Genomic DNA, 55,888 nt, shown 5'->3' on the forward strand with positions numbered 1-55,888 from the left:
CTTCATGATCTTCCTGAAGGAGGACGTGGCGCACAAGCAGGCAAAGATCGACTACCTCGGATCGGTGCTGTTTTCGATCTCGATCGTCGCACTGCTCGTCATGCTGACGGAAACCGATGCCAGCGCCTGGATTCTGATTTCGCTTTTTTCCGTCTTCGTGGTCACGGGCCTTCTCTTTCTCGCCCAGGAGAAGCGGGCGCCGGAGCCGATCATTTCGATCCCGCTCTGGAGCCGAAGGCTGATCGCGACCAGCAATGCGGCGACGCTGCTGGCCGGCATGGCGCTGATCGGGCTTTCGACAATCCTGCCGATCTATGTGCAGGGCGTGCTCGGCCGCTCGCCGATCGTTGCAGGCTTCACACTCACGATGCTGGTTGTCGGCTGGCCCCTGTCGGTGATGCTCTCCAGCCGCTTCTACAAGGCCTTCGGCATCCGCCGCACCTTGCGTGTCGGCAGCCTGCTGTTTCCGTTCGGCGCCTGTTTTCTTCTGTTCCTGACACCGGAGAGTTCGCCTGTTATTGCCGGCGCCGGCTCCTTCTTCATGGGCTTCGGCATGGGTCTCATCAGCCTCACCAGCATCGTGCTGGTGCAGGACAGCGTCGAATGGTCGATGCGCGGCAGCGCCACCGCCTCGATCATCTTTGCCCGCAGCCTCGGCAATACGCTCGGCGCCACCGTGCTCGGCGCCATCCTCAATGCCGGCATCAATCACTATGCGAGCGGCGAGGCGGCGGCGGGCCTGCATGAGGCGCTGAACCAGCCGACCGGGCTTTCGGCGCTCGCCGCCGATCCGGCCATCCGCGCCGTCTTCAATGCGGCGCTGCACTGGAGCTTCTGGGGCGTGGTCGTCGTCGCGGTGCTGACCTTCTTCACCACCTGGCTGATCCCGGTCGGGCCCGGCCGGAAGCGCGAGGGGGCGGCTGTCGCAAGCGAGGCGGCCTCGCATTAGGCGGTTCAGTTATTCACGGAAGGGCTCCGGGCAAACCGCTTCGCACGTCTCCTGAATCTCGTTGTCGACGAGATTGTCTCGAAATGCAGAGGTGATTTTCCGGACATGGCGGCCGCAACGCGCCCGGAGCGAACCTCCGGCATAGTTCCTTACAGGGCATCCCGAATATCGAAGCGGACGATCTTGTCGCCTTCGATGCGAAAGATATGCGTGACGGTCTTGTCCTTCAGGCCGTGGCTTTGCCCTTCCAGCGGCCGGCCGTCGAGGTCAAAGACCAACTGGATCACCTCGACAGCCACAGTGCCATCGTCCGTTTCCGCAAAGGCGACCGGCTCGACATGTGGACTGATGACAGCCCATTGGCGTGTCCAATAGTCGCGCACGGCCTCACGACCATGAACATGGCCGCCATCCATGCCGTTGGCCCAGGCGACATCGTCGGAAAGGACGGCGAGGACAGCGTCGATGTCCCTGGCGTTGAAGCCGGCATAGACGCGCTTGAGCATTTCGACGTCATTGTTGGACATGTCATTTCCTCAATGGAGTTTGAAAGATCAGCTTGGCGGCATCAAACGATATTGCCGAATGCCGCGCATCAATATACATATGTACGTATATATCTTATGATCAAGCGCAGGCAAGAGGTCAAGCGGAATGGATGAAGACGTGCTTTCGACGCCGGGGCATCTCATCAGTCTTGCGGCGCGCGGATTTGCGCGCTTGAGCGAAACACGCCTCAAACCGCTCGGCTTCGGTGTCGGCCAATTGCCTGTGCTGGTGGCGCTGCAAGATGGCAAGGCAAGCACGCAGCGCGATCTCGCCCGCTTTGCCAGGGTCGAGCAACCGCCGATGGCGCAGATGCTCGCCCGCATGGAGCGGGATGGCTTGATCGAGCGGACACGCGACCCGGCTGATGGTCGCAGCAGCCGCATCGTGCTGGCCAAGGCCGCGCGGGACGGCATGCCGGAGGCGATTGCGGCCTTGTTCCAGGGGAATGAAGAGGCATTGGCCGGGTTCACCGACGCGGAAGCAGGACAACTTGTCGGTCTGCTCAAGCGGCTGATCGACAATCTGGATCAGATGGCGAGCGCAGAGTCGGCGTCAGGCGATTGCTGAGTTTTGGCCAGGCGGAGAATTTCTATTCTGGGACTGTGCTGTCCTTATGCGAACTCGTGCCGTCTTTCAGCACGGATGGGTTCTTCAAAACCCGTACAAGCAGGTTCGGTTTTCGCCTGCGCGGGATGAGATCGATATCGCTGACAAGCTTTGCGCCGCCCTTGCGCCGCTCGAGCGTGATCTTGCGGCTATGGAAGGCCTCCAGTTCAGCCCGATGCGCGACGCTGATGATGGTCACGTCGGGCAATTCATCGATCACCATATGCATCATCTTATCCTGGCTCTTCTCATCGAGTGCCGAGGTTGCTTCATCCAGCACGATGATATCGGGATGGTGGAGCAGCAGGCGCGCAAAGGCGAGACGCTGCTTTTCGCCGCCCGACAGCGTCTGGTCCCAGGGCGCCTCTTCCTCGATCTTGTCGTTGAGATAATCGAGCCCGACCTTGTCGAGGGCCGCCTTGATCTTATCCAGCGTCCAGCTGTCGGCGGCGCCGGGATAGGCGACGGCACGGCGAAGCGTGCCGGACGGGATATAGGGTCGTTGCGGCAGCATGAACAATCGTCTGTCGGCGTGGAAATTGACGCTGCCGCTTCCCCACGGCCAGAGACCTGAGATCGCCCGCACCAGCGTGCTCTTGCCGGACCCGGATTCGCCGGCCACAAGCACCCGTTCGCCGGGCTCGATCTCGACCCGCGTTTCCGTGACCACGGCGGTGCCATCGTCAAGCGATACGGAGAGATCGTTGAGGCTGAGCATCGCCTCGCCTTCGGTTTCACCATGCTTGATGCGCCCGAGCGAGTCGCTCTGTTCGGCGCGCTCCAGCCCGTCGAGCGACATCATCAGCGAGGCGATGCGCCGTGCACAGGCGTTCCAATCGGCAAGACGCGGATAGTTATCAACAAGCCAGCCGAACGCCCCCTGAACGATGGCGAAGGCAGAGGCAGCCTGCATGACCTGTCCCAGCGTCATGCTGCCTTCGAGAAATTTTGGCGCGCACAGCAGGACCGGGACGACTGGCGCAATCAGCATGGATCCATGCGACACAAGCGTCGTGCGCATGTGCTGGCGGGCAAGGAGCGCCCATTGCCTGAGCACATTGGCGAAGGTCTTATCGAGGTCATTACGCTCCTCCTCTTCGCCGCCGAGCAAGGCGATGCTCTCGCCGTTTTCCCGCACATGCGTCAGCGTGTAGCGAAACTCGGCTTCTGCTTGATTTTTCGCCTCGGAGACGTGGACGAAATAGCGGCCGATGACCGCCATCGAGCTGGAGGTGATCGCGGCGTAAAGGACCGCAGTGATGACGAGAAAGCCGGGAATGGTGACGGTCCAACCTGCGATCGGCAGAGTGAGAGCCCCGCCGATCGTCCAGAGCACGACGATGAAGGTCGAGGCCGCCAGAAATGCGGAAATGACACCGGCGATGAAATCGACGGGTGCTTCGGTGGCAATCCGCAAATCCTCGGAAATGCGCGCTTCGGGGTTCTTGTGGTCGCCGCCGATGAGATTCAACTGATAGTAACGGCCGTTTGCGAGCCAGCGCGCGATGACTGCGCTTGTCAGCCAGGAACGCCACCGACGCTGGATCATCATGCGAACGGCGACTTGTACAGTGACAATAGCCACAGTTCCAAGCACGAGCGGCACGAATACAGCGCTCAGGAAATAGACGGTGCCCGCATCGTGCCGCTCTATGGCGTCGAATATCCCGCGGTTCCACAGATTGATTCCGTACTGGAAGCCGACATTCATGCCGATCAGGGCCAATAGCCCGATCGAGAAGGGCCAAGCGAACTTGTCGCCATCGCGGCTCCAGTAACGGCGCGCGCTGATCCAGAAACGTTTCAGCAAATAGCGCTTGCGCGCCTGCTCGGTCTCTTCAGGCGTTAGCTCCGGATCGGGTTGGATGGCATCTGGCGGCAGCGCGACTTCGACAGTCGATGCCTTCTCCTGGCGCGACTTCTCGGCACCGTCCGGCTCGGTGCCGTCGACCGATTTCGGTTTCAATTTAGCGTCGGTCATGTCAGCGATAACGGCTTACAAATCAAAAGGTTTCATGATGCCGGTACCGAGGATGGTATCCGGCGTCTACCCGGCAAACCGCTCGCGGTAGGCTTTCGGACTGGTACCGAAGTGGCGCAGGAAGGCCCTTCTCATGGTTTCCTCCGATCCGAAGCCACAACGCCTGGAGACCCGGGCAACAGACTGGCCTTCATCCAGCAAGCGTCGGGCGGTTTCGATCCTGATGTCTTCGATCGCCCGGGCCGGCGTCAGCCCTGTTACCTGCCGATAATGCCGCGAAAAACTGCGCGAGCTCATGTTGACCCGTGCGGCAAGAGCCGCCAGCGGCAATGGGCGGCTCAAGTTTTCCATGATCCATGCGTGCAGTTGGTCGAAACGCCCGTCATTTTCCTGCAGTGAGAGGGCCGTGCTGAATTGCGACTGTCCGCCCGGCCGCTTCAGAAAAACCACCAACTGCCTCCCGACAGCGAGCGCCGCCTTCCGACCCAGGTCGATCTCGATGAGCGCCAAGGCAAGGTCGATGCCCGCTGTCACGCCGGCGGATGTCCACATGTCGCCATCACTAACAAAAATGGGGTCAGGATCGAGGCGCACCAACGGAAAGCGTTTTGTGAATTCAGCGCAACGCTGCCAGTGCGTGACGACACGCCGTCCGTCGAGCAATCCTGCTGTCGCCAGCAAAAATGCACCGCTGCAAACGGAAGCGGTGCGCCGCGCCGCCTTTGAGCGGCCTCTGACCCATTCCACCAGATCGCGGTTTTCACAAGCCGCATTGACACCCCAGCCTCCCGCCACGACGAGCGTGTCCAGCGGCGCATCCGGCGACGGCAACGGGGAGGCTGCCAAGGCGAGACCCGACGATGTTCTTACCTGAGCGCATTGCGCCACCACGACAGTCTCATAGGGCCTCGCTTTGTCAGCAAGCGCAGCCAGATCGTTTGCCGTTGCAAAGACCTGCAAAGGGCCTGCCACATCAAGAAGCTGGCTGTCGGGGAAGGTCAGGATTTCGATACGGCGAGGGTTATTTGGCATGAACGGAGGGATGATTGGCAAACACGCCAATCATTGCTCCACTAGGATTGGGAAAGTCAATCAGGAGTTTCCCCATGCCTCTTTCTTTCGGAATCCTCGTCTTCCCCGATGTTCAGCAACTCGACCTCACCGGCCCTTACGAGGCTTTCGCCTCGGCTGAAGGCACAGAGGTTCATCTGATCTGGAAGGATTTGCGGCCCGTTCTGGCCTCTACCCGGCTGTCTTTGACGCCGACCACGACCTTTGCGGAATGCCCGCCACTCGACGTTCTCTGCATTCCGGGCGGAAGCGGTATCAACGCATTGTTGCTCGACGAGATGGTGCTCGCTTTTGTTCGGGAGCGGGCGGTGAAGGCGCGCTACGTCACGTCTGTCTGCACGGGCGCGCTGGTGCTGGGGGCGGCGGGGTTGCTCAAGGGAAAACGCGCGACGACCCACTGGAATGCGCTCGATTTCCTGCCGCGCTTTGGCGCCACGCCCGTCGAGGAGCGAGTCGTACAGGATGGCAACCTGATCACCGCAGGCGGTGTCACCTCGGGCATCGATTTCGGACTATCCGTGATTGGCGAGCTTCTGGGGCAGACAGAAGCCGAAACGGTCCAGCTCGCTCTGGAATATGCTCCCGCGCCACCATTTTCTTCCGGCACGCCGAAGGAAGCTTCAGCAAAAGTGCTGGGAGATACGAGGCAGCGCCTTTCCGCATCGCGCGCCGCGCGCGAAAGGATATTGTCGCAATTGCCGGGAGATATTTGAAAGGGAATTGAGCAGCTGAAGACGCCGGCCGGTTTTTGCAGGCACCCAATGCGGCACTTTTCCCGGAATAACTCTCCCCGCCTCACGCAGTTTCACTGGCAATCTGCGGCAGGGATTGCAGCAGGGTCTGGCGGGCGGAGTGCAGATGCGCGCGGCAGGCGGTTTCGATTGCCGCCTGGTCGCCGGATTCCAGGGCTGCGATATAATCCAGATGTTCGTGGATGGCGCGTTCGTTGCGCTGGCGGGCGGCGGTCTTGTTCCACTGGTAGTGATAGTGGAAAACGATGGCGATGGCGTCGTAGAAATCGGCGATGAAGCGGTTTTTCGAGGCGCGATGGATCAACAGGTGGAAGCGCTCGTCGAGGACGGAGAAGTCCTTGAAACGCTGGTTGATGTCGGCAAGCATGGCGTGATGTTCATCGCGCATGGCGGCGAGATCGATCCAGGCCTGGTGATCGCGCGGAAGCCGGCCGAATTCGGCGGCGGAGTGCAGCTCGAACATCTCGCGCACATCGGCGAGCTCGAGGGCGAATTCGCGGGTGAAGCCCTTGAGCGTCCAGTGGCTGTTCGGCCGTTTCTCGATGAGGCCGAAGCGGGAGAAGCGGATCAGGAATTCACGCACGCTGGTTGTGCCGGTGCCGATCTCGCGAGCTAGCTCCAATTCGTTGATCTGCATGCCGGGTGCTGCATCATCGGCAAGGATGCGCTGCATGAAGCTGCGCTCGATGATGTCGTGCAGGGAATCGGTTTCTTCCGAGGGAAAGAGGTCGCGGTCCGTCGGCTGGCGCAGCACGATCTTCTGGCGCTTGTTCCAGCGGATGATGCCTTCTTCGCTGAGCCGCGTCAGGATGGCGCGCGCCGTCGAGCGGCTGACGCCGAGCTGGGCGGCGATCTCCGGCTCCGAGGGCAGTGCGGTATCCGTGCGCAAGGCTGCAGCATACCTATTGTAGGCTTCCTTGAAGACCGTATTCTGCCGTGCCACCAGACCCCGCTTTCCGCCCTCGTGAGCGCCTTCCCGCTTCACAGCAGGACAGAGCGGACCGGGGCTTGTTCAAACGACCTTTAGCTTATTTCCGGTCGCCTGCGGCTCATTGCCTCCCTCGTCCACAGGATCAATATTCCCGTTGACTTGAAAATGTTTATTGTAGATAAAAAACAAAATCAATGCGCATTCGCCGATGCAGCGAGTGTTTCCCAGGGAGAATAAATTGGACAAACTGCCTTGGATCATCCTTTCGGCCGGAGACAATGTCGCGGTCGCAACGGCGGCAATCGCGCCGGGTTCGACGGTTGCCGGCATCGAAGCCCGTCAGAAGATCGACCCCGGCCACAAGGTGGCGATAGCGGATATTCCGCTCGGGTCGCCCGTGGTGAAATACGGACAGGCGATCGGCCGCACCACTGAAGAGGTCAGGGCCGGCGACCATGTGCACAGCCACAACCTGCATTTCGAAAACGACCGGCTGGCGGCGACCGCCAATTCGGCGCCGGAGACGGCGACGGCCGACGACAAGGCGCGCACCTTCATGGGTTACCGCCGCGCCGACGGGCGGGCGGCGACCCGCAACTATATCGGCATCATCGCCAGCGTGAACTGTTCCACCACGGTCTGCCGGGCGATCGCCGACGAGGCGAACCGGACGATCTTGCCGCATTATGAGGGCATCGACGGTTTCGTGCCGATCGTGCATGACCAGGGCTGCGGCATGAGTTCGACCGGCGACGGCATGAACGTGCTGCACCGGACGCTCGCCGGCTATACCAGGCATGTGAATTTCGGCGGCGTGCTGATGATCGGCCTCGGCTGCGAGGTCAACCAGCTGACGCTGTACGGCCAGAGCGGTGCGGGCGCTTCGAAGCGGCATTTCAATATTCAGGATGCCGGCGGTTCCCGCCGCGCGGTCGAGCGGGCCATGGGTATGCTGCGCGAGATCGCTGCCGATGTCGGCAAGGAAAAGCGCGTGCCGATGTCGGTGAGCGAGATCATCATCGGCCTGCAATGCGGCGGCTCGGACGGCTTTTCCGGCATCACCGCCAATCCGGCGCTGGGTGTCGCAGCCGACCTCCTGGCGGCGGCCGGCGGCACGGCGATCCTGTCGGAGACTTCGGAAATCTATGGTGCGGAGCACCTTTTGCGCAGCCGCGCCGTCAGCGACGAGGTGGCAAAGAAGCTCGACGAGAAAATCGCCTGGTGGGAGGATTATGTCGCTCTGCACGGCGCCTCGCTCGACAACAACCCGTCGCCCGGCAACAAGCGCGGCGGGTTGACCACCATTCTGGAGAAGTCACTCGGCGCGGTTGCCAAGGGTGGGCGCTCGCCGCTGACGGCGGTCTATGGTTATGCCGAGCGGGTCACGGCCCCCGGGCTCGTCTTCATGGACACCCCCGGCTACGACCCGGTCTCGGCGACCGGCCAGGTGGCCGGCGGGGCGAATATGATCGCCTTTACCACGGGCCGCGGCAGCTGCTTCGGCTGCCGGCCGGCACCGTCCCTGAAGCTTTCCAGCAATTCGGCGCTCTATGCGTCGATGGAAGAGGACATGGACATCGATTGCGGCACCATCGCCACCGGCGACGCGACGATCAGCGGCAAGGGCCGCGAAATCTTCGACCTCATCGTCGATACGGCTTCGGGCAAGAAGACGAAGAGCGAGCTCTTCGGCTACGGCGATAACGAATTCGTGCCCTGGCATCTGGGCGCAACGCTCTAGCTTTTTGTTTTACGCAAGCCCTTGGAAAACAGCTTCACACTTTTCCCGGGATTGCTCCGGATAGACAGTTTCAGCTTCTTCGCGAGGAGGAATGATGAAGACGAGAAAGATCGGCAAGACCAAGCTGGAGGTGACCGAAATCAGTTTCGGCGCGGCAGCTCTCGGCGGTCTCTACCGTGCCTGCCCGCGCGAGCAGGCGATGGACACGCTGCAGGCGGCCTGGGATAGCGGCATCCGCTATTTCGACGTCGCGCCCTGGTATGGGCTGGGTCTCGCCGAACGGCGGGTCGGCGATTTCCTGCGCGACCAGCCGGATGGCAGCTACGTGCTTTCCACCAAGGTCGGCCGGCTGCTGCGGCCGGTGCCGACCGGCACCGTGCCCGATTACAGCTATGTCGATCCGCTCTCCTTCGACGCCGATTACGACTATTCCTATGACGGCATCATGCGCTCGGTCGAATTCAGCTATGCACGCCTCGGCCTCAACCGCATCGACATTCTCTATGTGCACGATATCGGCGTCTATACGCATGGCGCGGCGAAGAATGCGGTCCACCAGAAGCAGTTTCTCGATTCCGGCGTGAAGGCGCTGGAGGAACTCAAATCCTCGGGCGCGATCTCCGCCTTCGGCCTCGGCGTCAACGAAGTGCCCGTCTGCCTCGACGTCATGCACCATGCCGATCTCGACTGCATCCTGCTTGCCGGCCGTTATACGCTGCTCGACCGTTCGGCCGTTGCCGAACTCCTGCCGCTCTGCCGGCAGAAGGGCACGTCGCTCGTCGTCGGCGGCGTCTTCAATTCCGGCATTCTCGCCACCGGCCCGGTGCCGGGCTCGCATTTCGATTATATGCCGGCAACCGACGATGTGCTTGCCAAGGTCGGCGCCATGGAGGCGATCGCCAAAAGCCATGGGGTGCCGCTCGCGGCTCCCGCCCTGCAGTTTCCGCTGCGCGATCCGGTCGTCGCATCGGTGCTGATCGGCACGGCCAAGGCTTCGAGCCTGAAGCGCAACATGGAGATCGTCGAGCCGCGGCTTACCGACGAGATCTACGGGGAATTCGAGCCCTATACGCTGGTCGCGCCGCCGCTCGGCGCCGAAGCGGTGCGGGTCTGAGGAGACATTATGCTCAAGGGTATTCATCCATTGCTCGGCCCCGACCTGCTTCATGCGCTGAAGACGATGGGACATGGTGACGACATCGTCATAGCGGACGCCAATTTTCCCTCGGGCTCGATGGGCCCGCCCGTCATTCGCGCCGACGGCGTCAGCGCCACTGACATGGCCGAGGCGATCCTCACCCATATGCCGCTCGATACTTTCGTGCCGGAAACGGCGTGGCGGATGGAAGTGGTGGGCGATCCCGATGCGATGCCCGAAGTCTGCGCCGAGTTCCAGCAGATCGTGTCCAGGCGTGCCGGCGATTTCCGCATCGTGCCGGTGGAGCGCTTTGCCTTCTACGCGATGGCCCGCAAGGCCACCTATATCGTCGCGACGACGGAATTCCGGCTGTACGGTAACCTGATTTTGAAAAAGGGTGTCGTCCATCCGCATGAGGTTGATCTGGCCTGAACCCTATTTTAGGGTATCGTACTATTGGAATAAAATCAGTTGCTTGGGTGGAGTTTAGCAAAGCAAAAAAGCCAGATTGACGCACTTGCAATTTGATTGCGCCTCGGCTAGCTTCTCCCTGCAAATGTTTTTTATCGATAAAAATCGTCCGCCTGCGTTCAGCGGCCGATTTATTCGGAGGAGAACGCACCCTGAGAGGAGAACCCTTATGAGTATCGTGAAATCCCTTCTGTCCCGTCGCGCCTTTACGGCGCTTGCGGGTGCCGCGGTCATCGCCACGGCGATGCCGGCAACGTCGTTTGCCGCCGACGTGACGATCCCGATCATCGTCAAGGACACGACGTCCTTCTACTGGCAGATCGTTCTGGCCGGCGCGCGCAAGGCTGGCAAGGATCTCGGCGTCAACGTGCCGGAACTCGGCGCACAGGCCGAATCCGACGTCAACGGCCAGATCAGCATTCTGGAGAATGCTGTTGCCGGCAAGCCGGCCGCCGTCGTCATTTCGCCGACCGAATTCAAGGCGCTCGGCAAGCCGATCGATGAAGCCGCCAAGTCGGTTCCGATCATCGGCATTGACTCCGCTGCCGACTCCAAGGCGTTCAAGTCGTTCCTGACGACCGACAACGTTCAGGGCGGCCGCATCGCCGCCGACGGTCTTGCCGCCGCCATCAAGGGCGCCACCGGCAAGGAAGAGGGCGAAATCGTCATCCTCACCAATCTTCCGGGCGTCGGCTCGCTGGAACAGCGCCGCGAAGGCTTCCTGGATCAGGTAAAGACCAAGTATCCCGGCCTGAAGGTGATTGCCGACAAGTACGGCGATGGCCAGGCAACGACCGGCCTCAACATGATGACCGACCTGATCACGGCAAACCCGAACCTCGTCGGCATCTTCGCCTCGAACCTGATCATGGCGCAGGGCGTCGGCCAGGCGATTGCTGAAAACAAGCTCGGCGACAAGATCAAGGTCATCGGCTTCGATAGCGACGACAAGACGGTCGGCTTCCTCAAGGATGGTGCGATTGCCGGCCTCGTCGTTCAGGACCCCTACCGCATGGGTTATGACGGCGTGAAGACCGCTCTTGCCGTCTCCAAGGGCGAGAAGGTCGAAGCCAATGTCGACACCGGCGCAAACCTCGTCACCAAGGCGAATATGGCCGATCCGAAGATCGACGCACTGCTGAACCCGAAGATCAAGTAACAAAGACAGACAGGCCGCGCCGGCTTCAAAAACCGGCGCGGCCTTTTCCATCCATGGTATGGTTACCGGGGGTGGAGCAGACGTGACACAAGGAGGAGAGGTCCATGATCGGACTGGAAGAGGTCAGTCATCGCCATGATGACAGCGCGACGCTGAAAGAAGCCAATCGAATTCCCGCCGGATCGCCTATCCTCGAACTCAAGGGCCTGCAGAAGAATTACGGTCATGTGCAGGCGCTGAAGCCAGCGACGCTGACCTTCCTCGCCGGCGAAATCCACGCCATCGTCGGCGAAAACGGCGCCGGCAAATCCACCCTGATCAAATTACTGACCGGCGTCATCACCCGCACGGCCGGCGAAGTGCTGTGGTGCGGCCAGCCGGTGGGGCTGTCGACGCCGAACGAGGCGATCGCCCGCGGCATCAATGCCGTCCACCAGGAAGTCGTGCTCTGCCGGCACCTGACGGTCGCCGCCAATCTCTTCCTCGGCGACGAGGTCAACCGCTACGGCCTGATGCGCAAGAAGCAGATGGAGAAGATGGCGCAGGCCGTGCTCGACGATCTCGGCTTCGGCCTGCCGGCCGGTGCGCTGTTGAGCTCGCTGACGATCGGCCAGCAGCAGCTGGTGGCAACGGCGCGCGCGGCAATGCGCGGCACGCAGTTCCTGATCTTCGACGAACCCACCGCCTATCTCACCCGCCAGGAATCGGCGCAGCTCTTCAAGCTGATCCGCCGCCTGCAGGGCGAAGGCGTCACCATCGTCTATATCAGCCACCGCATGGAAGAAGTCTTCGAACTTGCCGACCGTGTCTCGGTGCTGCGCGACGGCACGCATGTCGGCACGCGCCTGATCGGCGAGACCAACGATGCCGAGCTGATCGCGCTGATGATCAACCGCTCGATCGAACAGATCTACCACAAGGAAGAGATTGCGATCGGCGAGACGATCCTTGCCGTCAACGGCCTTTCCGGTCCGGGCTTCGAAGATGTGTCGCTGAGCGTCAAGGCGGGCCAGATCGTCGGGCTCTACGGCCTGATCGGCGCCGGGCGCAGCGAATTCGCGCTCGGGCTCTATGGACGCCAGCCGACGACATCAGGCGATATCCAGTGGATGGGCAAGCGCGTCGACATCAAGAACGAACGCACCGCCATGGAGCTCGGCATTGCGCTGGCGCCGGAAAGCCGGCGCGACCAAGGGCTCTGCCTCAACCTGCCGATCGGCCTCAACATCAATCTGCCGGTGTTCGGACGGCTGAGCCACGGACCTGTGATCAACCATGCGCGCGAGTCGGCCAATGCCGACAAGCAGATCCGCGATCTCAGCATCAAGACGCCGAGCCGGCGCGTTCCGGCCTCCAGCATGTCGGGCGGCAACCAGCAGAAGATCGTCATCGGCAAATGGCTGAGCCATGGCGCCCGGCTCTTCATCTTCGACGAACCGACTGTCGGCGTCGACGTCGGCACCAAGGCGGAAATCTACCGGCTCTTCGCCAAGCTTCTGAAGGACGGCGCGGGCATCATCCTGATCTCTTCCTACCTGCCCGAAGTCTACGAACTGGCTGACCGGCTGCACGTCTTCCGCGCCGGCAAAATCGTCGCCAGCCATGATTTCCACGCGGCGACGCATGAAGAAGTGCTCAGCGAAGCGATCGGCGTCTGAGCCAAAAGAATAAGAGGGAGAAAATTCATGACTGCCACCCCCACTGAAATCGTCGCACCGCCGCCGCGCCGGAAAATGAACATCCTGTTCGGCCTGACGCTGATCGGCCTGCTGATCTTCCTCTGGATCGTGCTCGGCGTCGTCACCCCGAGCTTCTGGACGCCGCTCAACATTTCGAACCTGCTGCGTCAGGGCGCGATGACGGCGATCCTCGCACTCGGACAGACCTTCGTCATCATCACCGCCGGCATCGATCTTTCGGTTGGCGCCATCGTCGGCTTCTGCACCGTCATCATCGCCTGGCTGCTGCAGGCCGGCGTGCCGCTCTGGGGGGCGATCGCGCTGACGCTCGCCATCGGCGTGGCGATCGGCGCCTTCCATGGCTTCGGCATCGTTCATATGGGCCTGCCGCCGTTCATCATCACGCTGGCAACCCTGACATCGCTGCGCGGCATCGGCCTGCTGATCACCAACGGTTCGACGATCAACATCACCAATGAGGGCTTCAGCAATTTCGCCCGCGCCGATCTGCTCAGTATTCCGAGCCTGTTCTGGATGGTCATCCTGGTGGCGGTCCCCTCCTTCATCTTCCTGCATCTGAGCCGTTGGGGCCGCTATCTCTTCGCGGTCGGTTCGAACGCCGAGGCGGCGCGCCTTTCCGGCGTCAACGTCAAGGGCATGATCTATCTTGCCTATATCCTCTCGGCCTCCTTCGCCGCCTTCGTCGGCGTGCTGCTTGCCTCGCGCATCGCCATCGGCAATGCAACGCAGGCCGACGGCTGGGAACTGCAGGCGATTGCCTCGTCCGTCATCGGCGGCACCAGCCTGTTCGGCGCGGTCGGCTCGGTGCACGGGCCGCTGATCGGCGCTTTCATTCTCGCCACCATCAACAACGGCGCGAACCTTCTGAACGTCAACTCCTTCTGGCAGCGCATCATCACCGGTCTGCTGATCATCGTGATCGTGTTCTTCGACCAGCTGCGCCGCCGCCGGAGCAATTGAGCGACATGAGACAGCCGGCTTGAACGAGCCGGCTTCTTCCATTCAAGGAATGCGAGACCCGTCATGAAAGCAGTTCTTTGCCGGGAGCCCGGCGTGCTCGATATCGTCGAGCGTCCTTCGCCAGCGGCTCCCGCCGCCGGCTGGGTGCGGCTTGCCGTCAGCCATGTCGGCATCTGCGGCACCGACTACCACATCTTCGAGGGCAAACACCCCTTCCTCGAATATCCCCGGGTGATGGGGCATGAGATCTCGGCGACGGTGCTGGAAGCGGGCGACGGTGTGGCGATCGCGGTCGGCACGCCCGTCATCGTCAATCCCTATCTCTCCTGCGGGCAATGTGTCGCCTGCCGTCAGGGCAAGCCGAATTGCTGCACCAACATCAAGGTGCTCGGCGTCCATACCGACGGCGCCTTCTGCGAGGAGATTTCGGTTCCATCGGGCAATCTCTATCCCGCCAAGGGCCTGAGCCTCGAGGCGGCGGCAACGACCGAGTTCCTGGCGATCGGCGCCCATGCGGTGCGCCGTTCGATGACCGGCCCCGGTGCGCGGGCGCTCGTCATCGGCGCCGGGCCGATCGGGCTCGGGGCGGCGATCTTCTCGCGCATCGCAGGACATGAGGTGACGCTGCTCGATACCAGCACCGAGCGGCTGCAGATGGCCTCGGAGCGCTTCGGCTTCACCTCCGGCATCGTTGCCAACGAGGCGGCAGCGGAGAGCGTTCGCGCCAAAACCAACGGCGACGGCTTCGACGTGGTCTTCGATGCGACGGGTTACGGCCCTTCGATGGAAAAGGCCTTCTCCTTCGTCGCTCATGGCGGCGCGCTGGTGCTGGTCAGCGTCGTCAAGGACGATATCCGCTTCTCCGATCCCGAATTCCACAAGCGCGAGATGATGGTGATCGGCAGCCGCAACGCCACCCGCGTCGATTTCGAGCATGTCGCGGATTCGATCGCCAAAGGCCTCGTGCCGGTGGAGAAACTCATCACCCACCGCACGACGCTTGCCGACGCGCCGCGCGATCTCGCCCGCTGGGCGCATGAGAAGAATGGGTTGATCAAGGCTGTCATCAGTATCGGGGGTTAGGCAGCGTCGGAAAAGTCCTGCAGAGTTAGGCGCTTATTTTGTCATGTTCGCCGTACTTGCTGCGTAGGTTCCCCCCACACTCGTCATCCTCGGCCTTGAGCGGAGGATGACGAAACGGGGTGCAATCGACAAAATGGGGCCCCCTGTCCCCACGCGCCGTTATCCTGCGGCCACCTCGATCGCCCTGCGCATCTCCCTCGCAACGGCGACATCCGTTTTGTTGGTACTCTTCGCCTCCAACCGGCGCGCAAGATGTCGCGCAACATTTCTCAATCAAAAAGCACACAGACGAATGCGGAAGTGTCCATAAGTGGGGGCCGCCGGATAGCCGGCAGATCTTCGTCGATTGAGTGATGGAAAGGGTCGAGCGATGAAAATGCGAATTGCTTCCTTGGCAATGGCTGCGGCGCTGACAATGCCACTTGCGGTGCCGGCCCGCGCGCAGGTGGTCATCCAGGAAGGCCAGGGATCGGAGTTCTATTCCGATCCTGACGATAACCAGACGGAAACGGATTTTCTGCAGCGATGGAATCACCACCACGACCAGCGAAGCGGATGGCGCTCGGGTCGGGACAATTTCGGCCCGGACGATGCGGTTCGCCTCCTTGAGAGACGTGGTTACCGCGTCAGAGATGTGAAGGACGTGGGTGAACGATATCTGATCCGAGCATGGCGAGACGGGGACGATCTCCTGGTGAGCGTCTCCCGCAGGGGCGATATCATGGGCGTCGTGCACGATCGCGAGTGATGGGCCGTCTTTGCTGTCCCTCACGCCGATGGGATGAAGGGCTGTCTCGATGCTGGCGCGGGCTACAAATTCTAACCTACCGCCTCGATCGCCCTGCGCATCTCCCTCACAACCGCGACATCCGTCTTGTTCGTGCTTTTCGCCTCAAACCCGAAGGCCACCGCGCGCGGATCGGCGCTTTCGACCGGTGAACTGCAGGAGCCGTGGACCTCGCGGGCGCCGGTCGCCTGCAGGATCTCCCCGACATTTGCCGGGCGGATGCCGCTGCCGGGCATGATCGAGATGCGGCCGGCAGCCTTGGCCGAAATGCGCTTCAGCGTCTCGAGGCCGTCGGTGGCCTTCAGCGCGCAGCCGGAGGTCAGGATGCGTTCGCAGCCGAGTTCGACCGCCTGCTCCAACGCCTGATCGGCATCCGGCACCAGATCGAAAGCGCGGTGCAGCGTCGAGCCGAGGCCGGCCGCATGCGCCTTCAAGCGGTGGATCAGCGGCATGTCGAGCGTCCCGTCCGGCCGGTTGGCGCCGATGACGACGCCGGCGAGGCCTGCTGTGCGCACCGCGTCGATATCGATCATCATCGCTTCTTCGTCCGCCTTGTCGAAGATGAAGGGACCGGCATGCGGGCGGATCATCGCATAGACCGGAATGGGCGCGCGGGCGGCGATCCGCATCAGGCTCGGTAGCGGCGTCAGCCCGCCGAGTTCCAACGCCGAGCAGAGTTCGATGCGGCCGGCGCCGCCTTCGATCGCGCTGGCAAGGCCTTCGGCGCTGTCGACGCACACTTCGAGCAAGATGGTCACGCTGCAGTCTCCCTGGCTCCGGCGTCCGCCTGCCTTTTGGTTTGCGCGACGGTTTCCGACGTAATTCTCGCCGCCGCCTCGATGATGACGGTGCAGGCATCGGCGGCGGCTTTGCGATGGTTGAAAGCGACGTGATAGGACATCGGCAGGTGCACGTCGAGATCGACGATGCGCACCTTGTCGGCGATCGGCAGGGCGCTGACCCGACCGAGGAAGGAGACATAGCCGTGATTGGCGACGAGGTCGACGATCACAGGCAGCGAATCCGCCGCGGTGATATCCTGGCCGCACAGGCGCCGGTTGGGCGCGCGCTCGTAGCTGAAGGCCATGGCCGCATGGCCGAGGCCGGTGCGTGGGCTCGGCATGCAGATCGCATGGCCGGCGACGAGATCGGCGACGCTCATCTCGGTGCTGTCAGGTGGCGCGATCACCACCATGTCGGTCTGCAGCAATTCGCGATGCCGGAAGCTTTCGAGGCCGAAGACCGAGTCCAGGATCGCCACGTCGATGCGACCGTTCTTCAGCGCCTCGCGCAGATCGTCGGCGGTCATCGACACCAGCGAGATCGCATTATTGTTGCGACGGGCATTCCATTCGGAGACCAGCACGCCCAGGCAGCGCGCCACCCAGCTTTCCGAGCCGGTCGGGATGATCGAGCCGATGCGCAGCGATCGGGCGGTGCGTCGGTAACGCTCGTCGGCCGACGATTTCAGGTCGTTCCATGCCTGGCTGATCGCCATGAAAATCTGATAGGCGCGCCTGCCCTCTTCCGTCAGCACCGAGCCCTGCGCCTGCCGCTCGAACAGCCGAGCACCCAGAAATTTCTCAAGATTGGCAAGCTGCAGTGAAAGCTGTGGCTGACCCAAGCGAAGCCGGCGGGCGGCCCGGTTGATGCTGCCCTGGTCGGCCACTTCCAAAAAACGCTCCATGGTGACGATCTTGACGGGGATGCGGGATGCCCAGGTCTCGTAGGCCTCGGCGGCGCCGTCATGGCCGGTCAGTTGGCCGAGCTCGGCAATCGCAGCCATGATCGGCTCCAGCCCGTCCAGCACCCTGCCGCTCGCAATCAGCGTCACCAGCTCGCCGGAGGCGCGCTCGGTCAGTTTTATCGCCAGTTCGGTCTCGAGATTATGGATTGCGGTGGAGACAGTGGAGGGTGACAGCTGGAAGCGGCGCGCGGTCTCGCGCACCGAGCCGGATGTCAGCACATGGCTTGCAATGAACAGGGCACCAAGATGCAATGGCCACCTCCGGAAAGCGCTGAAAAAACCGGACGATATGATGTGTTCATGAAAAAAGATATCCCTGCCTCAGAATAGGCGGGCTATCGTTTCCGTCATAAAAAATCCGGGCGCCGGGAAACCGTGAAAGAGCACCGGAGCATCGTGGAAACACGCAAGGGGACAAAAACAAATCGCGCCGGCCTTGGAAAAGGGAATGCGTTTCCGCGCGTGGAGGTGCATTCGCCGCCATAATCGTGCCGCGACCGCAAATACTGGAGGGGGCTTGCATCGATTTTTCGGGTGGGCACGCTATTTCCATGACGCACGCAATTCCGGCATGATGGCGGCCTCGTCGCCCTCGCCGGCGGATCTTCTGCGCGCAAGCCTACCGCCAAGGGCTTGAGCCTCATTCAACGGTGTTAACACAGGGGATATTCCATGCTGAAGAAACTCGCACTTGCCGTCTCGCTCTCCGCCTTCGCGGTGGGTGCGGCCCAGGCCGCCGACGTCGTCGTCTCGTCGAAGATCGACACCGAAGGCACGCTGCTCGGCAACGTCATCGCGCTCGCGCTCGAAGCCAACGGCATCAAGACGCAGGACCGCATCGCGCTCGGCGCGACACCGGTCGTGCGCAAGGCGATCACCGCCGGCGAAATCGACATCTATCCGGAATATACCGGCAATGCCGGCTTCTTCTTCAACAAGGCGGATGACGCCGCCTGGAAGAACATCGACCAGGGCTATGAGCTGGCGAAGAAGCTCGATTACGACGCCAACAAGATCGTCTGGCTGACGCCGTCGCCTGCCAACAACACCTGGGCGCTCGCCGTGCGCAATGATGTCGCCCAACCGAACAAGCTGAAGAGCCTGACGGACTTCGGCAAATGGGTTGCCGGCGGCGGTGCCGCCAAACTTGCCGCCTCCGCCGAATTCGTCAATTCGGCCGGTGCGCTTCCCGCCTTCCAGACGACCTATGGCTTCCAGCTGAAGCCCGACCAGACCGTCGTTCTCTCCGGCGGCGATACGGCGGCGACGATCAAGGCGGCCGCCGACCAGACGAACGGCGTCAATACCGCGATGGTCTACGGCACCGACGGCGCGATCGAAGCGGCCGAACTAACCGTTCTCGAAGACGACAAGAACGTGCAGCAGGTCTATGCGCCGACGCCGATCATCCGCGAAGAGGTGCTGAAGGCCAATCCGAAGATCGAAGAGGTGCTCTCGCCGATCTTCAAGAGCCTGACCGCCGACGAATTGCGCAAGCTCAACGCCAAGATCCAGGTCGACGGCGAGCCGGCAAAGTCCGTCGCCGAAGCCTATCTCAAGGAAAAAGGCTTCCTGAAATAGTCATCGCTCGCTCCGCCCGATTTCGGGCGGAGCCTCCCTTTGCTGATAGGATTGAGCGGACAGGTTGGCAGACAGGGTTGAATTGATGGAAGAAACCTCAGCGGTCCGCAGGCTGGACCGGCTCGGCGTGGTTCTGGTGGCCGGCGGCATTGCGGCGACGGCACTGATGCCCTTCATCTATGTGAAGGCGAACCGTATCGCCGCCGGCAAGCCGATGCTGCTCACGCAGCTTCTTCCCCAGCCTTCCGTCATCATCCTGACCGTGCTTCTCCTTCTCACCGCTTTCGCCGCGCTGCTGCTCACCAACGCGCTCGCCCGGCTTACGGTCGCGACACTCTGCCTTGCGGCGCTGATCGTTGCGATCGGGCTCGTCTCGGCGGCGGCGACGCCGTCCGGCAGCACGGTGGCGCGCATGACGCCCGGCGGCGGCTTCTGGGTGCTGTTTGCCGTCATCGGGCTCGTGATATCAGATGCGCTTGTCAAAATCCGGCTGGCGCCGTGGATGCGGGTCGCAGCCCTTGCGGCCTATACGGCGCTGCTGTTCCTCTCGCTCACGTCAGGCCTGCTCGACAGCCTTTCGATCATGAAGGAATTTTCCACACGGGCTGCGCAATTCGAGACCGAGGCGATTTCGCATCTGCTGCTGGCCTTCGGCTCGCTCGCCATCGCCATCATTCTCGGCCTGCCGCTCGGCATCCTCTGCTTCTGGGTGCCGAAGCTGCGGGCCATCGTGCTGCAGGGGCTGAGCCTCATCCAGACGATCCCGAGTCTGGCGCTCTTCGGCCTGCTGATGCTGCCGCTCGGTTATCTCGCCACCCATGTGCCGCTGGCCGCTGCCATCGGCATCCGCGGCATCGGCACGGCGCCGGCATTGATCGCACTGGTGCTCTATTCGCTGCTGCCGATCGTCGCCAACACCGTCGTCGGCCTGCAGGGCGTCGACCCCGCGGTACGCGACGCGGCCGCCGGCATGGGACTGACGCGCTTGCAGATCCTGACCCGCATCGACATGCCGCTCGCCTTCCCCGTCATCCTCACCGGCATCCGCATCGTGCTGGTGCAGGCGATCGGCATGGTGACGATCGCCGCGCTGATCGGCGGCGGCGGCTTCGGCATCTTCATCTTCCAGGGGCTCGGCCAGACGGCCATGGACCTCGTCCTGCTCGGCGCCGTGCCGACCGTCTTCTTCGCCTTCTCATCGGCCGTCATCCTCGATGCGGTCATCGACAGCATCCGGGGATCCGCCGCATGAGCATGATCGAGATCAGGAACGTCACCAAGCGCTACGGCACGGCCACCGTCGTCGACAATGTCTCGATGAACGTCGAGAAGGGTGAGATCACCGTCATCGTCGGCACCTCGGGCTCGGGCAAATCGACGCTGATGCGGATGATCAACCGGCTGGTGCCGATCACCGAAGGTCAGATCTTCGTCGGCGGGCAGAATGTCGTGGACGTTGAGGTGACCGAGCTTCGCCGCAAGATCGGTTATGCCATCCAGGGCCACGGCCTGTTTCCGCACCGCACCGTGGCGCAGAATATCGCCACCGTCCCGCAGCTCCTCGATTGGGATTCCGCCCGCATCGCCAAACGGGTCGAGGAACTGCTCGGGCTTTTCAACCTCGATCCGGCGACCTTCGCCGACAAATACCCGCACCAGCTTTCCGGCGGCCAGCAGCAGCGTGTCGGCGTCGCCCGGGCGCTGGCGGCCGAGCCGGAACTGCTGTTGATGGACGAACCCTTCGGAGCGCTCGACCCAGTCATCCGCGGCAAGGCGCAGGACGATCTGCTGGCGATCCAGAAGCAGTTCGGCACGACGATCATTCTCGTCACCCACGACATGGACGAGGCCTTCCATCTCGGCAACCAGATCGCTGTCATGAGTCAGGGCCGATTGCTGCAATGCTCGACGCCGGAAAAGATCCTCACTGAACCGGCCGATCCCTTCGTGCAGCAATTGACCGGCACCTCCGACCGGGCGCTGAAGCTGATGTCGCTGCTGCCGCTCAAGGAAAGCATGGCGCCGGCAAAAAGCGGTCTCGCCTATGCCCTGCCGCAGTCGCTCAGCCTGCGTGATGCGCTGGCCGAAATGATCTGGCAGGGGGTCGACGAGGCGGCCGTTGAGAACGGCGAGAAGGCGGCTGTCGGGTCGATCTCGATGAGCCGGCTTCTCGAACTGGGCCGCAAGGCATGAAACTCCTCGTCGCCAACCTCTTCCGCCTGGCGGCGCTCGCCCTGCTGTTGATCCTGCTGTTCAGGACGGAGTGGCTTTCCTTCCTGCTCACGCCGTTGACCAACAACAATGCGCCCGCCGTCTATACGCAGAACAGCCTTGCCTCGCTGGCCGTCGGCCATCTGCAACTGGTGATCGGCTCGATTGTCTGCAGCGCCGTGCTTGCCGTTGTCGGCGGCATTTTCGTGACGCGGGAAAGCGGGGCTGACTTCCTGCCGCTGTCGCGCGCCATCGCCAATGCCGGGCAGACCTTTCCGCCGGTCGCGGTGCTGGCGCTCGCCGTTCCCGCCACCGGCTTCGGCGCCATGCCGACGCTGATTGCGCTCTTTCTTTACGGCCTGCTGCCGATCTTCGAAAACACCGTCGCCGGCTTGAAACAGGTTTCGCCGCAGGTGCTCGATGCCGCCGACGGCATGGGCATGAACGGCATGCAGCGGCTGTTTCGCGTCGAGCTGCCGCTTGCCCTGCCGCTGATCCTCGAAGGGCTGAAGGTTGCGACCGTCATCAATATCGGCACGGCGACGATCGGCTCGACGGTTGCGGCAAAGGGTCTCGGCGAGGTGATCATCGCCGGGCTGATTTCAGACAATACCGCCTTCATTCTGCAGGGCGGCCTGATCGTCGGCCTGATGGCGGTGCTGATCTATGACGCCATGGGCCTCGTCGAAGCGGCGATCACCCGAAGAATCGGCTTGCGCCCGGCGTAAAGGGACGGGTACCAAGTGCCACAGCGTCCTTTGCGCGTCTGAAAAGACGCGCGGCGCCGTCGTGGAATGGGAGGCAGAATTGGCGAAGATGATCCACTCGATGATCCGCGTTCTCGACGAGGCGCGCTCCGTCGACTTCTACGGCAAGGCCTTCGGCCTTTCGGTCGCCGACCGCGTCGATTTCGAAACCTTCACGCTGATCTATCTGAGCAATGCCGAGACCGGCTTCGAGCTGGAGCTGACCGTCAACAAGGGCCGGACCGCGCCTTACGAGCTCGGCAATGCCTATGGTCATCTCGCCGTCTCGGTCGAAGAGGTGGCGGTCGAACGCAAACGGCTGTCGAAGCTCGGGCTTCATCCCGGCGAACTGGTGGAGCTCAACCGCGACGGCAAGCTCTTCGGCCTGTTCTTCTTCATCAGCGATCCCGACGGCTACAAGATCGAGGTGCTGCAGCGCCACGGCCGGTTTCTCTGACGCTTCTTGCGGCGACATAGTTCCACTCCACACCTAATCCCACAGCTTCGAGCGGCATGAATCAGGAGCCCGCCCATGATCGAGAAGACCGCGCTCAATTCCGGCTGGACGCTTACCTGTAACGATACAGGAAGATCCGGCCTGCCGGCCGCGATACCCGCAACGGTGCCGGGCTGCGTGCATCTCGACCTGCTCGCCAACCGGCTGATCCCCGATCCCTATATCGACGTCAACGAGATCACCAATGACTGGATCGGCAAAACCGACTGGACCTATCGCTGCAGCTTCGAGGCAATGCCTGATGATGGCAGGGTATGGGAACTCGTCTTCGACGGGCTCGATACGGTCGCGGTGCTCTCCCTCAACGGCGAAGAGATCGGCCGCACCTTCAACATGCACCGCACCTATCGCTTCGATGTGTCGGGGCTGCTGAAGGCCGGGAGCAACGAACTCACGGTCGCCTTCCGCTCGGCCTACGCCTATGGCGCGGAGATGGAAAGGCATTACGGCTACCGCCCCAACAACTATCCGGGACCGGGCAATCTGATGCGCAAGATGGCCTGCAATTTCGGCTGGGACTGGGGGCCGACGCTGGTGACGGCGGGGCTCTGGAAGCCGGTCCGGCTGGAAAGCTGGGATCGGGCGCGGCTTGCCGAAACGCGCGTATCGGCAACGCTTGCCGGCGGCGATGGGTTGGTGAAGGTCCATGCGAAGCTGGCGCGGCATGGCGATCATGAGCCGTGCCAGCTCGTCGCCGCAATCGGCGACGTGACCCAGACGGTGGCGATCGATGCTGATGAAGACGAGATCGTCTTCGAGCTTGCCCTCCCCTCGCCGCAGCTGTGGTGGCCGCATCATCTCGGCGCGCAACCGCTCTATCCGATGACGCTGAGGCTGGTCGACGAGGCCAGCGGCGATCTGCTCGACAGCTTTGAACGCGAACTCGGCTTCCGCTCGCTCAGGCTCGACACCTCGGCCGACGAACACGGCTCGGCCTTCACCTTCGTCATCAACGACGTGCCGCTGTTCATCTGCGGGGCGAACTGGATTCCGGACGATTGTTTCCCCCCGCGGGTGACGGACGAGCGCTATGCGGCGCGGATCGAGGAGGCAAAGGCCGCCAACATCCACCTGCTGCGCGTCTGGGGCGGCGGCATCTTCGAGCGGGATGAATTCTACGCGGCTTGCGACCGCATGGGCATGCTGGTCTGGCAGGATTTCCTCTTTGCCTGCGCCGCCTATCCGGAAGAGGAGCCGCTCAGAAGCGAGGTCGAGGCGGAGGTGCGCGACAATGTCGTGCGGCTGATGCCGCATGCCTCGCTGATCCTCTGGAACGGCAATAACGAGAACATCTGGGGCTTCGACGAATGGGGCTGGCGGCCGATCATCCAGGCCGGCGAAAGCTGGGGGCTCGGCTATTATCTCGGCCTGCTGCCGAAGCTCTGCGGCGAACTCGATCCCGACCGGCCCTATTATCCCGGCAGTCCTTACTCCGGCTCGATGGAGATCGAACCCAATGCCGACGGCCATGGCTGCAAACACATCTGGGACGTGTGGAACGATGTCGGCTACGAGGTCTACCGCAATTATATCCCGCGTTTCTGCTCCGAATTCGGCTGGCAGGCGCCGGCCGCCTGGGCAACGATCGAAGAAAGCGTGCATGACCAGCCGCTGACGCCGCAATCGAACGGCGTCTTCCACCATCAGAAGGCAACCGAGGGCAATGACAAGCTGATCCGCGGCCTTGCCGGCCATCTGCCGGAGCCGCAGACGATGGACGACTGGCATTTCGCCACCCAGCTCAACCAGGCGCGCGCCATCCGCTTCGGCGTCGAGCACATGCGCTCGCACCGGAATGTCTGCAAGGGTGCGGTGGTCTGGCAGTTCAACGATTGCTGGCCGGTGACCTCATGGGCGGCGCTCGATTCGGCCGGCCGCCGCAAGCCGCTCTGGTATGCGCTGAAGGCAGCCTATGATCCGCGCCTGCTGACGATCCAGCCGCGCGGCAGCGGGCTTGCGGCGGTGGCGGTCAATGAACGCACCCTGTTCTGGCGGGCGAAGATCAGCGGCAAACGCCTGAAGCTCGACGGCACCGTGCTTGCCGCATTCGAATTCTGGCGCCTGCTCTGCGACCGCTTCGAGGCCAAGGAATTTCCGCTGCCCGAGGATATCGTCACTCCCGGCTTACCGAAGGACGAGCTCATCGTCGTGCAGATGCTGGACAGGCGCGCCTTCCATTATTTCGTCGAGGATATCGAGCTTGCCTTGCCGCCACCGCGGCTGGCGGTCGATGTCACCAGCATCGAGAGTGGGTATGCAGTGCGGGTGACGGCGCAAAATTTCCTCAAGGATCTCTGCCTGATGGCGGATCGGCTGGATCCGGATGCCGTCGTCGATTCGATGCTGGTGACGCTGTTGCCGGGCGAGAGCCATGTCTTTGCGGTCAAGACGGCGAAGGCGATCAGGGCAGAGGATATTGTCATCGGCACCGTGCTGCGATCGGCCAATGATCTTGTTGTCGGTTCGCGCTAGCTGCCCCTCACCCTAACCCTCTGCCCGTAAACGGGTAGAGGGACGAGCCCTGCGAGAGCGATGTGGGAACGGAGAGGTCGCGGTACATCCCCATCGCCCCGTTTACAGGGAGAAGGTAGCGGCAGCCGGATGAGGGGCTGCCGAGCCACGACATTTGTCACCAAACACCAAAAAGGCCCCGCATGCCGCGGGGCCCTTCCAGCTCGGCCTATCGGACGACGTTACATCCAGTAGGGCGGCACGCCGTAGTAATCATAGACCCGGCGGCCATTATCGTTGTACCAGGTGTCGTCATCGTCCGAATAGCTCGGGGCGCCTTCGATCTGCTCCTTGGTCAGGTCGATGCGATAGCCGTCCAGTTGGGTGTCGTAGTTCAGCTTTTCCCAGGGAAGCGGATAGTGATCGTGGCCGATGCCCAGGAAGCCGCCGAAGCTCAGCACGGCATAGGCGACGCGGCCGTCGAGTTTTCCGATGATCAGGCGTTCGATCGAGCCGATATGCCTGCCATCCGAACCATAAACACGGGTGCCTTCGACACGGTCGCTGGCGATCATCGCATGCGTGCCCTCGACGTTCGGGTCGCGGCGGGTGGCGTCAGTATCCTGGTTCAACATTGTGCACCTCCTTTTGGTGTTTCCTCATGGTGAGTCTGCAGGATCAACGTCATGGCCGACTCAAAGTTCCCCAGCCTTCCCACGATCCGGCGATGGCCGAATGTTGACGTTTACGTCAAGGTTAGTATAGCTTCATTCGGCTTGAACCGTTCAGGCAATGGCATAAGCTGCCGGACTGGAAGACGGAGGATCTTTCCGGTCAATATGGGCCAGACGATTGCTGGCTCAGCGGCGGCCGCAAGGGAGAGAGGATACGATGAACAGCATTTCCGTCCATCCGAACGGAGCCAAACCCGACAAGCCCTGGCTTGCCAGCTATCCCGATGTCGTTCCGGCCGAACTCCCACCTCTGGAATATGCCTCGCTTGCCGAAATGCTGGAAAAATCCTGCGCTCGTTACGCCGACCGGACGGTGTTTTCCAGCATGGGCAAGGCGATGCGCTATCGTGAACTGGAGAGCAAGACGCGCAAACTCGCCGCCTGGCTGCAGAGCATCGGCCTCGAGAAGGGCGATCGCGTCGCCGTGATGATGCCGAACGTGCTGCAGAACCCGATCGCCACCTACGCCATCCTGCGCGCCGGCCTCGTCGTGGTGAACGTCAACCCGCTCTATACGCCGCGCGAACTCGAACATCAGCTGCGGGATTCCGGCGCCAAGGCGATCTTCGTGCTGGAGAATTTCGCCCGCACGGTGGAGCAGGTGCTCAACAAGACGGATCTGCGCCATGTCGTCGTCACCTCGCTCGGCGAAATGCTGGGACCCAAGGGGCTGATCGTCAATTTCGTCGTGCGCAAGGTGAAGAAGCTCGTTCCCTCCTGGTCGATCCCGCAGCACAAGAGCTTCGGCCAGGTGCTGCGCGAAGGGGCGGGAAAGAAGCTTGCGCCGGTGACGCTTGCCGGCGGCGATATCGCCTTCCTGCAATATACCGGCGGCACGACGGGCGTTGCCAAGGGCGCGGTGCTGACGCATGCGAACCTGCTCGCCAACAAGCAGCAGCTGTCACTCTGGCTCCGCTCGGCCTTCGAGCGCAAGAAGCAGCCGGAGGTGCTGAATTTCCTCTGCGCCCTGCCGCTCTACCATATCTTTGCGCTGACGGTGAATTCGCTGATGGGCATGTCGCTCGGCGCCCACAATATCCTGATCGCCAATCCGCGCGACATTCCCGGTCTCGTCAAGGAATTCGGCAAATCCGACGTGCATATCTTCCCCGGCCTCAACACGCTGTTCAATGCGCTGATGAACAATGCCGATTTCGCCAAGCTCGACTTCTCCCCGCTGATCATGTCGCTCGGCGGCGGCATGGCCGTCCAGCGGCCGGTCGCCGACCGCTGGCTCAAGATGACGGGCACGCCGGTGACGGAGGGCTACGGCCTTTCCGAAACCTCGCCTGTCGCCACCGCCAACCGTTTCGATTCGGCCGAGTTCACCGGTACGATCGGCCTGCCGCTGCCCTCCACCGACCTCGACATCCGCGACGAGGAAGGCAATTCGTTACCGCTTGGCCAGGTCGGCGAGATCTGCATCCGCGGGCCGCAGGTGATGGCCGGCTACTGGCAGAAGCCGGAGGAGACGGCGCGGGTGATGACCGACGACGGCTATTTCCGCTCGGGCGACATGGGTTTCATGGACGAACGCGGCTTTACCAAGATCGTCGACCGCAAGAAGGACATGATCCTGGTCTCCGGCTTCAATGTCTATCCGAACGAGATCGAGGAGGTCGCCGCCATGCATGCCGGCATTCTCGAGGCCGCGGCCATCGGCGTGCCGGACGGACATTCGGGCGAGGCGGTCAAACTCTTCGTCGTCAGGAAGGATCCGAACCTGACCGAGGCAGAGGTGAAAGCCCATTGCATCGCCAATCTCACCAACTACAAGCGGCCGCGCTTCATCGAGTTCCGCACCGAACTGCCGAAGTCGCCGGTTGGCAAGATCCTGCGCAAGGACCTGCGCGGCTGAATTTGACGAATTCAAAGTGTTACAACGTCCTATGCACGTCTTTCGGACGCGCGGCGCTCTAATGAAATTGAGGGCCATCCGCTCGCCGCGGGTGGCTTTTTTCTATTTCGGCAGGTGGCTGAACTTGATTTGCGGGTGATAAAGCGAATAGTTTCCGCAACCCTTTCCGCCTCCAAAGGAGCCTCCCATGAACGCCATCGTCGAACAGCTGAAAAGCACCGCTGATGCCACCAAGGCGACCGATATCCGTGCCGCCTTCGCCGCCGATCAGCAGCGCTTTTCGCGTTTTTCCGTTTCGCTTGACGACCTGCTGATGGATTTTTCCAAGACGGCGGTGAATGACGATATCCTCAAGCTGCTGGTGAAGCTTGCCGAAGACGGCGGCGTCGAGAAGAAGCGCGAGGAAATGTTCTCGGGCAAGGCGATCAATTTCACCGAGGACCGCGCCGTTCTGCACACCGCGCTGCGCAACCGCTCCAACACGCCGGTTCTGGTCGACGGCAAGGACGTCATGCCCGACGTCAATGCCGTGCTTGCCGCCATGGGCAAGTTCGCCGACGAGATCCGCTCCGGCGCGCTGAAGGGCGCCACCGGCAAGGCGATCACCGACGTCGTCAATATCGGTATCGGCGGCTCGGATCTCGGCCCCGTGATGGCGACGCTGGCGCTTGCCCCCTTTCATGACGGCCCGCGCGCGCATTTCGTCTCCAACATCGACGGCGCCCATATCGCCGATATCCTGAAGCTGGTGCAGCCGGAAACGACGCTGTTCATCGTCGCTTCGAAGACCTTCACCACCGTCGAGACGATGACCAATGCGCAGACGGCGCGCAATTTCATCGCCAAGGCGCTCGGCGAAGCGGCCGTGCAGCACCATTTCGCCGCCGTCTCGACGGCGCTCGACAAGGTCGCCGCCTTCGGCATCGACAGCGCCCGGGTCTTCGGCTTCTGGGACTGGGTCGGCGGCCGCTACTCCATCTGGTCGGCGATCGGCCTGCCGCTGATGATCGCCGTCGGGCCGGAGAATTTCGGCAAATTCCTCGATGGCGCCCATGCCGTCGACAATCACTTCCGTAAGGCACCGATTACCGAAAACCTGCCGATGCTGCTCGGCCTGATCGGCTTCTACCACCGCAATGTGCTGGGCTACCCCACCCGCGCCATCCTGCCCTACGACCAGCGCCTGTCGCGCTTCCCGGCCTATCTGCAGCAGCTCGACATGGAATCGAACGGCAAGGGCGTCACCATCGACGGCACGCCGGTCGAGGGCAATTCCGGCCCGGTCGTCTGGGGCGAACCCGGCACCAACGGCCAGCACGCCTTCTACCAGCTCATCCACCAGGGCACGAGCATCATCCCGGCCGAATTCATGATCGCCGCCAATGCCTTCGAGCCGGAGCTGCGTCACCAGCACCAGCTGCTCATCTCCAACGTTCTCGCCCAGTCGGAAGCCCTGATGAAGGGCCGCACCTTCGCGGAAGCCAAGAAGCAGCTGACCGACAAGGGTATGGACGACAAGAAGGCCGACTTCATCGCGCCGCACCGCGTCTTTAACGGCAACCGCCCATCGATCACCTTTGTCTACGACAAGCTGACCCCCTACGCCCTCGGCCGCCTGATCGCGCTTTACGAACACCGCGTCTTCGTCGAAGGTGTGCTTTTCCGCATCAACTCCTTCGACCAGTGGGGCGTCGAGCTCGGCAAGGAACTGGCAACCGGCCTGCTGCCGGTCGTCGAAGGCAAGGAAAGTGCGGCAGGCCATGATTCCTCGACGCAGGGCCTGGTTGCGGCGCTGGCAAAGCTGGCGAAGTAATTTGCCCCTCACCCTGACCCTCTCCCCGTAAACGGGGCGAGGGGACGTGCCACGCGAGACGCAGGCAGGGATGGAAAAGTTGCGCCATAAGGGGAGAAGAGCGAATCGAGAGGCCGCGGCATTGTCCCTTCGCCCCGTTTACGGGGAGAAGGTGGCGGCAGCCGGATGAGGGGCGGACGCTGGCTTAAGCCTCAAAAGCCAATCTCACTTGCCCAGGGCGGATTGGCGCCATCCTCAACAGTTTCAGCTGCCTTGACGCGCCTCAACCCTCGCCTTGGCATGATCGTGTGCGGGAGCTTGATCGCCGAAGCCAGGCCGAGCCTCGCCAGCAGCCGGATGAAATACCAACCGAGATCCAGCTGCCCCGGCTCGATGCCGAGCCGCGCCGATTCCGGAAAGGCGTGATGGTTGCCATGGAAGCTCTCACCAAAGGTCACCAGCCCGAAACGCGGCAGGTCATAGCCCTGCACCGCGACACCATCGACGCTCCAGCTCTGATGGCCGTCGCGATGAGCGAAGTGGCCGATCAGCCAGTGTCCGGTTAACGACGCTGATATCCGCACGGCAATACCCCAGACTATCCACGGCAGGCCGCCGAGCGCAAAGAGCACGAGCCCCAAGGGAATCTGCTGCGCCATCCATGTCGCCTCCAGGAAGCGGTAGAAGCGGTTGCGCCGCTCGCGCTCATCGAGGACGAAACGTGGCGGACGGTCCAGCACCACGATGCAATGCATCTGCCAGAAAGCATCGATGAAGAAAGGCCGGCGATGGGCATAGAGGTCATGGCAGTCTCGCTGCCGTTGCGCCCAATCGCGAATATCGTGCGCGTAGATCATGCCGAAGGGACCAGCCATGCCGACCAGCGTCCCGAGATAGACAAGGAAGTGCTCGATCCAGATATGGGTGCTGAACGAGCGGTGGATCAACAGCCGGTGCATGCCAACGGAATGACCGAGGCAGATCGTGAGGGCGGTCAGGAGGATAAAGACAGCAAAAGCGCTCCAGGTGAGGGTCAACGGCCCGCCAATAATGGCGATCAAAGTCATGGCGGTGATCCAGATCGACTTTGCCGGCATCCAGACGACCCTGCCCTTCACGGGATCGCTTCCGTTGTCGATCATCCGCCCCGTGGAAATACTGCTCATGACAAACTCCCTCCTATCGGGCGCATTCTCCACTTGTACATCGCCCACCAATTCATTAATTAAGAAATTACCTAATTACTTTGCGCGAACGGCATTAATTAAGCAATACATTAATTGCTTAATTTGTTAGTGGATCGTTGCGATGATGCCGCAGGCACGGAGACCGGACTTGAACGAAGAGACTTTCGATGACGCTGTGGAAGGCAGCTCCGTCAGCGCCGCCCAGCGGGTATTTCACGCGCTTTCCAGTGCCCCACGGCGAAAGATCCTCGCCTATCTCTCAGCCTCGGGCCTGACCGCCGGCGAGATCGCCGACCGCTTCAGCATGTCCAAGCCGGCCGTTTCGCAACATCTTTCCATCCTCGAAACCGCAGGACTGATCAGACGAGAGAAACAGGGCCAGTTCGTGCACTATTCCCTGATCGAGAACAATCTTGTCAACACGCTCAACGGCTTCGTACAGGAGGTCTGCCCCGTCGGTCGGCCGATCAAGAAGGAAAGCCAGGCGCGCGCCCGCGCGAAAGAATAGCATGGGGCCCGTCGCGCAAAACCGGATTGAACTTTCTTCTAATAGAAAATTTTAGAAAGAATTCTTTCAATCTGCCGCCATCGCCCTAGATTCAAGCAAAATATGTGCGCAGGGTATTTCCGACGACATGGCCTACAAGCCGGGGGCGATGCCCCGTTTCATTGTTTCCGCTGGCGTATGCGCCGGGCCACTCGCGTCCGGATCCGCTCTTTCGCGCCCAGCTCGGGAGATTGCCCGAGACGCTCACCATAGAGCGTTTTCACGATCCTTCTTCACCAAAGGAAATTCATGAGCCGTCTTATCGTCGTTTCCAATCGTGTTCCCATGCCGGCCAAGGATGGGAGCGCCGCGGCCGGCGGCCTGGCGGTCGCGCTGCAGGCAGCCCTGCAGGCGCGCGGCGGCATCTGGATGGGATGGTCGGGAGAGTCGAGCGGAGACAGGGAGCCTGGCCCGCTGTCGCAACTGCAGAAGGGTAACATTACCTATGCGCTGACCGATCTCACCGACACCGACGTCGAGGAATATTATCGCGGATTTGCAAACCGTGTTCTCTGGCCCATCTGTCACTACCGCCTCGACCTCGCCGAATATGGCCGAAAGGAAATGGCCGGTTATTTCCGCGTCAACCGGTTTTTCGCGCACCGGCTGGCGCCGATGATCGAGCCGGACGACATCATCTGGGTTCATGACTACCACCTCATTCCGCTGGCCGCCGAACTGCGCCAAATGGGGCTGAAGAACCGGATCGGCTTCTTCCTGCACATTCCCTGGCCGCCGGCCGACATTCTCGTCACGATGCCGGTCCATGAAGAAATCATGCGCGGGCTCTCGCATTACGATCTCGTCGGCTTCCAGACGGACTACGACCTCCAGAACTTCGCCGGGTATCTCAGAAGGGAAGGCATTGGCGACGACCTCGGAAATGGATCGTTCGATTCACATGGGCGGATATTCAAGGCGGGCGCCTATCCGATCGGTATCGAAACCGCGGGCTTCGCCGACTTCGCCGAGAGCGCCGCAGACAATGTCATGGTGCAGAAGACCCGGCGCAGCATCGAGGGCCGCGACATGATCATCGGGGTCGATCGGCTCGATTATTCCAAGGGCATCATTCAGCGGCTGGAAGCGTTCGAACGCTTCCTCACCGGCAATCCCGCCTATCAGAACAAGGTCACCTATCTGCAGATCACGCCGAAGTCGCGATCGGAAGTTCCCGAATACGAGCATATGCAGAAGATGGTCGCCGAGCAGGCCGGCCGCGTCAACGGCGCCATCGGGACGGTCGACTGGGTGCCGATCCGCTATGTCAACCGTTCGATCAACCGCACCGTGCTCGCCGGCCTCTATCGCCTGGCGACGATCGGGCTGGTCACGCCGTTGCGCGACGGCATGAATCTCGTCGCCAAGGAATATGTCGCCGCCCAGAACCCGGATCGCCCGGGCGTCCTGGTGTTATCGCGCTTCGCCGGCGCGGCTCGGGAGCTGAAGGGTGCGCTGCTGGTCAATCCCTACGATGTCGAAGGCACTGCCAATGCGATTGCCAAGGGCCTTGCCATGTCGCTTGGGGAGCGCCGCGAACGCTGGAGCATGATGATGGAGCATCTGCTCTCTCACGATGTCTCGCTTTGGTGCGAAAACTTCTTGCGGGACCTGGTGACCGCTCCCGAACTTCCCCGGACAATCGCCTGATCGATCAGCGTCCAGCCGTCATCGCAAAAAGCCTCGCACCGTCCCCGGCGCGAGGGTTAAAGCCCGATCTCATGCGCCCAGGGCGGATTGGCGCCGGCGCGGGAGACGGTGACGGCGGCGGCTTTGGCGCCGAGGGCCAGGGCGTTGTGGAGTGCCTTTTCGTCGAGCGAGGCGACCTGAGGCTTGGTCAGCAGACCATCCATCTTCAAGGAAGCCAGGATGCCGGCATCGAAGGTGTCGCCGGCGCCGACCGTGTCGACGACGGTGACGCGTTGGCTCGGGACCGTGACTTTACGCTCCTTGGTATAACCGGAAGCACCTTCCGCACCCTTGGTGATGACGACGAGCTTGGCGCCGTGGGCAAGCCAGTGGGCGGCGAGCGTATCGTGGTCGCCTTCCAAGCCGAACCATTCGAGGTCCTCGTCGGAGAATTTGACGATGTCTGATTTGGCGGCCATGCGCTTGATGCGGGCCATATGCGACGGCTTGTCCTTGATGAAACCGGGACGGATATTCGGATCGAGCGAGATGACGCGGCTTGCGGCTTCGCGGTCGAGAAGCGCCTCGTAGGTTTCGCCGCAGGGGCTGGGGATCAAGCTGATGGCGCCGAAATGCAAGGCTTCGCAATCATCGCCCAGAACAGGCAGGTCGGCCGTGGTGATCATCCGGCCGGCCGTGCCCTCGTCGTAAAAGGCATAGGTCGCCTGGCCATTGACCAGCTTGACGAAGGCGATGGTCGAGGGACGCGGCGTGATGGCGCACGGGCTGTAATCGACATTGCTCGCCTTCAACGTCGCGAGCAGGATTTCGCCCATCATGTCATCGGCAATGCCGGTGAAGAAGGCGGTGGGGATGCCGAGGCGGCCGAGCGCGATCGCGGTGTTGAAAATCGCGCCGCCGGCATAGGGCGCAAAGCCCTTTTCGCCGAGCGTCGTGTCCCTCGGCAGCATGTCGATCAAGGCTTCGCCGCAGCACAAAATCATCGTATTCCTCCCAACAGCACTGATATGTCCATCAATCGATTAAGTGAGCTTTTGTCAACCGGCTAGAGCGAAAGCTCACTAACCCCACCATTCCTGCCCGACCAGGCCAGCGGCGCATCAAGGAAGGCCTCGACCTCCGTCAGCGTCTCGTCGTCAAAGAGCTTCTGCGCCTTGGCGACGGCCAGAACATTGCGCCAGGTGGCGATGTGATGCAGCCGGACCTTGCCGTCGGTAAAGCGCTGTTCGCCGAAGATACCGTAGAAGAACAGCGCAATGCCATGATCGACAATGCCGCCGGCGGCACGAACCGCGTCGATGAACTTGAACATGCTGCCGCCGGCTGTCGTCAGGTCTTCGATGACGAGAACGCGCGAGCCTTCCGGCATGTTGCCTTCGATCTGGGCATTGCGGCCATGGCCCTTCGGCTGCTTGCGGACATAGATCATCGGCAGGCCGAGGCGGTCAGCCAGCAGCGCGGCAAAGGGGATGCCGGCGGTCTCGCCGCCGGCGATACAATCGAACTGCTCGAAGCCGGCATCGCGCAGCAGGGTGCTGGCAGCGAAATCCATCACCGTCGAGCGGATGCGCGGGAAGGAAAGCAGCTTGCGGCAATCGATATAGACCGGGCTCGCCATGCCGGAGGCGAGTTTGTAAGGCTGGGCGGCATTGAAATGCACCGCCTTGATTTCCCAGAGCATCTTGGCCACCAGTTCGGCCATGACGGCGCGGTCGGGAAATGTGGTCTGGATCATGCGGCTCTCCTTCGGCTTGAGTCCTTGGGGGAATAGCAGCAAGAGCCCGACGTTTCCAGACGAAAGGCGAGCCAATTACCGCAGCAGACGACCGATATCGGCGATCTGCATCTTCTTGAACAGGGCGATCGCCTGGGCGCCCTCCTCCGCATCGAGCGAAACCGCATATCGCACGCCGGCGGCAAGCAGCTGCATCGTCAGCCGGGCGATCGCCAGCAGTTCCTTGCGGTCGCGATCCGGCCATAGGCGGACGAGCACGGCGAGAAATGCCTGGGCATGAAATTCCATGTCCTCGGCATCGACCTGCTGCAGCAGCTTGTCGGTATGGGTCGCATGCCAGATGTCGCGCATGACGGGCTCGCGGCGAAAGAAGCCGTAATATTCGTCAACGATCGTCGCGAGCGCGCCTTGCAGCCCGGCAGCATCGGTGACCTTCGCCAATTCCGCCTCGACGCACCGCCTGCCCTCTTCGTTGAAACGCTCGGCCAATGTCCGGATGATCGAGCTCTTGTCGGGGAAATATTGGTAGAGGGCGCCAAAGGAAAGGCCGGCCTTTTCGACGATCTCGCTCATTTTCAAGCCGTCGCTGCCATGGCTTTCGATCAGCTCGGAGGCGACGGCGAGGATCTTTTCGAAGCGCTCACGGCCGCGCTGCTGGCTGGGGATCCGGCGCAGCTGGCCGCTATGCTCCTGCTGGCGCCTGCGCGTTGCGACCGGCTGCTCCGACATCGTCTGCTCCCTTTCCAAGTTGACAAAGAAAATAAGAGAGTTTATCTCATTTTGCAAATGAGAGAGTTTCTCTTGTTTTGACCAAGGAAGGAGCTTCGACATGCAGAATTCCGAAATCGTCCTCGTCGGTGGATCGGGAAAGACCGGCGGCCGCATCACCAAGCGCCTGGAAGCGCGCGGGCTCAACGTTCGCTCAGCGTCACGCTCCAGCGCCCGTCCCTTCGATTGGGAGGACAGGTCGACCTGGCGCGAGGCGCTTGATGGCGCATCGAGCGCCTATGTCGCCTTCCAGCCGGATCTTTCCGTCGCCTGGGCGGCAGAGGCGATCGGCGCACTCGCCAAGGTCGCGGTCGACTGTGGCCTTGCGCATATCGTGCTGCTTTCCGGCCGCGGCGAAGAGGGCGCGCAACGCAGCGAGGCAGCGCTGAAGGCGTCCGGCATTGACACCACCATCCTGCGCGCCTCCTGGTTCTGCCAGAACTTCAGTGAGGGCGCCTTTGTCGAGCAGATCATCGGCAGCCGGCTGCAATTGCCGGCAGGCGAGATCAGCGAACCGTTCATCGATGCCGACGACATCGCCGATGCCGCCGTCGCCGCCTTGACCGATCCCCGCCATCGCAACAAGGTTTACGAACTGACCGGCCCGCGGGCACTGACCTTCCGACAGGCGGTCGCCGAGATCGCCGCGGCCACTGGGCAGCCGATCGAATATAAGCAGGTGTCGATGGCGGATTTCACCGGCGGGCTTGCGGCAGCCGGCCTGCCCCAAGGCCTGATCGATCTTCTGGAGGAACTGTTCGGCCAGGTGCTCGACGGGCGCAATTCCAAGGTGATGGGCGGTGTCGCCGAGATCCTCGGCCGCCCTGCCACCGATTTCAGCCAATATGCCCGCCGAGCGGCGACAAGCGGAATATGGAGCGCCTGACCATGCAGATCGTTCTCACCCTCTCCCTCGCCGCCGCGGCAATCGGCAGCGGCCTCGTCGCTGGCATCTTCTTCGCCTTCTCGACCTTCATCATGACCGCCTTCTCGCGCATCCCGGCGGAACAGGGCATCGCGGCGATGAACTCGATCAACGCCACGATCGTCCGCTCGCCCTTCATGGGCCTTTTCGTGCCGACGGCAATCCTCTGCATCGTCATCGAGGTGCTGGCGGTGATCGACTGGCGCGGCGGGGCATCCGTGTTGATGCTCGCAGGTGCGACCCTCTATGTCGTCGCCTCATTCCTCTCGACCATCATCTTCAACGTGCCGATGAACGATGCGCTTGATAAGGTCGGCGGCAGCGGGGCGGAGGCGGTTCAGCTCTGGACCACCTATCTCAGGGACTGGACATGGTGGAACCATGTGCGGACGATCGCCTCGCTGCTCGCCTCGGTGGCATTCGTGCGGGCGCTGATGATTGTCTAGGCGGCGCGTCTGCCACACGTCCCTTCTCCCCGGCGGGGGTCCGAAGGACGGGTCGAGACCCGCGGCTCGACCCCGGTCGGTGCCGGCAGGCGGTTGAGGGGGTGAGCGGCAAGGCCGCGAATGCACGGAGCGTAAGCGAAGGGCAACATATAGGGTGTGCCGTGCGCCCCCTCATCCGACCCTTCGGGCCACCTTCTCACCGCTGGGGAGAGGAGGGAGCCAAGCCGCCCCTCGTCTACTTCTGCTCGCAAAAGGCAATGCGGTTGCTGAAAGGATCGATGACCGTCATCTCCAATCCCCACGGCGCTTCCTCGACGCCGGGCTTCATGTAGCGGTAGTCCTTGCCGGCGAGTTCGGCGTGGTAGGCCCGGATATTGGCGACACGGACGAAGGCTTTGGCGCCGGGGCTGGCGTCGCCGGAATGTTCGCTCAAATGCAGCGCCATGCCGTCGCGCGAGACCTGGCAATAGAGCGGGAAGTTCTCGCCGAAACGGTGCTCCCAATCGAGATGAAAGCCGAGGAATCCGCAATAGAATTCCATCGCTTTCTCGACCGAGAAGATCCGGAAGATCGGCATCGGCGGCTCGATGCCGATGGCGGAGGAAGCGCCCGCCGCATCGATCTTGGCCGAGAGGATGTTCCATTGGTCGAGCCCGAACTGGCGGGCGACGATTTCGAGAGTCTCGCTGTGGGTCAGCGAAATGTCGCGGTCGGCGAGAGCCTGCCGCAAGGTTTTTGCCATGAGCTTGGCGTCGCGAAAATCGCGCATGATGTCATCCTTCCGTTGGCGGCAAACAGGAAGATCAGTGCCCGCGTCTGCTGACCCGTTCGCCATCGATCGCCAAACGGCAAGGGATGTGAAGGATGTTTTCTGGATGCATTCACCATAACGCCAAAGTGTCAAACGTCGAGCGTCGCGGGGCGGCTGGCCGCATCCGGCCGAGGTCGATGTTATGAAAGCACCGGTCAGGAATCAAGACGCGGTGCGCGAGGGAATCGCCTGCAGGTGGCCGGCAAGCTCGACCCGGTTGCGGCCGCCGCGCTTGGCGACGTAGAGCGCCTTGTCGGCGGCACTCAGCATGGCGTCGAAATCCAGGCTGTTCGAGCGGCCGGGCGCAACGCCGACGCTGACCGTGCATGTCAGCACTTCGTTGTCGATCTGGATCTCGCGCGCTTCGAAGGCGCGGCGGATGCGCTCGGCCGCCAATTCCGCCCGGCCGGGCATGATCTCCTTCAGTACCAGCGCGAATTCCTCGCCGCCGAGCCGGGCGGCAATATCTCCGGCGCGGCAATGGGCGGCGAGTTCGGCGGCGAAGGCCCTGATCACGCTGTCGCCCACGGCATGGCCGAAGCGATCGTTGACGGATTTGAAATGATCGATATCGAAGACGATGACGGCGGTGGTGTTGCCCATCGGGCGCGTGCCGTACTCGTCGAACAGGGCGCGGCGGTTGAGCAGGCCGGTCAGCGGATCGGTGATCGCCTCGAGGCGATGGCGAGCGGCGAGCCGCCACTGATGCAGCGCCAGCGACAGCGCGCCGATCCCGGTCATACCGGCGATGCAGACGGCGAGACTCAGATCTTCGGCCCAGTTGCTGGGGGCCTTGCCGAGCACCAGCTTTCCGTCGGAGATCAGCACGGCGGCGCAGAGGACGAAGGAGATTGCGGTCAGCGTGTAAAGCGCGGTGATGCCGAGGAGCGGGGCCGGCGCCTCGGCGCGCGCGAGCCAATATTGCCGGGCGGTGGCAAAGAGCAAAAGAGCAATGGCGATATTGTCGGCGATGAAGGCGAGGCCGTCATAACCCAACAGCATCGGCACGACGGAGAAGACCATCGCCGCAAGGGCGCGGATCGCGATGGCCGGAACGGACGGACGGCCGGTGAGGAACTGCCGGCCGGCCCCCCAGATGGTGGCAAAGCCGGCATGAAACAGCACGAAGTTGGCAACGCCCAACCATGTCTCCGGCGTATTGACATAGGCGCTGTAGACAAAAATGCCGCTGACGACCAGGACCAGGCCGACGGTGGCGGTGAGCAGCACCGTTTCCGCCCGGCGGACAATCCAGCTGCCCATCAGTGTCACGGCAAGGCATGCCGCGGAGACGCCGAGCGCTAGCAAAAGGGAGTTGTAGTCAAGCATCATGCTCTTCAGTCTCCGCAGCTATTCCAGTGCCGGATGTTGGCAGCTTCTGGGGTTCGCAGCGAGGAATGTCTTATGCATCCGTTAACAAATGATGCACTGCACAATGCAAATGTTACGCGTTTAACGTCACGCCGAAACTTAAGATGAATATTCCATTTAAAATTGAATTCTGAAAACCTATACCTGCTACACCACTTGCCAATGCAGGGGAAACATCGGATCGAACACCGTCACCGGACCGGCGCCGGTTTCAATCTTCGCGGGAAAGGCGACCGGCTCGGTCTGCCGTGAGAGCGTGATGCGCTCTTCGTTCGGCGCAAGCCCGTACCAGGCCGGCCCGTTCAGCGAGGTGAAGGCTTCGAGCCGCTCCAGCGCGGCCTCCTGCTCGAAGACATGGGCAAGGCAGCTCATCGTATTGACCGAGGTGTAAATGCCGGCGCAGCCGCAGGCGCATTCCTTCAGCGGATCGACATGCGGGGCGGAATCGGTGCCGAGGAAGAAGCGGCCGTCACCGCTTACGGCGGCCGCACGCAAGGCCAGCCGGTGGTTCTCGCGCTTGGCGACCGGCAGGCAGTAATAATGCGGGCGGATGCCGCCGACCAGGATGGCGTTGCGGTTGATGATCAGGTGATGGGTGGTGATCGAGCCGGCGAGATTTGATTTGGCGGCCTTGATGTAATCGACGCCATCTGCTGTCGTGACATGCTCCATCGTCACCTTCAGTTCCGGCAGACGCTTCCGCAGCGGATCGAGCACGGTGTCGATGAAGACGGCCTCACGATCGAAGATATCGACCTCCGGCGTCGTCACCTCGCCATGGACGCAGAGCGGCAAGCCGATCTTCGCCATGCGTTCCAGCACCGGCATCGCCTTTTCCATATCGCGCACGCCGCCATGCGAATTGGTCGTGGCGCCGGCGGGATAAAGCTTGACGGCAGTGATGAGGCCGCTCGCAGCCCCCTCCTCCACGTCATCGGGACTGGTATGCTCGGTGAGGTAAAGTGTCATCAGCGGCTGGAAGCGATGGCCGTCCGGCAGCGCCTTGAGGATACGCTCGCGATAGGCCCTGGCGTCAGTGGTGGTGACAACGGGCGGCACGAGATTGGGCATGATGATGGCGCGGGCGAAGGTGCGGCTCGTATCGGCAATCACGCCTTCCAGCATGGCGCCATCGCGCAGATGCAGGTGCCAGTCGTCAGGACGGCGGATGGTGATCGATTGCATGGCAGGCCTCCGAAGCGATGCGTCTGCGGCCTCGATAGCACTAAAGCGCGTCGCATTGAAATTGATTCATGCGACGCGCTTTCGCTCTTTTTCCATGCATGTCGTTACCCCTGAACCGCAGCACACTTCCGAGCGACATGCATTAGCGCCTCGCATTGAAATTGATTCATGCGATGCGCTTTCGCTCTTTTTCCATGCATGCCGCACGGCGTCACGCCAGCGCGATCTCCAGCGTCACATCGGCCGGGCGGCGGTTTTCGAGGATCAGCCGGCCGTTCGGCAGGTCGTTGCCGTAGACCTTGGCGCTGGCGGCTTCCTCGGTCAGCTTATAACCGCGCCAGCGATCCCAAAGGCGCTCTTCCAGCACCTCGATCGGCGGGGCGAGCATGATCGTGTAGTCGAAGATGCCGTCGAGTTCAGCCCATTTGCCCTGCGTGAAGAGCAGATAATTGCCCTCGATGATGATGAAACGATCCTCGGGAGAGATCGGGCGGGCAGAGGCAATCGCAAGCTCGCGCGAGCGATCGAAGACCGGGACGAGGACTTCCTGATCTGCGGGGCGAACCGCGCGGACGATATCCAGGAAGCCGCGCACATCGAAGGTTTCCGGAATGCCCTTGCGGGCAAGCAGGCCGCGTTCGATGAGAATGGCATTGTCCATGTGGAAACCATCCATGGGCAGCACCGCGACACGCTCGCCTTTCGCCTTCAGGGCGTTGGCCAGATTGTCGGCCATGGTCGATTTGCCGGCACCCGGCGGCCCGGCGATGGCGACCAGGAAACGCCTGGAGTTGCCGGCGCGGTCAAGAACTGCGCCGGCGATTTCGTCGATGCGTGCCGTCATGCCGCGACGGTCTCCGTCGGCACCGCCTTGGCGCCGGTCATGAAGGCGACGGCGTCGGACATGGTGTATTCCTTCGGATCGATCACCGTGAGACGCCGGCCGAGGCGGTGGATATGGATCCGGTCGGCCACCTCGAACACATGCGGCATGTTGTGGGAGATCAGCACGATCGGCAGGCCGCGGGCTCTGACGTCGAGGATCAGTTCCAGCACGCGGCGGCTTTCCTTGACGCCAAGGGCTGCCGTCGGTTCGTCCATGATGATGACCTTCGAGCCGAAGGCGGCGGCGCGGGCGACCGCGACACCCTGGCGCTGGCCGCCGGAGAGCGTTTCCACCGCCTGGTTGATGTTCTGGATGGTCATCAGGCCGAGTTCGGACAGCTTGTTGCGCGCGAGCTTCTCCATGGCCGGCCGGTCGAGCATGCGGAACATCGAGCCGAGCATGCCCGGTTTGCGGATCTCGCGGCCGAGGAACATGTTGTCGGCGATCGACAGCGCCGGCGACAGAGCGAGGTTCTGATAGACGGTCTCGATGCCGGCCTCGCGCGCTTCCATCGGCGAGCGGAACTGCACCTGCCGGCCTTCCAGCGTGATCACCCCCTCGTCCGGGGTGACGGCGCCCGAAATCGCCTTGATCAGCGAGGACTTGCCGGCGCCGTTATCGCCGATGACGGCGAGGATTTCACCCGGATAGAGGTCGAAATCGGCATTGTCGAGGGCGGTCACGCGGCCGTAGCGCTTGACGAGACCGCGGGCGGTGAGAAGGGGTTCGCGAGCCATGATTACACCGAAACCTTTCTGATCCACTGATCGATGGCGACGGCGGCGATGATCAGCACGCCCGTCAGGAGGACTTTCCATTGCGGGTCGGCGCCGAGCATATTGAGGCCCATCGACACGACGCCGACGATCATCGCGCCGAACAGCGTGCCGAGAATGGAGCCGCGGCCGCCGAAGAGCGAGATGCCGCCGATCACGGTCGCGGTGATCGCCTGGAGGTTATAGTCGGTGACCGCCGAGGACGGCGAGATCGAGCCGTTGCGGCCGATCGAGACCCAGGCGGCGAAGGCGGCGATGACGCCCGAAATCGTATAGACGGTAAGCAGCACCTTCTTGGTCTGGATGCCGGAGAGCTTGGCCGCTTCCGGATCGTCGCCGACCGCATAGACATGCCGGCCCCAGGCGGTGTGATTGAGCACATACCAGAGCAGCAGGACGAGCAGCACCATGGCGATGACGCCGAGCGTCAGCACGGCTGTGCCGGCTTTGAAGCTCATGGCGAAAAGATGCAGCAACGGCGCCTGTTCGTCGACGTCGGTGTCGCGGATCGTCTCATTGGCGGAATAGATGAAATTCGTCGCCATGACGATATTCCAGGTGCCGAGCGTGACGATGAACGGCGGCAGTTTCATGTAGGCGACGAGGAAGCCGTTCAGCAATCCGCACAGGCCGCCGACAAGCATGCCGGCTGCGACCGCGATCGGTGTCGGTATGCCGTAGGTGATGGCGACATTGCCCATGATGACGGCCGAGATCACCATGATGACGCCGATCGAAAGATCGATACCGGCCGTCAGGATCACCAGCGTCTGGGCGGCGCCCAGAATACCGACGATGGCGATCTGCTGCAGGATCAGCGTCAGCGTGTAGGACGAAAAGAACCGTCCGCCGATGGCGATGCCGAAGATGATGATTGCCAGCACCAGCACGATCAGCGGCACGGCGGCCGGCGTCGAGTGCAGAAAATGCTGGGCGCGCTTGATCAGCGAGACATCCTGGTGCTCGAAGGAGGCAACGCTCTTGTCGCTGCCGTCGAGAACGCGTTCGAATTCCTGTGTTCCGGTCATGGTTCCTCCTCCGCATCCGCGCGCCGAACTCGCGCGGGGGCCGTCACCGATATCCTTCCGGTCTTTGCTTAGCCGGTTCGCGAGGCGACGGCACATCGTCCGTCGAAAACGGCCGGGGATCAAGCCCCGGCCGGTCTGCTTTTAATAAAGCGGGCTCAGCCCCAGCACTTGTCGGTGCCTTCCTTGGTGTCGATCGACTTGACGCCGGAGACCGGCTTGTCGGTGACGAGCGAAACGCCGGTGTCGAAGAAGGACTTGCCTTCGGTCGGCTTCGGCTTTTCACCGCTATCGGCGAACTTCTTGATCGCCTCGATACCGAGCGACGCCATCAGCAGCGGATATTGCTGCGAGGTGGCGCCGATGACGCCTTCCTTGACCGACTTCACACCCGGGCAACCGCCGTCGACGGAGACGATCAGCACGTTCTTTTCCATGCCGACAGCCTTCAGCGCCTGATAGGCGCCGACAGCGGCCGGTTCGTTGATCGTGTGGATGACGTTGATGCCAGGATCCTTCTGGAGAAGGTTTTCCATGGCCTTGCGGCCGCCTTCTTCATTGCCGTTGGTCACGTCATGGCCGACGATGCGCTTGTCGTCTTCGTCGCCGATCTTGTCCGGATTCTTCGGGTCGATGCCAAAGCCGATCATGAAGCCCTGGTCGCGCAGAACGTCGACCGTCGGCTGCGACGGGGTCAGGTCGAGGAAGCCGACCTTGGCGTCCTTGGCCTTGTCGCCCAGCGTTTCCTTGGCCCACTGGCCGATCAGCTTGCCGGCGAGCAGGTTGTCGGTGGCGAAGGTGGCGTCGGCGGCATCGGCCGGCTCGAGCGGCGTGTCGAGAGCGATGACCAGCAGGCCGGCATCACGCGCCTTCTTGACCGACGAGACGATGCCCTTGGTGTCGGAAGCGGTGAGCAGGATGCCCTTGGCGCCGTCGGCAATGCAGCTTTCGATGGCGGCGACCTGGCTTTCGCTGTCACCGTCGATCTTGCCGGCATAGGACTTCAGCGAAACGCCGAGTTCCTTGGCCTTGGCCGTCGCACCTTCCTTCATCTTGACGAAGAAGGGGTTGGTGTCGGTCTTGGTGATCAGGCAGGCAGCAACGTCAGCCGCCATGACAGGAGCGGAAAAAGTGACACCAAGCGCGAGCGCGCCGAAAGCGAGAACAGATTTCTTCATGGAACTCCTCCCAGAGTTTGCCGGCGCCGCCCCTGCGGGGCCGGAATCTTAAGATATGACACTTCGCCGTGGATCGCTAATGCCTCCCAGCGGTCCCGTGCCCTTGACGACGGCAATTAAGAGCGAAAAGAAATCGGCTTGTCAATAAATAAATCCAATTGAATTATTAATTCGATGTGGCATGCTCAATCGAATTAGGGCATAGGCCAACAATCGGGAGGAGCGGCCATGTCGTCCTTGGATGGACCGGCGAATATACCGGTCCCGCCACCAATTCTGAATCCGGCCGGAGGTGCGAACCAGGTCAGGGTACGGGCCTATAACGAACGGCTCGTGCTGTCGCTGGTGCGTCTCTACGGCGCGCTGTCGAAGGCCGATATCGCACGCCGCAGCGGCCTGTCGGCGCAGACCGTCTCCGTCATCATGCGGGTCCTGGAGAAGGAAGGGCTGCTGTCGCGCGGGGAACCGGTGCGCGGCCGTGTCGGCCAGCCATCGATCCCGATGCATCTCAATCCCGACGCCGTCTATTCCTTCGGCCTGAAGATGGGCCGGCGCAGCGCCGATCTGGTGCTGATGGATTTCGTCGGCCGCATTCGCATGCAGTTGCATAGGACCTATGCCTATCCGCTGCCGCATGAAATCCTCGCCTTCGTCACATCGGGCATCCGCGAACTCGAAGACCGGCTCGACGACAAGCAGCGCGGCCGCATTGCCGGCCTCGGCATCGCCGCGCCTTTCGAGCTCTGGAACTGGGCCGAAGAGGTGGGGGCGCCGCCGGGTGCCATGGAGGTCTGGCGGGATATCGACCTGCAGGCCGACATCGCCGAACGCGTCGCCCACCCTGTCTTCATGCAGAACGATGCGACCAGCGCCTGCGGCGCCGAACTCGTCTTCGGCGTCGGGCCGTCCTATCCCGATTTCGTCTATTTCTTCATCGGCTCCTTCATCGGCGGCGGCATCGTCCTGAACTCGGCGATCTTTTCCGGCCGCACCGGCACGGCGGGCGCGATCGGGCCGCTGCCCGTGCGCGGCAAGAATGGCGAGACCAAGCAGCTGCTCGAGATCGCCTCGATCTTCGTGCTCGAAAACATGCTGCGCGAGCGCGGCATCGATCCCGAGCCGCTCTGGTATTCGGCCGACGACTGGGTGGATTTCGGCGAGCCGATGGAAAGCTGGATCCAGGATAGCGCCAAGGCGCTGGCACAGGCGATCGTCGCGGCCGCCTCGATCCTCGATTTCAGCGCGGCCGTCATCGACGGCGGCTTTCCCGGCTGGGTGCGCAGCCGCGTGGTGCAGGCCACCATCGACGAAGCCGCCAAGCTCGACCTGCAGGGCGTCGTCATGCCCGAAATCATCGAGGGCGCGGTCGGCGCCCAGGCGCGCGCCATCGGCGGCGCCAGCCTGCCGATCTTCGCGCGTTACCTCACCGACCAGAACGTACTCTTCAAGGAGGTAGACCATGCTGAAAGGACTTGATCCGCTGTTGAGCCCGGAGCTGCTTTTTACGCTTCGTGCCATGGGTCACGGCGACGAGATCGCCATCGTCGACGGCAATTATCCGGGCGTCGAACATGCACGCCGGCTGATCCGGCTCGACGGCCACCACCTCATCCCGGTGCTCAACGCCGTGCTCAGCGTGCTGCCGATCGACGATTTCGTTCCCGAGGCGATCTTCCGCTCGACCGTCAAGGCCGAGCGCGACAAGCTCGACCCCGTGCATGAGGAGATGATCGACTGCTGCGCCCACCACGAGCCGCACCGGCAGGTGGTGCCGCTGATCGGCCAGGATTTCTACGGTCGGGTGAAAACCGCTCATGCGGTGATCCAGACCGGCGAGCCGAGGCTCTATGCCAATATCATCTTGCGCAAGGGGGTGATTTATCCGAGGGAGGCGGGTGCCAAGGCGGCGGCCGGGGTGGATCCGTTCGTCTTCTAGCGGTCACCCGTCAATTTCGACTTCCGCTTCACAGTTTACGGGCGCATTTAAAGGGATGGCCATGCCGATGGACGAGCGGGCGTGGGCGCCAATGTTTGGCCCGTACAGCTCCAGTATCAGATCGGAATAGCCGTTTGTGACCAGCGGCGTCTCATTAAAACTCGGAGCAACATTCACCATGGCGAAGACGCGCAGCCAAGCCGTGACCCGATCAAGGTCTCCGATAGCACGTTTGAGGCTGGCGAGGTGGGCCAGGGCAACGAGCCGGGCCGACGCGTAACCCTGCTCTGGCGAGACCTCCGCTCCGACCTTGCCAAGCGGGGCTGCCAATGTCCCATCGCGGTTGCACGCGACGTGACCGGAAATGTAGGCGCGGTTGCCGCGCACCCGAACCCAGACGAAGGGCATTCGCAGCCCTTCGCGAACTTTCAAAGGCTCGGGCAATTCCAGACCCATGTCGGCCAGACGTTGTTCGATGATGGCCATGGTGCACCTCCCGGCATGATCAAGGTAGGATGTCATCGAGCTCCGGCATCAGAACGACGCTCTCGTTGGCGGCGGGGTCATTGCGGGCACCGAGGAACTCGGCGTTTTCGGTGCAGCGATTGACGGCCACATGGGGAACGCCGGCCGGAATGAAAAGATAGTCGCCGGCGTGGACCAATTCGCACTGTTCGAGCCTCGACCCCGACCAGATCTCGATCTCGTGACCCGCGGTCATGAGAAGGGCCGTCTCGTGTCCCTCATGGCGATGGGCCCTGGTTCGTCTGCCTGCGGGTAGCGAAATCGTCCCGAGCCACAGCATGGTTGATCCGACGCTTTCCGCCGAGACGCCCGAGCGATAGACAGACCCCTGCTCGGCGACATGGCTGCCGCTCCCGCGTACGACTTTCGCGGCTAACAGATGCGGATTTTTCGGTTGCGTTGCTTCGTTCTTCATCGCTTTCACCACTTCAACCGCTGCACTGGAGCAGACTGCGCGTTCAGCCGGCGCAAGTCCTGAAGCGGGGCCGAAAAGTTTCCGAAAAGCTGCGAAATCGCGGTATCATTCCCGGCCATGAACACCCAGCACCTTGCCTTCGGCCACTTCGAGTTCATTGCCGAGAACGGATGCCTGTTTCGCGACAATAGGCCTGTCGCTATCGGCGCCCGAGGTGCTTCGCTGCTTGCCGTTCTGCTTTCGGCACAGGGGGGTGTCGTCTCCAAGTCGGCCTTGATGGATGCCGCGTGGCCGGGATTGGCCGTCGAGGAAAGCAATCTTTCCGTTCAGATTGCCGCCCTTCGCAAGCTGCTCGGCCCCGCATCAGACGGCAGCGGATGGATCGTCACGGTTCCGCGGGTCGGCTACAGATTCTCCGGTCCGGTGGAGAGCCGGACCGATGCAGCCGATAGCGGATGGCATGCGCAGACCAGTTCGATCCCGGCGATTGCGGTACTGCCGTTCGAGAATCTCGGCGGCGATGCTGAAAGACAGTATCTGGCCGACGGCATCACCGACGACCTGATCATGGCGCTCGTCCGGTTCAGATGGTTCCGCGTCGCGTCACGTGGGGCGAGTTTCACAAGGAGGAATGGCTCGAGCGATCCGCAATCTATCGCGCACGAACTTGGCGTCGATTTTCTGGTGGATGGAGCTGTTCGGCATGCCGGCGATCGGATACGAATATCGGTGCACCTCGCCGACGTCGCGAAAGGCGCCACCGTCTGGTCCGAACATTACGATCTTCAGGTGGCCGAGGTATTTGCGGTGCAAGACGCCATCGCCGAACGGATTGCAGCGGCGGTCGAGCCCGAGCTGCTGTTGCGCCATGGGCTTCAGGTCGCTCCGCACACCGGCAACATCACTGCCTGGGATCTTGTCCGGCAAGGCACATTCCATTTCCACAAGGTCACGCAGTCCACCCACCTCATGGCCCGGCGATTTTTCCGCGAGGCCACGGAGCTCGATCCCCTGCTGCCGGAGGCGCAGATCTGGCGGGCGCGGGTCAATGCGGGCCTCATTGCCTACGGCTGGACCGATAACCCCGCCGCGGACGGGAAGGAGGGTTTGGATGCGGCGCTGCGCGCGATCTATCTCGACGCGCGAAACCCGTATTCGCACTATGCGCTGGCGATTGTGTCGGCCTATACAGGCAGGGCTGACCAGGCGATCCTCGCAGCGGAACGGTCCATCGAACTCGGTTCGAGTTTCGCGTTGGGCTATCTCGTCCTCGGCATGGCCCGTCTTTTTTCGGGTGATGCCGCCGGTGCGCGCAAGCCCCTGGCTCGCGGCCTCGAACTCAACCCCCATGATCCGCAGAATGGGGTTTGGTTCGGCCTCTTGATGCTTGCATTGTTGTTTTCGGGCGACGTGGAGAGCGCGCTCGAAACGGGGCGTACGGCGTTAAAGGCGCGGCCTGACTGGCCGGCGCTTCTGCGCATTCAGGCGTGTTGCCATGCGGCCGCGGGACATCGTGAGCAGGCTCGCCGCTTTGCTACGGCGGCCAGCGACTTTCCCGAAGCTGCCGGCGATGCGCTTGGTCCTTTCAGAGATGGCAACAAGGAATGGGCCACCCGCCTGGACGAGCTGCTGCGAGAGGCGGAACTTTAGAACGACCGGTTGGCAAAGGCCGCTCAGGATCGGCGCCGAAGAAGCCTGAGGATTTCTACGGTCGGGTGAAAACCGCCGTTCGGTGATGGGAAATTCCAGTCGGGATCGGCTTCATTAGCCGTCGCTCAGTCGCAAAACCTCAAACAAAAGTTAGACTTTCACAACCTGGATCTGCAATAGTGTTGTCTGATCTCTTTCCGTGCAGCGCCTCGCGCCCTATCGCGGACGACGATCTACCGGGTGATGAAGCGGTTGGGTGTCAAGCGCTCAACGCCGTAAGACATGTGGAATCCGGGAGTGTCGATTGATCGATCATCTGTGTGCGTCGAACTGGTTTGGGAAAATCAAATGAAGGAGCGCCTGGTGATTGCTTGCGTGCTCGTTGCCGCCGCCTACATGGCGCTCCCGACAGAAACTCGATTGTCTACCCCTATCAAGCCAGACGGCATCCCACCGGCGAGCGAAACGCCGCCTTCCAGGATCTACAAGGATGCTTCAGGGCGCGAGGCGCATATTGCGACGCCCTTGCTAGACAAATTCTCCTATGCCGGAGATGCCGACCTCTGCATCGAACTACGGGAAATGACAAAATCCAATGCGGATGCCGCAGAAGAGCTTCTAGACGCCTGCGGCAACATTTCAACGGGCAGCGCAGCTGAGATAAGCCAAAAACGTATCTGGTTGGCCATGATCCTTGGCGACGCGGACGAGGAGTATACTTATTCTCTTTCCGACAACGAAACCGATCGAAACAGGCGCGCTGTCCTGGCAATCTCGATGCTGAGAGCCGCACTGGATGCGGCTGCGCCGGATGCTGCGAAAGAAGCCTTCTCTGCTCTCGATAGCCTTTGGATCGCAAATAATGCGAGCGGTGCCTCTACCGGTTATTATCCACCCTTCCTGTTTGGCTCTGCCATGAAAGCTGAATCTGGTGAAGCGCTGTTGGCCCTGTGCCCGCTTGCCGGTCGGACCGACTGCGATAGGTTCGTACCAAGCGGAATGCCCAAGGCTCTGGAAGAGCTTGGGCGCTGGAAATCCAACGAGACCCTGCTGTTGCGTTCTGCAGAACTATTGGAACGTGAACACAAAGGCATCAAAGATCCAGACAAAGAAGCGGAGCTCGACTTTGCTGAGGACTTTTCTGCAACGCTGGGCTATGCCAATGAGCTCAATCCAGGAAACGGAAGCGCTCACGCTAGGCGGGGTGTGAAGCCGCTGGAGGAGTGGCTGAGCAAATTTGAAAACAGCACCGATGAACGTGAATTGCGATACATCTATAGCAAACTTGGCACAGCATACGGACGCATCGCATCGGATACCCAGCAGCGCACAGACGCTGAAAAGGCTGTAAAATTCAATAGTCAGGCATTTGAAATAGCCAGAAAATTAGACAAGGACGGCCCCAGCTGGGAAAACATGGCGAACCTTGGCGATGACACGCTACTCCTAGCCGAACTGAGCCAGCAGGAAGCTGGATTTCAGAAAGCGTTGAAGCTTCATCGTGACGCATACGCGATAACGGAAAAGCAGAATTCGCAAGACGCTTCCGCCTATATGAATATGAAACTTGCGCGGACCCTGCAGCACTATGCAAAGGCAGAGCTTCCTTCGGTTCCGAAAAACGAGAGGATCGCGATGTTGGACGAGGCGGTCAATTTAGCTGAAGGCGTCAAGCCGCTATTCGAACAGACGGGCACATCACTCTACCTTCGAATGACGAACAACGTCCTCGCTGAAGCAAAAGCCCAACTCACCTCGCTCCACCAATCGAAATTGCCTTGACAATCCGGCCTATGAAAAGGCGCCGATGTCTAATTCATGGTTTCCGTTGAAGCGAGGTAATGCATCGTGGAAGCGGCTGATTAATCAAAGTCGTCAAGCGGGATTTTCCGGGCCTGGTAAAGCCTCATCCGATTTGCGGGAGAAATATCCGTTTCACGCATCGAAACGCCCGCCCCTTCTTCAATGCAACCCGCCATTAACTTTCAAGGGTCACAAACGACTTACGGGCCTGTGCGGCTTTATCAACGACGGTATTGCCCGACTTTCTTAATTCCGCCCGAATGAGTTGTGGCGGTCTTCAATCACGGACAGGACGCCGATGCCGTGAAGTTGCCCATTGGTCGCCGGTATCCGGTGACACGAGCAGCAGCCGTGCCGGCTGTTGATTGAAACATGTCGGAGACGATGCGGTTCTCCAAACTGGCCATGAGGGCTCTTCGCACAACAGGAGCCTGTTCATATGCCTCGCGTCCAACCGACCAGACCCCAGGTGGAGATCCTTGTCTGGCTCGCGGTCTTCCTGCTTCTCTTCTGCCTGTCGTGGTTCTTCCACTGGCATGAGGGGCTGGATGCGTTCATCGAGAAGCATCATGACTATCCGCTGGACCACGCGCTCCTTGCCCTGAATATGTCAGGGTTTCTCGGGCTGATCTATTCCGCACTGCGGATCCGTGATCTCTCGAGGGAGGTTCGTCGCAGGCTGCAGGCCGAAAAGAACGTGGATTGGATTGCCTGTCACGACACGCTGACCGAACTGCCGAACCGCAGATTTCTGGAATCCGTCTGCGCGCAGTCGATGAGCGATCAGAGGGCACAAGAGACCTATGCCGTGTTCAGCATCGATCTCGACGGCTTCAAGAAGATCAATGACCTCTTGGGGCACGATCACGGTGATGCGGTGCTGAAGGCCGTTGCGCAACGGCTCTCCTCCCTCTTTCCGCGTGAGCATGTCTTCCGCCTTGGTGGAGACGAGTTTGTCGTTCTGGCGCGGCGCACGGGAAATCCCGATCTTGCCGCCTTGGGGAACCGCATCGTGAGCGTGATCGGCAAGCCCTTCACCTTCAATGGCGTCGCCGTCGACCTCGGCGCCAGTGTCGGCTTCGCGCTTTATCCGGAGAACGGTGATGACCTCAGCCAGGTCATCCGACATTCGGACTGCGCGATGTATGTCGCCAAAAAGCAGGGGCGCGATCTGGTGAAGCCCTTCGTGCCTTCGATGCAGGAAGAGTTGGCGAAACGGATTCGGGTGGAAGCCGATCTGAGAGCCGCCATCAGGAAGGCTGAGATCGTTCCCTACTATCAACCGCTCGTGGACCTGAAGACGAACAAGATTATCGGCTTCGAGGCGCTGGCACGCTGGAAGACCGCTTCCGGCGAATTCATCCCGCCGAACGAATTCATTCCTGTGGCGGAAGAAGCCGGGCTGATCGTCGAATTGACCGACCAACTGCTTCGCCGCGCCTGCACCGACGCGCTGTCCTGGCCAAATGAGCTCGTCCTGTCATTCAACCTATCCCCGATCCAGTTGAGCGACCGGTTGCTGGGCCTCAGAATTCTCAAGATATTGGGCGATGTCGGTCTGCCCGCGCACAGGGTCGAGCTCGAAGTGACCGAAAGCGCCATCATCCAGGACGCCGTCACGGCACGTATCGTGCTCGACGATCTGGTGAACGCCGGTGTCAGGATTGCCCTCGACGACTTTGGAACGGGCTATTCCAGCCTCTCGCAGCTCTCCAACTACCGGTTCGACAAGATCAAGATCGACAGGAGTTTCGTCGCTTCATTCGAAACCAACGACAAGCAGGACAAGGTGATCAAGGCCATCATCGCTCTCGGCGCCGGGCTTGGCGTGACGATAACCGCCGAAGGCATCGAAGAGGAGAGCCAGCTTCAGCGGCTTCAGGATTTGGGCTGCGACATCGGCCAGGGTTATCTGCTCGGCAGGCCAGCCCCGGCCGAGATGCTCGCCGCAGACCATGTCAGCGCCAGACTTTCGCAACGGCGCTGACGGGTCGACGGGTCTTACTTGGAATTCTTTGTCGCGCTGCTTTGTTGGAAATGCTCAACGGCGCCGTCGATATGAAGCCAGTGATGTTTTGATTGCTCAAAGATGGACAGGGCAGGAGCCGGAGATTGCGGGTCTGCCAACGCACCGACGGCAACACCGGTAAAACCTGGCAGGTTGTCGGCCCTCCAATAGACCGTAGACCCGCAGTTCGGGCAAAAATAGTTGCGGATCTTTCCACCGCTTGCGGCTGTCCGGTTAAATTCACGCTGGCTTCCCGAAACGGCGACGGAGTCCGAGGGATAAAACGCACCGACGCCGAATGGACTGCCAGTTCTGCGCTGGCAATCGAAACAATGACATGCAACGACCAATCTTGCCTGCTGCGAGAGTGTAACGGTGAGTCCACCGCAACTACATTGCGCACGGGTCATTCGGAAATCTCCGGATATTTTGGGATAATCGGCAAAGCTTGGCACCAGGACAATACGCCTGGCAGTGCTGCAGTCGCCACTGATGTGGCCGATCAATACAGCAATCTTTGCTCAAACAGGTTATGACAGGACCTGGGAGTTTTCAAGCGCGTGCCTATTCTTGGCGGATGCGAGGTCGGGCATTCCGTCGTTGAATCTATGCAAGGAGCAGCGTCGCGGCGTGTCCTTCGAGGCTTCGCCCTGCGGGCTGCGCGCCGCAGGATGAAGACAATTGGAGTGCCGCGACAAGGTCAGGTGTTCAAGCCGCCGTCCACCGTGAGAATGGTTCCCGTGATGTGCCTTGCAGCCGGGCTCGCGAGGAAAGCCACAGCCGCCGCCACATCTTGCGGCTTGCCGTAACGACCAAGTGGGATCAGCGCACGCTGGAAGTCGGCGAAGTCGCCATCGGCGGGATTCATATCGGTGTCGGTCGAGCCCGGCTGGACCAGGTTTACGGTGATATCGCGAGATCCCAGTTCCCGAGCGAGGCCGCGGGTAAACGAGTGAAGCGCGGATTTTGTCATGAAATAGACCGTACCGGTGTCACCGACGATGCGTTCGGCACCGGCCGAGCCGATCGTGATGACTCGGCCTCCCGCCTGCAGATAGGGAATGGCGGCCTGCGAAGCGAGCAAAGGCGATCGCACATTGACATCCAGCAGCGCATCGATGTGCTCGACGCTGACGTCGGCAATCGCACCGTAAAGCGCGATTGCGGCATTGTTGACGAGAATGTCGAGACCGCCAAGCGCCTGGGCGGCCTCGTCGACCGAACGCTTCACGGCCGCCGGATCGGCACTGTCGGCCTGGATGGCAAGCGCCTTGCGGCTCTTGTGCTCGATCGCCCGGACGACTTCGGCGGCGCGATCGGCCGAACGTTCATAGGTGATGGCGACATCAGCGCCTTTGTCGGCAAGCGCCAATGCGATGGCGGCGCCGATCCCACGCGAGCCACCGGTGACGAGGGCACGCTTACCAGCCAGTTCTGTCATGATCTTCTCTTTCTGTAATGATCGATACATAAATAGCTAGGCGCATTGCCGCGAGGTGTCAACGGGTTTATATAATGATCGATGCAAAAATCGGATGAAAACCGGAAAGTCGATGACAGCCCTGCCCGCAGCCGCGGACGGCCGCGGGCGTTCGATCGGGAAGCAGCCCTCGCCCAGGCGACCCGTCTGTTCTGGATCAAGGGCTTCGAGGCGACCTCGATTGCCGACCTCACCGAGGCGATGGGGATCGGATCGCCGAGTCTCTACGCCGCATTCGGCTCGAAGGAGGCGCTCTATGCCGAAGCGTTGCGCCACTATCGCGAGGACAACGAGGCGCTGGTCTGGGCAGGCTTCTTTTCGGCGGGCACGGCCCGCGAAGCGGTCAAGTCGCTTCTGATGGATTCGGCCGCTGTCCTGACCGGCTGTGTCGTGGATATTCCCCGCGGCTGCATGGTGACGCTGTCTTCGGTCGGCAGTGAGGGCTATGTGGAACTCGGCAAACTCGTGCGAGCTGCCCGCACGGTGACGCTCGACCGCCTGAAGCTGCGCCTGAACCAGGCGATATCAGGAGGCGAAATTCCGGTCTCGACCGACGTCCATGCGCTCGCCCGCTTCATCCAGACCGTTCAGAACGGCATGTCGATCCTGGCCCGTGACGGAGCGAGCCGTAGCGAACTGGAGGCAGTCGCCGAGTTGGCCATGCTGGGTTGGGACACTCGGACCGCGGATGCCGAACGCGGGCAAGGCTGATCGCGTTTCATACATCGCTGCGTGGATGCTCATGTGTCACCTCGGTCAATCGTCTCGGAAGCTTCGGGCGACCACTTCATCAGCGCTAGAGCGGTTCACCTTCTCATGGAAACGCCGAACCGCTCTAACTTTTTGTTTTTACACAATTCCGAACGGAAAACCGCTTCGCACTTTTCCTGGAATTGCTCTAGCCTGAGACGCCACGTCTTCAAGACGAGTAATGGCTACAGGACGGCATAACCGTCGAGCTAGTCTCTTCTCACGCCAAATTTCGTACGAAGTCCTGAGTCGCTCCCCGGCACATTCCAATCCCGTGGAATCCTCTGGCTCGACCGAGGTCGATCTGGCGGGATTTTCCGGAAAGTCACGGGAGGCGGTTGCTTTTGCATTCTTTATCAGCCATTCTAGAATGAGCGATAAAGAATCGGAGCGACTATGGGCCGGACGCGGGAATTCGATGAGGAGGCGGTGCTGACGGGGGCGATGCACATCTTTCGCAAGCAGGGCTATCAAGGCGCATCAATCCGGGACCTCGAGGAGGCGACGGGCCTCAAAGGCGGCAGCATCTATCACTCGTTCGGCGACAAGGCCGGCCTCTTCGACGCAGCGTTCGGACACTACCACCGGATTGTCCTGGAAGGGCGGATCGCGCGATATGCGCCGCCAGGGAGCGGACTTCAAGGCTTGCGCGAACTGTTCCTTTCACTCCTGCACGAGCCCGACGACGGCTCCCTCGGCTGCCTGATCACAAACACGGCGGTGGAATTCGGCGGTGGTGTCCAACCGCATCCCCGTGTCGAGGCCGCGCTCGGTCTCCTCCGCACCACATTCGGCTCGAGGCTTACCGAGGCGTCGACCTTCGCTCGGGATGCCGATGGCGCCAAGGCGACGAGGACAGCCATCCGCCTTCTTGCCCTCTATCAGGGCCTCCTCGTGCTCATTCGCGGCGGCGAAGACAAGACCGGCCTGCGGCAGGCAATAGAAGACGAATTCAATCAACTGGAGACGCTGTCATGACACCTGAGGCGCTATGGAATCGATATGCAGCCATCTGGTCGCTGGATGCTGCCGCTCGCGAGCCGGAAATGTTGGCTTGCCTCGCTGACGATGTGACCTATTGCGATCCGAATGGAGCGATCGCGGGACGAACCGGTCTCTCGGCTTACATGGCCGGATTTCAGGAGAGCGTACCGGGAGGCCGGTTCAAGATATTGAGCGTTCTCCATCATAATGAACGTTCGCTGGCACGCTGGGCACTGCGCCGGGAAGACGACATGGTCTTGCAGACAGGCACCAGCTTCGGAGTGATTTCCGATGGCCGGCTCGGCGCGATCACCGGCTTCTTCGATCCTCTG

The 55,888-nt window shown here is 61.7% G+C and carries 53 protein-coding genes (2 of these 53 running past the window's edge); 31 read left to right on the top strand and 22 right to left on the bottom strand.

Features of this window, described 5'->3' with window-relative positions; translation table 11 throughout:
• Positions 1–949: the 3' portion of an MDR family MFS transporter gene (locus tag EEQ99_RS20460; protein ID WP_028757467.1), read on the top strand. Its footprint begins 542 nt before the window's first position; 949 of the gene's 1,491 nt are visible here — the last part of the coding sequence; its start codon lies beyond the left edge, outside the window; it ends in the stop codon at positions 947–949.
• Between the two features lie 149 nt (positions 950–1,098).
• Here the strand turns inward: EEQ99_RS20460 and EEQ99_RS20465 are convergent, their stop codons facing one another.
• A complete protein-coding gene (locus EEQ99_RS20465) occupies positions 1,099–1,476 on the bottom strand; it encodes a nuclear transport factor 2 family protein (RefSeq protein ID WP_028757468.1) in 378 nt (125 codons plus the stop codon).
• Positions 1,477–1,603: 127 nt separating this feature from the next.
• Here EEQ99_RS20465 and EEQ99_RS20470 point away from each other — a divergent pair, with 127 nt between their 5' ends.
• Positions 1,604–2,065: a MarR family winged helix-turn-helix transcriptional regulator gene (locus EEQ99_RS20470; protein WP_028757469.1), complete on the top strand. Its 462-nt coding sequence runs from the start codon at positions 1,604–1,606 to the stop codon at positions 2,063–2,065.
• 22 nt (positions 2,066–2,087) lie between these two features.
• Here the strand turns inward: EEQ99_RS20470 and EEQ99_RS20475 are convergent, their stop codons facing one another.
• Both EEQ99_RS20475 and EEQ99_RS20480 read right to left on the bottom strand, forming a co-directional pair.
• Positions 2,088–4,085: an ABC transporter ATP-binding protein/permease gene (locus tag EEQ99_RS20475; protein ID WP_127430991.1), complete on the bottom strand. Its 1,998-nt coding sequence runs from the start codon at positions 4,083–4,085 to the stop codon at positions 2,088–2,090.
• Positions 4,086–4,151: 66 nt separating this feature from the next.
• On the bottom strand, positions 4,152–5,117 hold the full coding sequence (locus EEQ99_RS20480; RefSeq protein WP_097543248.1) for a GlxA family transcriptional regulator: 966 nt from the start codon (positions 5,115–5,117) through the stop codon (positions 4,152–4,154).
• A 74-nt stretch (positions 5,118–5,191) separates the two neighbouring features.
• Here EEQ99_RS20480 and EEQ99_RS20485 point away from each other — a divergent pair, with 74 nt between their 5' ends.
• Positions 5,192–5,869, top strand: a complete 678-nt coding sequence (locus tag EEQ99_RS20485; RefSeq protein WP_127431052.1) for a DJ-1/PfpI family protein — start codon at positions 5,192–5,194, stop codon at positions 5,867–5,869.
• 82 nt (positions 5,870–5,951) lie between these two features.
• Here EEQ99_RS20485 and EEQ99_RS20490 read toward each other — a convergent pair whose 3' ends face one another.
• Positions 5,952–6,851, bottom strand: coding sequence for a GntR family transcriptional regulator (locus EEQ99_RS20490; protein ID WP_047617273.1), 900 nt, complete (start codon positions 6,849–6,851; stop codon positions 5,952–5,954).
• 226 nt (positions 6,852–7,077) lie between these two features.
• Here EEQ99_RS20490 and EEQ99_RS20495 point away from each other — a divergent pair, with 226 nt between their 5' ends.
• From EEQ99_RS20495 to EEQ99_RS20535, 8 genes are all read left to right on the top strand, one after another.
• Positions 7,078–8,580, top strand: a complete 1,503-nt coding sequence (locus EEQ99_RS20495) for a UxaA family hydrolase (RefSeq protein ID WP_048338246.1) — start codon at positions 7,078–7,080, stop codon at positions 8,578–8,580.
• A gap of 94 nt (positions 8,581–8,674) precedes the next feature.
• Positions 8,675–9,694: an aldo/keto reductase gene (locus EEQ99_RS20500; protein WP_127430993.1), complete on the top strand. Its 1,020-nt coding sequence runs from the start codon at positions 8,675–8,677 to the stop codon at positions 9,692–9,694.
• Between the two features lie 9 nt (positions 9,695–9,703).
• Complete coding sequence (locus EEQ99_RS20505) at positions 9,704–10,150, top strand: RbsD/FucU family protein (protein ID WP_048338244.1); 447 nt, start codon at positions 9,704–9,706, stop codon at positions 10,148–10,150.
• Between the two features lie 208 nt (positions 10,151–10,358).
• The gene (locus tag EEQ99_RS20510; protein ID WP_048338243.1) at positions 10,359–11,348 is read left to right on the top strand and encodes an ABC transporter substrate-binding protein; all 990 of its coding nucleotides are present in this window, start codon (positions 10,359–10,361) and stop codon (positions 11,346–11,348) included.
• A 104-nt stretch (positions 11,349–11,452) separates the two neighbouring features.
• Positions 11,453–13,006, top strand: coding sequence for a sugar ABC transporter ATP-binding protein (locus EEQ99_RS20515; protein WP_048338242.1), 1,554 nt, complete (start codon positions 11,453–11,455; stop codon positions 13,004–13,006).
• Positions 13,007–13,033: 27 nt separating this feature from the next.
• Entirely contained in the window at positions 13,034–14,008 is a 975-nt protein-coding gene (locus EEQ99_RS20520; RefSeq protein ID WP_028757718.1) for an ABC transporter permease, read from the top strand.
• 63 nt (positions 14,009–14,071) lie between these two features.
• Complete coding sequence (locus EEQ99_RS20525; protein ID WP_127430994.1) at positions 14,072–15,091, top strand: zinc-binding alcohol dehydrogenase family protein; 1,020 nt, start codon at positions 14,072–14,074, stop codon at positions 15,089–15,091.
• 370 nt (positions 15,092–15,461) lie between these two features.
• Positions 15,462–15,839 (top strand): hypothetical protein, encoded by a 378-nt coding sequence (locus EEQ99_RS20535; protein ID WP_028756616.1) that lies wholly within the window; start codon positions 15,462–15,464, stop codon positions 15,837–15,839.
• Positions 15,840–15,910: 71 nt separating this feature from the next.
• Here the strand turns inward: EEQ99_RS20535 and EEQ99_RS20540 are convergent, their stop codons facing one another.
• Both EEQ99_RS20540 and EEQ99_RS20545 read right to left on the bottom strand, forming a co-directional pair.
• On the bottom strand, positions 15,911–16,636 hold the full coding sequence (locus EEQ99_RS20540) for a copper homeostasis protein CutC (protein WP_127430995.1): 726 nt from the start codon (positions 16,634–16,636) through the stop codon (positions 15,911–15,913).
• Entirely contained in the window at positions 16,633–17,877 is a 1,245-nt protein-coding gene (locus EEQ99_RS20545) for a LysR family transcriptional regulator (RefSeq protein ID WP_127430996.1), read from the bottom strand. Before EEQ99_RS20545 ends, EEQ99_RS20540 begins: the two co-directional genes overlap by 4 nt.
• Positions 17,878–18,297: 420 nt before the next feature.
• Here EEQ99_RS20545 and osmF point away from each other — a divergent pair, with 420 nt between their 5' ends.
• The 6 genes from osmF (at position 18,298) to EEQ99_RS20580 (ending at position 25,152) form a co-directional block, all read left to right on the top strand.
• A complete protein-coding gene (osmF, locus tag EEQ99_RS20555; protein WP_028756619.1) occupies positions 18,298–19,206 on the top strand; it encodes a glycine betaine ABC transporter substrate-binding protein OsmF in 909 nt (302 codons plus the stop codon).
• A gap of 85 nt (positions 19,207–19,291) precedes the next feature.
• The gene (locus EEQ99_RS20560) at positions 19,292–20,458 is read left to right on the top strand and encodes an ABC transporter permease (RefSeq protein ID WP_127430997.1); all 1,167 of its coding nucleotides are present in this window, start codon (positions 19,292–19,294) and stop codon (positions 20,456–20,458) included.
• Complete coding sequence (locus EEQ99_RS20565) at positions 20,455–21,399, top strand: ABC transporter ATP-binding protein (RefSeq protein ID WP_127430998.1); 945 nt, start codon at positions 20,455–20,457, stop codon at positions 21,397–21,399. The genes EEQ99_RS20560 and EEQ99_RS20565 overlap by 4 nt, the downstream gene beginning before the upstream one ends.
• Positions 21,396–22,145, top strand: a complete 750-nt coding sequence (locus EEQ99_RS20570) for an ABC transporter permease (RefSeq protein WP_127430999.1) — start codon at positions 21,396–21,398, stop codon at positions 22,143–22,145. Before EEQ99_RS20565 ends, EEQ99_RS20570 begins: the two co-directional genes overlap by 4 nt.
• A gap of 79 nt (positions 22,146–22,224) precedes the next feature.
• Positions 22,225–22,620: a VOC family protein gene (locus tag EEQ99_RS20575; protein WP_047617276.1), complete on the top strand. Its 396-nt coding sequence runs from the start codon at positions 22,225–22,227 to the stop codon at positions 22,618–22,620.
• A gap of 75 nt (positions 22,621–22,695) precedes the next feature.
• Entirely contained in the window at positions 22,696–25,152 is a 2,457-nt protein-coding gene (locus tag EEQ99_RS20580) for a glycoside hydrolase family 2 protein (RefSeq protein ID WP_127431000.1), read from the top strand.
• Positions 25,153–25,373: 221 nt separating this feature from the next.
• On the opposite strand, the gene EEQ99_RS20585 is transcribed toward EEQ99_RS20580, so the two are convergent.
• Complete coding sequence (locus EEQ99_RS20585; RefSeq protein ID WP_028756625.1) at positions 25,374–25,766, bottom strand: PRC-barrel domain-containing protein; 393 nt, start codon at positions 25,764–25,766, stop codon at positions 25,374–25,376.
• A 256-nt stretch (positions 25,767–26,022) separates the two neighbouring features.
• On the opposite strand from EEQ99_RS20585, the gene EEQ99_RS20590 reads away from it, so the two are divergent.
• A complete protein-coding gene (locus tag EEQ99_RS20590; RefSeq protein WP_127431001.1) occupies positions 26,023–27,723 on the top strand; it encodes a long-chain fatty acid--CoA ligase in 1,701 nt (566 codons plus the stop codon).
• Positions 27,724–27,910: 187 nt separating this feature from the next.
• Positions 27,911–29,536, top strand: a complete 1,626-nt coding sequence (gene pgi / locus EEQ99_RS20595; RefSeq protein WP_127431002.1) for a glucose-6-phosphate isomerase — start codon at positions 27,911–27,913, stop codon at positions 29,534–29,536.
• Positions 29,537–29,727: 191 nt separating this feature from the next.
• On the opposite strand, the gene EEQ99_RS20605 is transcribed toward pgi, so the two are convergent.
• On the bottom strand, positions 29,728–30,681 hold the full coding sequence (locus tag EEQ99_RS20605) for an acyl-CoA desaturase (protein ID WP_127431003.1): 954 nt from the start codon (positions 30,679–30,681) through the stop codon (positions 29,728–29,730).
• A 169-nt stretch (positions 30,682–30,850) separates the two neighbouring features.
• Between EEQ99_RS20605 and EEQ99_RS20610 the strand changes: the two genes are divergently transcribed.
• A complete protein-coding gene (locus tag EEQ99_RS20610) occupies positions 30,851–31,210 on the top strand; it encodes a metalloregulator ArsR/SmtB family transcription factor (protein WP_127431004.1) in 360 nt (119 codons plus the stop codon).
• A gap of 288 nt (positions 31,211–31,498) precedes the next feature.
• The gene (otsA, locus tag EEQ99_RS20615; RefSeq protein WP_047617093.1) at positions 31,499–32,899 is read left to right on the top strand and encodes an alpha,alpha-trehalose-phosphate synthase (UDP-forming); all 1,401 of its coding nucleotides are present in this window, start codon (positions 31,499–31,501) and stop codon (positions 32,897–32,899) included.
• 56 nt (positions 32,900–32,955) lie between these two features.
• On the opposite strand, the gene EEQ99_RS20620 is transcribed toward otsA, so the two are convergent.
• The 3 genes from EEQ99_RS20620 to EEQ99_RS20630 all read right to left on the bottom strand — a co-directional run bounded on the left by EEQ99_RS20620 (position 32,956) and on the right by EEQ99_RS20630 (position 35,363).
• A complete protein-coding gene (locus tag EEQ99_RS20620) occupies positions 32,956–33,882 on the bottom strand; it encodes a carbohydrate kinase family protein (RefSeq protein WP_127431005.1) in 927 nt (308 codons plus the stop codon).
• Between the two features lie 62 nt (positions 33,883–33,944).
• Positions 33,945–34,634, bottom strand: a complete 690-nt coding sequence (locus EEQ99_RS20625; RefSeq protein ID WP_127431006.1) for an orotate phosphoribosyltransferase — start codon at positions 34,632–34,634, stop codon at positions 33,945–33,947.
• A gap of 75 nt (positions 34,635–34,709) precedes the next feature.
• Complete coding sequence (locus tag EEQ99_RS20630) at positions 34,710–35,363, bottom strand: TetR/AcrR family transcriptional regulator (RefSeq protein WP_028756631.1); 654 nt, start codon at positions 35,361–35,363, stop codon at positions 34,710–34,712.
• A gap of 100 nt (positions 35,364–35,463) precedes the next feature.
• Between EEQ99_RS20630 and EEQ99_RS20635 the strand changes: the two genes are divergently transcribed.
• Both EEQ99_RS20635 and EEQ99_RS20640 read left to right on the top strand, forming a co-directional pair.
• Complete coding sequence (locus EEQ99_RS20635) at positions 35,464–36,288, top strand: NmrA family NAD(P)-binding protein (protein WP_028756632.1); 825 nt, start codon at positions 35,464–35,466, stop codon at positions 36,286–36,288.
• Between the two features lie 2 nt (positions 36,289–36,290).
• On the top strand, positions 36,291–36,773 hold the full coding sequence (locus EEQ99_RS20640; protein WP_127431007.1) for an anthrone oxygenase family protein: 483 nt from the start codon (positions 36,291–36,293) through the stop codon (positions 36,771–36,773).
• Between the two features lie 235 nt (positions 36,774–37,008).
• Here EEQ99_RS20640 and EEQ99_RS20645 read toward each other — a convergent pair whose 3' ends face one another.
• The 7 genes from EEQ99_RS20645 to EEQ99_RS20675 form a co-directional block, all read right to left on the bottom strand.
• Entirely contained in the window at positions 37,009–37,542 is a 534-nt protein-coding gene (locus EEQ99_RS20645; protein WP_028756635.1) for a glyoxalase superfamily protein, read from the bottom strand.
• Between the two features lie 204 nt (positions 37,543–37,746).
• A complete protein-coding gene (locus tag EEQ99_RS20650) occupies positions 37,747–38,916 on the bottom strand; it encodes a GGDEF domain-containing protein (RefSeq protein WP_028756636.1) in 1,170 nt (389 codons plus the stop codon).
• A gap of 186 nt (positions 38,917–39,102) precedes the next feature.
• The gene (gene pyrC / locus EEQ99_RS20655; RefSeq protein ID WP_028756637.1) at positions 39,103–40,140 is read right to left on the bottom strand and encodes a dihydroorotase; all 1,038 of its coding nucleotides are present in this window, start codon (positions 40,138–40,140) and stop codon (positions 39,103–39,105) included.
• Positions 40,141–40,351: 211 nt separating this feature from the next.
• Complete coding sequence (locus EEQ99_RS20660) at positions 40,352–40,984, bottom strand: nucleoside triphosphate hydrolase (protein ID WP_028756638.1); 633 nt, start codon at positions 40,982–40,984, stop codon at positions 40,352–40,354.
• Entirely contained in the window at positions 40,981–41,763 is a 783-nt protein-coding gene (locus EEQ99_RS20665) for an ATP-binding cassette domain-containing protein (protein WP_028756639.1), read from the bottom strand. Before EEQ99_RS20665 ends, EEQ99_RS20660 begins: the two co-directional genes overlap by 4 nt.
• 2 nt (positions 41,764–41,765) lie before the next feature.
• Positions 41,766–42,830 carry an ABC transporter permease gene (locus EEQ99_RS20670; protein WP_028756640.1) on the bottom strand — a complete coding sequence of 355 codons (1,065 nt, stop codon included), beginning with the start codon at positions 42,828–42,830 and terminating at the stop codon, positions 41,766–41,768.
• Positions 42,831–42,985: 155 nt separating this feature from the next.
• Complete coding sequence (locus tag EEQ99_RS20675; protein ID WP_028756641.1) at positions 42,986–44,005, bottom strand: sugar ABC transporter substrate-binding protein; 1,020 nt, start codon at positions 44,003–44,005, stop codon at positions 42,986–42,988.
• A 228-nt stretch (positions 44,006–44,233) separates the two neighbouring features.
• Between EEQ99_RS20675 and EEQ99_RS20680 the strand changes: the two genes are divergently transcribed.
• Positions 44,234–45,481 carry an ROK family transcriptional regulator gene (locus EEQ99_RS20680; RefSeq protein WP_028756642.1) on the top strand — a complete coding sequence of 416 codons (1,248 nt, stop codon included), beginning with the start codon at positions 44,234–44,236 and terminating at the stop codon, positions 45,479–45,481.
• Positions 45,465–45,941 (top strand): RbsD/FucU family protein, encoded by a 477-nt coding sequence (locus tag EEQ99_RS20685; RefSeq protein ID WP_028756138.1) that lies wholly within the window; start codon positions 45,465–45,467, stop codon positions 45,939–45,941. Before EEQ99_RS20680 ends, EEQ99_RS20685 begins: the two co-directional genes overlap by 17 nt.
• Before the next feature lie 3 nt (positions 45,942–45,944).
• Here EEQ99_RS20685 and EEQ99_RS20690 read toward each other — a convergent pair whose 3' ends face one another.
• Both EEQ99_RS20690 and EEQ99_RS20695 read right to left on the bottom strand, forming a co-directional pair.
• Entirely contained in the window at positions 45,945–46,427 is a 483-nt protein-coding gene (locus EEQ99_RS20690; protein WP_028756137.1) for a RidA family protein, read from the bottom strand.
• Positions 46,428–46,446: 19 nt separating this feature from the next.
• Positions 46,447–46,881 (bottom strand): cupin domain-containing protein, encoded by a 435-nt coding sequence (locus EEQ99_RS20695; RefSeq protein WP_028756136.1) that lies wholly within the window; start codon positions 46,879–46,881, stop codon positions 46,447–46,449.
• 117 nt (positions 46,882–46,998) lie between these two features.
• Between EEQ99_RS20695 and EEQ99_RS20700 the strand changes: the two genes are divergently transcribed.
• The 3 genes from EEQ99_RS20700 (at position 46,999) to EEQ99_RS20710 (ending at position 52,321) form a co-directional block, all read left to right on the top strand.
• Positions 46,999–48,531, top strand: a complete 1,533-nt coding sequence (locus EEQ99_RS20700) for a winged helix-turn-helix domain-containing protein (protein WP_127431008.1) — start codon at positions 46,999–47,001, stop codon at positions 48,529–48,531.
• A gap of 348 nt (positions 48,532–48,879) precedes the next feature.
• Complete coding sequence (locus EEQ99_RS20705; protein WP_047617107.1) at positions 48,880–50,313, top strand: hypothetical protein; 1,434 nt, start codon at positions 48,880–48,882, stop codon at positions 50,311–50,313.
• A 460-nt stretch (positions 50,314–50,773) separates the two neighbouring features.
• Entirely contained in the window at positions 50,774–52,321 is a 1,548-nt protein-coding gene (locus EEQ99_RS20710) for a putative bifunctional diguanylate cyclase/phosphodiesterase (protein WP_127431009.1), read from the top strand.
• Between the two features lie 14 nt (positions 52,322–52,335).
• On the opposite strand, the gene EEQ99_RS20715 is transcribed toward EEQ99_RS20710, so the two are convergent.
• Together EEQ99_RS20715 and EEQ99_RS20720 are read right to left on the bottom strand one after the other, a co-directional pair.
• Positions 52,336–52,752, bottom strand: coding sequence for a GFA family protein (locus tag EEQ99_RS20715; RefSeq protein ID WP_127431010.1), 417 nt, complete (start codon positions 52,750–52,752; stop codon positions 52,336–52,338).
• Between the two features lie 290 nt (positions 52,753–53,042).
• Positions 53,043–53,783: an SDR family NAD(P)-dependent oxidoreductase gene (locus EEQ99_RS20720; RefSeq protein ID WP_127431011.1), complete on the bottom strand. Its 741-nt coding sequence runs from the start codon at positions 53,781–53,783 to the stop codon at positions 53,043–53,045.
• A gap of 81 nt (positions 53,784–53,864) precedes the next feature.
• On the opposite strand from EEQ99_RS20720, the gene EEQ99_RS20725 reads away from it, so the two are divergent.
• The 3 genes from EEQ99_RS20725 to EEQ99_RS20735 form a co-directional block, all read left to right on the top strand.
• Positions 53,865–54,533 carry a TetR/AcrR family transcriptional regulator gene (locus EEQ99_RS20725; RefSeq protein ID WP_127431012.1) on the top strand — a complete coding sequence of 223 codons (669 nt, stop codon included), beginning with the start codon at positions 53,865–53,867 and terminating at the stop codon, positions 54,531–54,533.
• A gap of 435 nt (positions 54,534–54,968) precedes the next feature.
• The gene (locus EEQ99_RS20730; RefSeq protein WP_048338232.1) at positions 54,969–55,550 is read left to right on the top strand and encodes a TetR/AcrR family transcriptional regulator; all 582 of its coding nucleotides are present in this window, start codon (positions 54,969–54,971) and stop codon (positions 55,548–55,550) included.
• On the top strand, positions 55,547–55,888 hold the 5' portion of the coding sequence (locus EEQ99_RS20735) for a nuclear transport factor 2 family protein (protein WP_028756129.1). 21 nt of this gene lie beyond the right edge of the window; the window shows 342 of its 363 coding nt (coding positions 1–342); it begins with the start codon at positions 55,547–55,549; its stop codon lies beyond the right edge, outside the window. Before EEQ99_RS20730 ends, EEQ99_RS20735 begins: the two co-directional genes overlap by 4 nt.

This window comes from Rhizobium anhuiense (genome assembly GCF_003985145.1).
GTDB lineage: Bacteria > Pseudomonadota > Alphaproteobacteria > Rhizobiales > Rhizobiaceae > Rhizobium > Rhizobium anhuiense.

Bases quoted from the DNA above. Each gene is read 5' to 3' on its own strand.
- EEQ99_RS20690 (WP_028756137.1), bottom strand. From the start codon at position 46,427: ATGGCCATCATCGAACAACGTCTGGCCGACATGGGTCTGGAATTGCCC.
- EEQ99_RS20670 (WP_028756640.1), bottom strand. From the start codon at position 42,830: ATGACCGGAACACAGGAATTCGAACGCGTTCTCGACGGCAGCGACAAG.
- EEQ99_RS20660 (WP_028756638.1), bottom strand. From the start codon at position 40,984: ATGACGGCACGCATCGACGAAATCGCCGGCGCAGTTCTTGACCGCGCC.
- EEQ99_RS20505 (WP_048338244.1), top strand. From the start codon at position 9,704: ATGCTCAAGGGTATTCATCCATTGCTCGGCCCCGACCTGCTTCATGCG.
- pyrC (WP_028756637.1), bottom strand. From the start codon at position 40,140: ATGCAATCGATCACCATCCGCCGTCCTGACGACTGGCACCTGCATCTG.
- EEQ99_RS20585 (WP_028756625.1), bottom strand. From the start codon at position 25,766: ATGTTGAACCAGGATACTGACGCCACCCGCCGCGACCCGAACGTCGAG.
- EEQ99_RS20485 (WP_127431052.1), top strand. From the start codon at position 5,192: ATGCCTCTTTCTTTCGGAATCCTCGTCTTCCCCGATGTTCAGCAACTC.
- EEQ99_RS20560 (WP_127430997.1), top strand. From the start codon at position 19,292: ATGGAAGAAACCTCAGCGGTCCGCAGGCTGGACCGGCTCGGCGTGGTT.
- EEQ99_RS20665 (WP_028756639.1), bottom strand. From the start codon at position 41,763: ATGGCTCGCGAACCCCTTCTCACCGCCCGCGGTCTCGTCAAGCGCTAC.
- EEQ99_RS20480 (WP_097543248.1), bottom strand. From the start codon at position 5,117: ATGCCAAATAACCCTCGCCGTATCGAAATCCTGACCTTCCCCGACAGC.
- EEQ99_RS20570 (WP_127430999.1), top strand. From the start codon at position 21,396: ATGAAACTCCTCGTCGCCAACCTCTTCCGCCTGGCGGCGCTCGCCCTG.
- EEQ99_RS20675 (WP_028756641.1), bottom strand. From the start codon at position 44,005: ATGAAGAAATCTGTTCTCGCTTTCGGCGCGCTCGCGCTTGGTGTCACT.
- EEQ99_RS20720 (WP_127431011.1), bottom strand. From the start codon at position 53,783: ATGACAGAACTGGCTGGTAAGCGTGCCCTCGTCACCGGTGGCTCGCGT.
- EEQ99_RS20640 (WP_127431007.1), top strand. From the start codon at position 36,291: ATGCAGATCGTTCTCACCCTCTCCCTCGCCGCCGCGGCAATCGGCAGC.
- EEQ99_RS20700 (WP_127431008.1), top strand. From the start codon at position 46,999: ATGAACACCCAGCACCTTGCCTTCGGCCACTTCGAGTTCATTGCCGAG.
- EEQ99_RS20535 (WP_028756616.1), top strand. From the start codon at position 15,462: ATGAAAATGCGAATTGCTTCCTTGGCAATGGCTGCGGCGCTGACAATG.
- EEQ99_RS20625 (WP_127431006.1), bottom strand. From the start codon at position 34,634: ATGATCCAGACCACATTTCCCGACCGCGCCGTCATGGCCGAACTGGTG.
- EEQ99_RS20705 (WP_047617107.1), top strand. From the start codon at position 48,880: ATGAAGGAGCGCCTGGTGATTGCTTGCGTGCTCGTTGCCGCCGCCTAC.
- EEQ99_RS20630 (WP_028756631.1), bottom strand. From the start codon at position 35,363: ATGTCGGAGCAGCCGGTCGCAACGCGCAGGCGCCAGCAGGAGCATAGC.
- EEQ99_RS20470 (WP_028757469.1), top strand. From the start codon at position 1,604: ATGGATGAAGACGTGCTTTCGACGCCGGGGCATCTCATCAGTCTTGCG.
- pgi (WP_127431002.1), top strand. From the start codon at position 27,911: ATGAACGCCATCGTCGAACAGCTGAAAAGCACCGCTGATGCCACCAAG.
- EEQ99_RS20620 (WP_127431005.1), bottom strand. From the start codon at position 33,882: ATGATTTTGTGCTGCGGCGAAGCCTTGATCGACATGCTGCCGAGGGAC.
- EEQ99_RS20590 (WP_127431001.1), top strand. From the start codon at position 26,023: ATGAACAGCATTTCCGTCCATCCGAACGGAGCCAAACCCGACAAGCCC.
- EEQ99_RS20515 (WP_048338242.1), top strand. From the start codon at position 11,453: ATGATCGGACTGGAAGAGGTCAGTCATCGCCATGATGACAGCGCGACG.
- EEQ99_RS20565 (WP_127430998.1), top strand. From the start codon at position 20,455: ATGAGCATGATCGAGATCAGGAACGTCACCAAGCGCTACGGCACGGCC.
- EEQ99_RS20645 (WP_028756635.1), bottom strand. From the start codon at position 37,542: ATGCGCGATTTTCGCGACGCCAAGCTCATGGCAAAAACCTTGCGGCAG.
- osmF (WP_028756619.1), top strand. From the start codon at position 18,298: ATGCTGAAGAAACTCGCACTTGCCGTCTCGCTCTCCGCCTTCGCGGTG.
- EEQ99_RS20730 (WP_048338232.1), top strand. From the start codon at position 54,969: ATGGGCCGGACGCGGGAATTCGATGAGGAGGCGGTGCTGACGGGGGCG.
- EEQ99_RS20605 (WP_127431003.1), bottom strand. From the start codon at position 30,681: ATGAGCAGTATTTCCACGGGGCGGATGATCGACAACGGAAGCGATCCC.
- EEQ99_RS20685 (WP_028756138.1), top strand. From the start codon at position 45,465: ATGCTGAAAGGACTTGATCCGCTGTTGAGCCCGGAGCTGCTTTTTACG.
- EEQ99_RS20580 (WP_127431000.1), top strand. From the start codon at position 22,696: ATGATCGAGAAGACCGCGCTCAATTCCGGCTGGACGCTTACCTGTAAC.
- EEQ99_RS20725 (WP_127431012.1), top strand. From the start codon at position 53,865: ATGCAAAAATCGGATGAAAACCGGAAAGTCGATGACAGCCCTGCCCGC.
- EEQ99_RS20635 (WP_028756632.1), top strand. From the start codon at position 35,464: ATGCAGAATTCCGAAATCGTCCTCGTCGGTGGATCGGGAAAGACCGGC.
- otsA (WP_047617093.1), top strand. From the start codon at position 31,499: ATGAGCCGTCTTATCGTCGTTTCCAATCGTGTTCCCATGCCGGCCAAG.
- EEQ99_RS20520 (WP_028757718.1), top strand. From the start codon at position 13,034: ATGACTGCCACCCCCACTGAAATCGTCGCACCGCCGCCGCGCCGGAAA.
- EEQ99_RS20715 (WP_127431010.1), bottom strand. From the start codon at position 52,752: ATGACCCGTGCGCAATGTAGTTGCGGTGGACTCACCGTTACACTCTCG.
- EEQ99_RS20650 (WP_028756636.1), bottom strand. From the start codon at position 38,916: ATGATGCTTGACTACAACTCCCTTTTGCTAGCGCTCGGCGTCTCCGCG.
- EEQ99_RS20680 (WP_028756642.1), top strand. From the start codon at position 44,234: ATGTCGTCCTTGGATGGACCGGCGAATATACCGGTCCCGCCACCAATT.
- EEQ99_RS20465 (WP_028757468.1), bottom strand. From the start codon at position 1,476: ATGTCCAACAATGACGTCGAAATGCTCAAGCGCGTCTATGCCGGCTTC.
- EEQ99_RS20500 (WP_127430993.1), top strand. From the start codon at position 8,675: ATGAAGACGAGAAAGATCGGCAAGACCAAGCTGGAGGTGACCGAAATC.
- EEQ99_RS20695 (WP_028756136.1), bottom strand. From the start codon at position 46,881: ATGAAGAACGAAGCAACGCAACCGAAAAATCCGCATCTGTTAGCCGCG.
- EEQ99_RS20525 (WP_127430994.1), top strand. From the start codon at position 14,072: ATGAAAGCAGTTCTTTGCCGGGAGCCCGGCGTGCTCGATATCGTCGAG.
- EEQ99_RS20510 (WP_048338243.1), top strand. From the start codon at position 10,359: ATGAGTATCGTGAAATCCCTTCTGTCCCGTCGCGCCTTTACGGCGCTT.
- EEQ99_RS20475 (WP_127430991.1), bottom strand. From the start codon at position 4,085: ATGACCGACGCTAAATTGAAACCGAAATCGGTCGACGGCACCGAGCCG.
- EEQ99_RS20710 (WP_127431009.1), top strand. From the start codon at position 50,774: ATGCCTCGCGTCCAACCGACCAGACCCCAGGTGGAGATCCTTGTCTGG.